We start from the raw sequence: 57,671 nt of genomic DNA, 5'->3' as shown, positions 1-57,671 counted from the left end.
GGCGGCCGCGATCCCCTTGAAGTCGTCGTAGGCGACCACCGTGTCGCCCGCACGCACGCCCCACCGACGCGCCGCGTCCTGGAGGGTGGCCGTCGACGGCAACGGGTGCCGTCCCTCCGACGGCTCGCCATGGGTGGAGAGCTCGGTGTCGAGCGCGGCGAACACGGCGCCCGGGATGTGCCCGGTGAGGTAGTCGTCGTGCCCGGCCTCCGGACGATCCAGGCGCCACCGCACGTCGATCACGCGCACCGGTGCACCCCGGGTCAGCAGGTCGTTCAGTTCGACGGCACTCACGAAGTCGCTCATGCTGCGAGGCTACCGAGTCGGCGGCGGCGTCCGGTGCGTCATCGTCTTCTTCCGTCACGATCCGAGCGACGGGTCCGGCGCACTAGGCTCGATCCGGCAACGTCGAGAAAGGGCCAACGATGCCCTCTCGTCTCCGCTGGATGCGGTTCCGACCGCAGGAAGCCGCGCTCATCGCGATCACCGCCGTCTGGGGCGGCACGTTCCTGCTCGTGCATTGGGCGATGGAGCACTCCGGACCCTGGTTCTTCGTCGGCATCCGGTTCCTCATCGCGGGACTGATCAGCGTCGTGATCTTCCGACGCGTGCTGCGCGGCATCCGCTGGCGCGATGTCGGCGCGGGCGTCGCGATCGGGGTGATGATCTACCTCGGCTACGGCCTCCAGACGCTGGGGCTGCAGACCATCGACAGCAGCACCTCGGCCTTCATCACCGCGATGTACGTGCCGCTGGTGCCGCTGGCGCAGTGGGCCGTGTTCCGCAAGCGCCCGCCCGCCATGGCGTTCGTCGGGGCGGGTCTGGCCTTCGTCGGGCTGCTGTTCATCGCCGGCCCCGACGCCTTCGCGCTTACTCTCGGCGCAGGCGAGATCACGACCATGATCAGCACGCTGCCGATCGCCGCCGAGATCATCCTGATCAGCCTCTTCGCCGGGAAGATCGACCTCGGACGCATCACCGTGGTGCAGCTGCTGACCGCGGGAGCGCTGGGACTGCTCACGATGCCGGTGGTCGGCGAGGACGTGCCGGAGTTCTCGTGGATCTGGGTCGGCTGTGCGGTCGGCCTGGGGGCGGCGAGCTGCCTGATCCAGTTGACGATGAACTGGGCCCAGAAGTCGGTCTCCCCCACCCGCGCGACGATCATCTACGCCGGGGAACCGGTGTGGGCAGGAGTCATCGGACGCATCGCCGGTGAACGCCTGCCCGCCACCGCGCTGATCGGAGGGGCGCTCGTCGTGCTCGGCATCCTCGCGAGCGAGTTGAGGGTCGTGCGGCGCAGGGCACAGCCACACACATCGCCGCAGGCTCGGGAGGAGAACCACGCCATGGGCGGAGAATCTCCTGTCGAATCTCCGCCCGACACGGAGATCTCCGCCCGCCGCGAGGTCACACCGTGAGCAGCACCTTCGTGGCACGGCGCTCGTCCATGGCCCGATAGCCCTCGGCGGCTTCTTCGAGCGGAAGGGTGAGGTCGAACACCTTGCCCGGGTCGATCTTCCGGTCCCAGATGAGCTGGATCAGCTCGGGGAGGAAGCGGCGCACCGGAGCGGGCCCGCCGTGCAGGTGCACGCCGGAGTAGAACAGCTCCTCGCCGGGCAGCGCCACGTCGTGAGAGACGCCGACGAAGCCGACGTGACCTCCGGGGCGGGTGGAGCGGATCGCCTGCATCATCGATTCCTGGGTGCCGACGGCCTCGATCACCGAATGCGCACCGAGACCGTTCGTGAGTTCCTTGATGCGGGCCACTCCCCCATCCCCGCGTTCGGAGACGATGTCGGTCGCGCCGAACTCGCGCGCCAGCGCCTGCCGATCGGCGTGCCGACTCATCGCGATGATGCGCTCGGCACCGAGCTCCCGTGCGGCGAGGATCCCGAGGAGACCGACCGCGCCGTCGCCGACCACGGCGACGGTCTTCCCCGGTCCGACCTCGGCGGCCACGGCTGCGAACCATCCCGTGCCGAGGACGTCGGACGCGGCGAGCAGTGAGGGGATCAGATCGGCGTCGGGCCGGCCGGGCGTGACGACCAGCGTGCCGTCGGCGTGCGGGACGAGCGAGTACTCGGCCTGCGTGCCGTAGCGCCCCATCGGCACCACGTGCACGCAGCGGGACTGGTACCCCGCCTGACAGATCTCGCACGTGTTGTCCGACGCCATGAAGGATCCGACGACGAAGTCGCCGACCCGCAGCGTCTGCACTTCGGTGCCGATCTCCTCGACCACGCCGACATACTCGTGCCCCATCGGCGCGTGGTCGACGTCGTTGGCACCGCGGTAGGGCCACAGGTCCGAGCCGCAGATGCAGGTCGCGGCGATGCGGATCACCGCATCGGTCGGCCGGGAGATGGTGGGCTTCTCGCGCTCTTCGACCCGGACGTCTCCGGGGGCGTGCATGACTACTCCGCGCATTCGTGTTGCTCCTTCTGTCGCGTGGACTCCAGTCCACACCGAATCCCTCGCGGATGGGAGGTTCTGACGGAGCCCCTCCGAAATCCTGGGATCCGGGAATAGTCCGCCGAACGCCGCGTTGCACCCGACATGATTGAAACTTCAACCGTCGCTCCGGTCGCCACGGAACGCACTCGCGTCCGCGTGCCGCTGCGCTTCGGCGACGGCTTCTCCACGACCGCCGACGTGGTCACCTTCGACGGCCTCGTCGACGGCCGCGAGCACCTGCTGCTCGGGCTCGGCGACTGGCGCGCCGCACTCGAACGCGCGATAGACGGCGGGGACGCACCGCTCGTCCGTCCGCACAGCGAATGCCTCACCGGCGACGTGTTCGGCTCCGAGCGCTGCGACTGCGGCCCCCAGCTGCGCGAAGCCGTCGAGCGCATCGCCGACGAAGGCGGGTTCCTGCTCTACCTCCGCCAGGAGGGCCGGGGCATCGGCCTGTACGCCAAGCTCGACGCCTACGCGTTGCAGGACGCGGGCCTCGACACGTACGAGGCGAACGTCGCCCTGGGCCACGGCGAAGATGAGCGCGACTACACGGTGGCCGCCCAGATGCTGAACGCGCTGGGCGTCGACGGCATCCGCCTGCTGAGCAACAACCCCGACAAGGCCGTGCAGCTCGAAGCGCTCGGCATCCGCGTCACCGAGCGCGTGCGCACCGAGGTGCACCTGTCCGAAGCGAACACCCGCTACCTGCAGGCGAAGCGCGACCACACGGCGCACACGCTCGACCTGTCGGCAGCGTGACACCCGCGGGATACCCGAGTGACACCCAGGAGGACAGCATGACGGCGGAGCAGCAGCATCCGCGTCGCCTCGACGACACCGAGATGGAGACCTGGCTCCCCGTCATCCGGTTCGTCCAGCTGCTGCCGCAGGTGCTCGATCGCACGCTGAAGGAAGAGGTCGGGCTCAACCACGCCCGATACGCGATCCTCGTCACCCTGGCAGGTCAGGGTGAGAGCGCCGTCACCATGACCGAGCTCGCCCGCATCGCCGGCCTCAGCCGATCCCGCCTGAGCCACGCTCTGGATTCTCTCGAGGAACGCGGCTGGGTCACCCGCACCTCGTGCGGGTCCGACAAGCGCACCCTCTCGGCCGCACTGACTCCGGCCGGACGGGAGATGCTGCGCACGGCCGCCCCCGTGCACGTCGAGCAGGTGCGGGAGCTCGTGCTCGATCCGCTCACCGCACAGGAGCGCGAACAGTTGGGGGCGATCCTCGGCAAGCTGCTGCCCGGGGTGACCGCGGCACTGTGAGGCGTCGCGGATCGGTCACCGGTACCGCCAGTACCTCCCTCCACGGTCGCTGAGCGCGTACCGTCGAAGGCATGGACACCCGCAGCGAGGTGCGCGAGTTCCTCTCCACGAGGCGCGCACGCATCACCCCCGATCAGGCAGGCCTCCCCGCATTCGGGGGCAACCGCCGCGTACCGGGCCTGCGCCGCGAGGAGGTCTCGCTCCTCGCGGGTGTCAGCGTGGACTACTACACGCGGCTCGAGCGCGGCGACCTGTCCGGCGCGTCCGACAGCGTACTCGACGCCCTCGCCCGCGCGCTCCAGCTGGACGAGGCCGAGACCGCGCACCTGTTCGACCTCGCCCGCACCGCGAACGCCTCGCCGGTCGCACGCACGCCGCGGAAGAAGGCCACGGAGCTGCGTGCGAGCATCCTCCGCCTGCTCGATGCCATGACCGAGGCGCCGGCGATCGTGCGCAACAACTACTTCGACTACCTGGCCGCGAACGCCCTGGGCCGTGCCCTCTACGCGCCGGTGTTCGCGCAGCCGCAGCCCAACAGCGCCCGCTTCGCGTTCCTCGATCCGGCGGCGCAGGAGTTCTACCCGGAGTGGGACCGCAACACGCAGGAGCTCGTCGCGGCGATGCGCGGTGAGGCCGGCCGCAATCCGTTCGATCGGAAGCTCACCGATCTCGTCGGCGAGCTCTCGACGCGGAGCGAGCGGTTCCGCACCCTCTGGGCCGCCCACAACGTGCGCTTCCACCGCACGGGCGTGAAGCGCATCGCGCATCCGATCGTCGGAGAGATGGAGCTGACCTACGAGGCGTTCGAGCTGCCGGCCGACCCGGGACTCCACCTGTCGACCTATACCGCCGAGCCGGGCACGGCGTCGGCGGACAAGCTGCGGATGCTCGCCAGCTGGGCGGCGACGGATGCGGCCGCATCTGTCGCCGCGGAGCCCGAGCCCGCTCCCGATCGCACTCCCACTCCCGATCACACCTCGGGGCGCGCAGACTGCTGAACCACGGTTCTGCTCTGAGCAGAACCGCTCGAAGCCGCCGGATGCCGCGGATTATCGTGAGGCATGGCCGACATCCTCGCATTCCCGCGCACCCCTCGCTCCGAACGCCCCCGCCCGAGCGATCCCGAGCCCCTGTGGAGACACCTGCTGGGTGACCAGCTGCGCCGCCGACGTCACGACCGCGAGGAGACCCTCTCCGAGACCGCCGACAAGGCCGGTGTCTCGCCGCAGTACCTCTCCGAGGTCGAGCGTGGATTGAAGGAGCCGTCGAGCGAGATGATCGCCGCGATCGCCGGAGCCCTCGACACGAGCCTCGTCGAGCTGACGAGCGACGTTGCCGACAGTCTGCGATCGACGGCCCCTTCGCGTGGCGCGTTCGCCCTCGCCGCGTGATCCCGGAGCCGTCATCTGCATGATCGACGGACGGATGCATGACCACAGGCACCGCATCGGTCATGCAATCGTCCGCCGCTCATGCATCCGTCCGCGAGCCCGGAAGGCAGATCAGCTCCGCGCTCCCAGCACCGTGTCGACCAGCCCGTAGTCGAGGGCGGCGGCGGCGGTGAACACCCGGTCGCGATCGGTGTCGACCCGGAGCTCCGCGACCGTCCGGCCGCTGTGCCTGGCCAGGATCTCCTCCATGTCGGAGCGCACCCGCACCACCTCGTCGGCCGCGAGGATCAGGTCGGGGATCGCACCCCGGGACTGTCCGGCCGGCTGGTGCAGCACGATGCGCGCATGGGCGAGGGCGGCCCGCGCCCCCGGATCTCCGGCAGCGACGAGGAGTGCTGCCGGTCCGATGGCCTGCCCGACGCAGGTGGTCGCGACGCCGGGACGGATGTGCTGCATGGTGTCGTAGATCGCGAGCGCTGCGCCCGGATCGCCGCCCTCGCTGTTGATGTAGAACTGGATGCCGGATTCGGGGCTGTCCGCGTCGAGATGCAGCAGCTGCGCGATGAGGGCGTTCGCGACCCCCGCATCGATGCCCGTGCCGAGGTAGATGACCCGCTCCGCGAGCAGGTGCGAATAGACGTCCATGATGCGCTCGCCTCGGGGATGCTGCGCGATGACGTTCGGGATCGTGTAGCCGCTCATGCGTCCGCCCCCAGTCCGACGCGCGCACGTCGTCGCGGCATCACCTCGGCGATCGAGGCCACGATGCCGTCGATGAAGCCGTAGTCCTGCGCCTGCACCGCGGTGTACCAGCGGTCGTGAAGGGAATCCTCGAAGATGCGCGCGATGGGCTGGCCCGTGTCGTCGGAGATGAGGCCGAGCACGGTGTCGCGCATATGCCGCAGGTCGTCGGCCTGCGTCTCGAGCTCGCCCGCGGATCCGCCGATGCCCGCGGAACCCTGATGCATCAGGATGCGTGCGTGCGGCAGCGCCCGCCTCTTGCCGGGGGTGCCGGCGGAAAGCAGGAACTGTCCGGCGCTGCAGGCGAGTCCGAGGGCGAGGGTGGCGACGTCGTTGGGGATCAGCCGCATGATGTCGCGGATGGCCAGCATCGACGGCACGGAGCCGCCGGGCGAGTGGATCCACAGCGCGATGTCGGCGACGGGGTCCTCGGCCGACAGCGCGAGCAGCTGGGTCATCAGCAGCGTGCCGTTGTCGTCGTCGAGAGCACCGTCGAGCACGAGCACCCGCTCGTGGAACAGTGCGCGCCGGGCTTCGGGACCGAACTGCGGGATGGGGTTGTCTTCGCTCATGCCCCCAGCCTCTGTCGCCCCGCGGGCGTGCGGAGCGGATTCTGCCCTGGGCGGCTCTGCCGTGAGCGGATGCGGGCAGATGCGAGCGGATGCGAGCGGATGCGGGCAGATGCGCGCGGATGCGGGCAGATGCGAGTTCCTGGGCGGATGCCGGTGGGGAGGCATCCGCCCAGGCCCTCGGGTGGGGATGGAGGCGGGTGGGGTGAGCGGACGCGGATCAGGCGGCGAGGGCCAGCGAGCGGCGGTGGGAGATGCGGTGACCGACCCAGAAGCCGATCGCGATCAGCCCGGCCAGGGCGATGCCGAGGATCCACGGCAGCATCGAGGGCGCGGCCCCCGCGGTGGCGGTGGCGAGGGTGTCGGAGCCGTCGGCGATCAACCCGTTCCCCGCGGCGAGGTCGGCGGCCCCGGCCTCGAGCTTGTCGCCGCCGTCCGCGAGATCGCCGGAGCCGTCCGCGACCGTCGCCGCGCCGGCGGAGAGCTTCTCGATGCCGATGTTGAGGTCGCCGGCACCGGCCTGCAGCGCACCGACGCCGGTGGCGAGCGTGCTGGCGCCGTCGTTCAGGCGGGTTGCGCCCGCGCTGAGGTTCGCCGTGCCGGAGGAGAGGGAGGAGGCCCCGGTGGAGAGCGTCTGCAACCCGGCGGCCAGCGTGGCGGCGCCGGCCGAGAGCTGCGACGTGCCGGAGTGCAGGGACTGCGCGCCCGCGACGAGGGCCGGCGCCCCCTGGGGAGCGACCAGCGCCACGGTGCCCGGCCACTTGTTCGCGACGTCGCCGTTGATGAGGCCGTTGACCCCGGCCGTGACCTTCGCCGACCCGCCGGCGGCGGCGACGAGCCCCTGGGCGAGGTCGGACCCCTTGGCCGCCACGGGAGCCATCGCATCGACCTCTTGATCGACGCCGGCAGCCAGTTCGGCGAGCGCCTTGAGCTGCAGGTTCTGCTCGTCGGCGGCTGACATCGTGGCGAGCGCGTCGGCAAGCTGCTGCGAATGCCCTGGCGCCGTGGATGCCACTCCCTGCAGGAGGCTCTTCGCTTCGGGCTGCGCGAGAGCGATCACGTTCGCGTCGACCTTCGTGCCGAGCGTGCCGCTGAGCGCGCTCGCACCCGCCAGTACCTGCCCGGCGTACGCGTGCGCTCCGTTGACTCCGGCGGCCAGGGTCGACACTCCCGCTGCCAGCGTCTGCGCCCCGGCATCCGCCTGCGCCATCTTCGTCGAGAGCTCCTGAGCCCCGGCGAGCGCGCTCTGGGCTCCCCCGCTGACCTTGCCGGCACCGGCTGCCGCGGTCGATGCGCCGGCGGCGAGGCTGCTCGCGCCGTCGGCCAGGCTCATGGCACCGCTCGCCGCCGTCGTGGCCCCGTCGCTCAGCTTCTGGGAGCCCTCCTGCGCGCTGGCCGCGCCCGCGGAGAGGACACCTGTCCCCGTGGCGAGCTGCGACGCACCGGCCGAGAGGTCTGCGGCACCGGCAGCGAGGTCGGCCGATCCTTCTTTCGCGGACGTCGTTCCGTCGGCGAGCTCGGAGGCACCGGCGGCGATCTTGCTCGTCGTCGCGAAGAACAGGATCACCATCGCGGCCAGCAGCAGGCTGAGCACGATCACGGCGATGCGCATGCCGATTCCGTGCGAGTGGGGCGTGGTACTCGTCATTGAGGACTCCCGGGGTCAGTGGCGTCGTTGCCACCGGCGACTGTATGGGCACCCCGACTCGCGACCCCCGGATTTGCCGCTCGAAACCAAGTCTCAGCACCGATGAAACTCAGTTTCTTGTGGCTAGTGCACAAACGGGGGTGCCAGGCCCCTGTGCCCTGCGCGAAAAGGGGCCGTAACATCGCGGACTCACGACCCGCCTAGCCTCGTGCCCATGGCGAAGCAGAAGGCACCGGCGTGGCAGTGGTCGGAGGACGGACTCAATTTCCGCACGCGCAAGTGGGTCCGTCCGGAGGACCTCAACGCGAACGGCTCATTGTTCGGCGGCAGCCTGCTGAAGTGGATCGATGAAGAAGCGGCGATCTATGCGATCGTCCAGCTCGGCAACTACCGTGCCGTCACCAAGCACATCTCGGAGATCAACTTCGAGGCCTCGGCCGTGCAGGGCGATCTGATCGAGATCGGCCTGCAGGCCACGCACTTCGGCACGACGTCGCTCACCATGCGCGCGGTGGCCAGGAACATGATCACGCGCAAGCGCATCCTCACGATCGAGAAGATCGTGTTCGTCAGCCTCGACGACGATGGGGTGCCGACCCCGCACGGCTACACGGAGATCACCTACGACCGCGACCGGATGCCGACCGAGCGCATCGCCACCGGCACGATCCGACTCCCCTCCCTCTGATCCGCCACAGGAACGCCGAGCCACCTCCTCAGGCGCGAACTGCCCCCCGGTGTGCCGCGCGCGAGGAGGTGACCCGGTCGGAGAGGGGCGCGTCGACCTCGAAGGCCGGAACGCCGGCGAACGCCTGGGCGAGGTCGGCGATGAGGTCGTCGACATCCTCCAAGCCGATCGACAGACGCAGCACGTCGGCTGCCGGACGCGCTTCGGGAGGGACAGGCCGATGCGTGAGCGCCGCCGGATGCTGGATCAGCGAGTCCACTCCGCCGAGCGACACCGCGTGCGTGAACAGTGCGGTCGCGGTGGTGACCGCAGAGGCCGCGGCGAATCCGCCGCGCATGCGCATCGCGATCATCGCGCCGGTGCCGCGCATCTGCCGTTCCAGGATGCCGCGCGGGTCGCCGTCGAGTCCCGGATAGAACACCTCGGCGACCTCGGGTCGATCGATGAGCCACTGCACGATCCGCCGCGCACTCTCCTGCTGGTGCCGCACCCGCACGGGGAGAGTCGTGAGGCCGCGGTGCAGCAGATAGGCCCCGAGGGGATGCAGCAGCCCTCCCGTCACCGCCCGCACGCGGCGCAGAGCCTCCGCCGTCTCCTCGCTGCACGCGACGACGCCGGCGATCACATCGCCGTGCCCGCCCAGGTACTTGGTGGCGCTGTGCAGAGACATCGCCGCCCCGAGGTCGATCGGATTCTGCAGCACGGGGGTCGCGAACGTGTTGTCGACGACGACCGGCACCGTGCCGGCCTGGCGCACGACGTCGGCGATGTCGGCGATGTCGAGGGTGGGGTTCGCCGGGGTCTCCACCACGACGAGGCCGGTGTCGGGGCGCACGGCCGCAGCGACCTCGTCGGGGTGACAGTAGGTGGTCTCGACGCCGAGCAGGCCGGAGCCGAGCAGATGGTCGGTCCCCCCGTAGAGCGGACGCACCGCAACGACGTGGCGCGCCCCGGTCGCTCCCGTGTGCGCCAGGATCACGGCCGTCATCGCGGCCATGCCCGAGGCGAAGGCGACCGCGGCCTCGGCGTGCTCGAGCTCGGCGAGTGCCTCCTCGAAGCGGGCGACCGTGGGGTTCCACAGTCGTGCGTAGACCATGCTGCCGTCCGCCGGAGGACGCCCTCCCGTCGCCATGGCCTCGTACGAGTCGCCGCCGCGCTCGATGTCCGGGAGCGGGTTCGTGGTCGACAGATCGATCGGCAGCGCGTGGACCCCGAGCCCCTCGAGGTCGGAGCGGCCGCCGTGGACGGCGACGGTGTCGGGATGCAGCGATGCAGTCATGACTCCACGTTGCCGGAATCACGATGAAACCGCAGGAACTCGACAGAAGCCGCCAGGAATTCGACGCTGAACGCTATTCTGTGCAGGATCCGAAGGGCAAGGAGGCCACCCGTTGGCGAAAGCGCAACTCGACGAGACCGACCTCGAGCTGCTCGCGGTCCTCAGCCGCGACGCCGAGACGACGAACAAGGCGCTCGCACATCGCCTCGGCCTCGCCGAGTCGACCTGCGCACATCGGGTGCGGGCGCTGCGCGAGCGCGGAGTGATCCGCGACACGCGCATCCGCGTCGACGGGGCCGCTCTGGGTTTCCCGCTGCAGGCGATCATCAAGGTGCGCCTGGCGAACCACACAGGAGACAAGGTGACGGCCCTCTTCGATGCCCTGGTCGACATCCCGCGCGTCCTTCAGGTGTTCCACGTCGCCGGCGTCGACGACTTCCTCGTGCATGTGGCCGTGCAGGATGCGACGGCCCTGCGCGACATCGTTCTCGAGCACATCACGGTGCACCCCGTCGTGCGCGGCACCGAGACCCAGCTCGTGTTCGAACTGCGCGACGGACCGGGAGTGCTCTCCACCTGACCCTTCCGGTCGCACTTCGTGCCGTCCGATTCCGTTTCAGACGGCACGAAGTGCGACCGGAACGAGCGGAGCGTCGGTGCGTGCGCGAGGATGGAAGGCACGCCAGCCAGGAGCAAGGGAGCACCATGAGCCGCAGCGCCACCGCCGCCACGCACACCGTCCGCGAGATGCGGGACTTCCTCTTCGCGAACGCCACCGACTATGCGGCGGCCCGCGACGGATTCGTCTGGCCGGAGGTCGACGAGTTCAACTTCGCGTTGGAGTGGTTCGACGTGGTCGCGAGCGAGAACCCCGACCGCCCGGCGGTTCAGATCGTCGAGGCCGACCTGAGCCTGCGCTCCTGGACCTACGGGCAGCTCTCGGCGCGATCCGACCAGGTCGCCTCCTGGCTCCGCACGCTCGGCATCGGTCGCGGCGACCACGTGATCGTGATGTTGAACAACACGATCGAGCTGTGGGAGGTGATGCTGGCGATCACGAAGATCGGCGCCGTGTCGATCCCGACCTCGACCCTGTTGTCGGCTTCGGACCTCGCCTACCGCGTCGAGCACGGACGCGCGCGGGCGGTCATCACTCTCGGAGCGCTCGCCGATCGCCTCGACGACATCGATCCCGGCATCCTGCGCATCGGCGTCGGCGACGACATCTCCTCCGGCTGGGCACGCTTCGCCGATTCCACCGCCGCTCCGGCGGGTTTCGCGCCCGACGGTCCGACCCCCTCGTCCGACACCGCGCTGCTCTACTTCACCTCGGGCACGACGAACCGCCCGAAGCTCGTGCAGCACACCCACGCCTCCTACCCGATCGGGCACCTGTCGACCATGTGGTGGCTCGGGGTGCGCCCCGACGACGTGCACCTCAACATCTCCTCCCCCGGCTGGGCCAAGCACGCGTGGTCCAGCTTCTACTCGCCGTTCCTGGCCGAGGCCACCGTCTTCGTCTACAACTACGCCCGCTTCGACGCGAACACGCTCATGCAGGTCATGGACACCCACCACGTGTCGACGTTCTGTGCGCCGCCGACGGTGTGGCGCATGCTGATCCAAGCCGATCTCGCCCGGCTCACCCGCCCTCCGCGCGAACTGGTGGGCGCGGGCGAGCCCCTGAACCCCGAGGTCATCGACCGGGTGCGTGACGCCTGGGGCGGGACGATCCGCGACGGGTTCGGTCAGACCGAGATGACCGCGTGCATCGGCAACTCCCCCGGCCAGGCGGGCAAGGTCGGCTCGATGGGACGCCCGTTGCCCGGTTATCCGGTGGTGCTGCTCGACCCGGTCACCGGCGCAGTCACCGAGGGGCAGGGCGAGGGTGAGATCGCGCTCGATCTGTCGCAGCCGCCGCTCGGGCTCATGGCCGGCTACTACGACGACCCGGAGAAGACCGCGGAGTCACGGACGGGCGGTTACCACCACACGGGCGACATCGCCGTGCGCGACGACGACGGCTATCTCACCTATGTCGGCCGCTCCGACGACGTGTTCAAGGCTTCCGACTACAAGATCTCACCCTTCGAGCTCGAGTCCGTGCTGCTCGAGCACGACCTCGTGATCGAGGCAGCGGTGATCCCGAGTCCCGATCCGACGCGCCTGGCGGTGCCGAAGGCCTACATCTGCCTGACCCCGGAAGCTCCGGCCGTCGGTTCGGATGCGGCGCGCGCGATCTTCGCCCACGCGCACGAACGGTTGTCATCGCATCTGTGGGTGCGGATCATCGAGTTCGTCCCCGAGCTCCCCAAGACGATCTCCGGCAAGATCCGACGCGTCGAGCTGCGGGCACGCGAAGCCGCGCGGGTGCAGTCCGGCGACGAGGCCGGGCAGCACCGTGACCGTGACTACCGCTGAGGTCAGCGCACGACGGCGATCGTCGCCGTCGCCGGCCCGGTCTTCGTGAGCGCAACCTTCGACGTCGCTGCGACGGGCGTCTTCGACGTCGCCGTGACGGGCGTCTTCGACGCGGGAACCGCCTTCGGCAGCTCCTCGACCGCGCGGTCGGCACGTTCCACCCCGGCCGCATTCACGATCGCGCGCACGACGCTCCCGACGATCAGCATCGCCGTCAGCGCCGCGCATGCCACGATCAGCGGCGTCCACTCGCGCGCGAAGGACGCCGCGAAGCTCATCAGCGCGCCCACGATCCACAGACCCACCGCGCCCCCGGCGAGCCCACCGGAACCCCGGACGATCGCGACCGCCGCGACGATCGCGAAGATGACGGCGAGCGCCGCACCCACGTAACCGATCGGCACCATCACCGCAGCCAGATCACTGGCCATTCTCAATGTCGTCATGACGACCCCCCGTCAGTGGTTACTCCACTCATTCGACATTAGAAGTGTCCCCCGGAATGGGCATCCGCCTCAAGTGCGACTCGCATCATCCTGAAGGCGGATATCTGTACGGACCGGCACAGTCGGAACGACAGCGGCGCGGCTGTCAGCGACGACGTGGCCAACGCAGGCGGCGCGCCCGCACGACCCGCACCGGCTGGGTGACGACCGCGTCCACGACCATCGACCCGTCGGTCGGTCCGACGATCGCGATGGCCGAGGTCTCCGTCGCCTCCGCGGGGTCGATGGGCAGCCGTCCGAGAGCGCGGTGGGCGCGGATGTACGCGGGGACGAGCAGCACGATCGCTCCGAGCCAGGCGAGCGGGTTGCTCAACGCGACACCGTCGAATCCGATCCATGCCCCCAGCACGATCGCCGCGCCCACGCGCATCACGAGCTCGATCACGCCGGTCACGGTGGGCACGAGCGTGTGACCGAGTCCCTGAAGAGCGCCGCGCAGCACGAACAGCATGCCGAGCGCCCAGTACCCGCAGCCGTTGATGATGAGCATCCGATGCGCGTCGTCGACGACGACGTCGGATCCTTCGCCGATGAACAGGCGCACCATCGGGGCGCCGAATGCGACCAGCAGGGCACCGAGGACCACACCGGCGGCGACCGCCATCCAGGTCGCCTCGACCACACCGCGACGGATGCGGTCGGGCCGACGACCGCCGTGGTTCTGCGCCGCGTACATCGAGACGGCGAGGCCGAGAGACGACAGCAGGGCGACCGCGAGGCTGTCGACGCGCGAGCCCGTGGTGTAGGCCGCGACCGCGTCGGCGCCGAGGGTGTTCAACGCGACCTGCACCGTGAGCGTGCCGATCGCGATGATCGACGCCTGGAACCCCATCGGCAGGCCGAGTCGCAGGTGCTCGGCGATGTCGTCACGGGTGATGCGCCAGTCGGCTCGGCGCAGGTGGAGCATCGGCAGCCGCCGACGCACGAACTCCAGGCACAGTGCCACCGAGACGGCCTGAGCGACGACCGTGGCGAGCGCAGCTCCCCCCACTCCCCATTCGAGGGGCCCGACCATCAACACGACGAGGCCGACGTTGAGCGCACACGACACGGTCAGGAACACCAGCGGCGTCTTCGAGTCGCCGATCGCACGGATGATCGCGGACAGGTAGTTGAAGAACATCGTCGCGCTCGCGCCGAGGAAGCTGATCTGCGTGAAGATCGTCGCCTCGGCCATCAGCTCGGGCGGCGTCTGCAGCAGCGACAGGATCGGGCCGGCGAGGAGGGGCGCCCCCACGGTCAGGATGACGCTCGTGATGGCGCTGAGCAGTACGCCGGTCGCGACCGATCGGCGTACTGCCGCGTCGTTCCTCGCGCCGAATGCCTGGGCGATCGGGATCGCGAAACCGCTCGTCAGCCCCCAGGCGAACCCGAGCAGCAGGAACAGCAGGCTTCCGGTCGCTCCGACGGCGGCGAGCGAGGTGACGCCGAGATGACGACCGACGACGATGGCGTCGGCGAACTGGTAGAGCTGCTGCACCACGTTGCCGAGCAGGAGCGGGATGGAGAAGGCAAGGATGACGCGCCACGGACGGCCCGTGGTGAGGGAGGTGGCCATGAAGGAGCGGCTCGCAGAACTGAGGGGATGATCGGGGGTGCCACCAGCTTATCGAATCGATTCGGCGGGCCGGAAGACCGGAACTCGATTCTGGACTCGGCGCCTCCTCCAGGTACCGTCGGACGGCAACCGTCGACGAGGACCGGAGGAAGAAAGTGACGAAGCAGTACACGGGGGGAACCGGACGCGAGCGCGACACCGCCGCGGAAGGAGAGGAACAGCATCTGCGGCGAGCGCTGAGCAACCGCCACATCCAACTGCTCGCGATCGGCGGGGCCATCGGCACCGGGCTGTTCATGGGCAGCGGCAAGACCATCTCGGTCGCGGGCCCCTCGGTGATCTTCGTCTACATGATCATCGGCTTCATGCTGTTCTTCGTCATGAGGGCGATGGGCGAGCTGCTGCTGTCGAACCTGAAGTACAAGTCGTTCAGCGACTTCGCGAGCGACCTGCTCGGCCCGTGGGCGGGCTTCTTCACGGGGTGGACCTACTGGTTCTGCTGGGTGGTCACCGGCGTCGCCGACGTGATCGCGATCGCGGGATACACGGATGCGCTCATCCCCGGAATCCCCCTGTGGATCCCCGGCGTGCTGGTGATCGTCATCCTGCTCGCCCTGAATCTCCCGACCGTCGCCGCGTTCGGCGAGATGGAGTTCTGGTTCGCGCTGATCAAGATCGTCGCGATCGTGGCGCTCATCATCACCGGACTCGTGATGATCTTCACCGGATTCCAACACGACGCCGGCACCGCGAGCTTCTCGAACCTGTGGGACAAGGGCGGCATGTTCCCGCACGGATTCATGGGTTTCGTCGCGGGCTTCCAGATCGCGGTGTTCGCGTTCGTCGGCATCGAGCTCGTGGGCACCGCAGCGGCGGAGACCAAGGACCCGAAGCGCAACCTGCCCAAGGCCATCAATGCGATCCCGATCCGTGTGCTGCTGTTCTACGTGGGCGCGCTCATCGTGCTGATGGCGGTCACCCCGTGGACCGAGTACGTCGCCGGCGAGAGCCCGTTCATCGCGATGTTCGCCCTCGCCGGACTCGGCATCGCCGCGACGGTGGTGAACCTCGTGGTGCTGACCTCCGCCATGTCGAGCGCGAACTCCGGCATCTACTCGACCTCGCGCATGGTGTTCGGTCTCGCACAGGACGGCGACGCCCCGCGCATGTTCGCCCGCCTCTCGCGCCGCCGGGTGCCGCAGAACGCCCTGTTCCTGTCGTGCATCCTGCTGCTCTCCGGCGTGGTGCTGCTCTACGCGGGCAAGGACATCGGCACCGCGTTCGACATGGTGACCACGGTCTCGGCCCTGTGCTTCATGTTCGTCTGGACGATCTTCCTGTGCAGCTACCTCGTGTACCGCCGCACCCGCAAGGACAAGGTCGCCGCGTCGACCTTCCGACTGCCCGGCGGTGTGTTCATGGTCTACGTGGTGCTGGCGTTCTTCGTGTTCATCCTGTGGGCGCTCACGACCCAGCCCGACACGCTGACCGCGCTGCTCGTGACGCCGATCTGGTTCGTCGTGCTGCTCGTGGCCTGGCTGTTCGTGCGCCGCTCCCCGAACCACCTGGCCCGGCACGCGGCGCACATCGCGCACCTCCGCGACGACTCGGTCGAGGCGGACTGACTCCGGCCTCGGGCGGTCTCTGTTCACAACTCAGGAACTTCGTCGGGCACCGGACCGGATCACGGGGACACGGCTGTCCGGCCCTGACGTTCCTGAGTGGTGAACGCCGTCAGGCCGAGACGGCCGGGGCGGCCGCAGCCGGGGCGGCGGGCTTCGTCGCGAACAGACGCTTCCGCAAGGCGAGGAACAGCAGCACCATACCGGCGCTGAGCAGGATGTGGCCCAGCCCCGCGATGCCCGCGATCATGCTCGACGACTCCTGCCCGAGCACCGTGAGGCAGCCGTGCCAGATCATCATGGCCGACGTGAGCACCAGGCCCGCGTTGTACAGCCAGAAGAACCAGCCGAACAGGCGGCTCTCGGAGAGCGCGAACACCTTCTCGAGGAGCAGGACGATCAACAGCACGATGAAGCCCAGCACGAGCAGGTGCGTGTGCACGAGCCCGAGCTGCGTCGCCTCCCCCTCGGGGAAGCCGTTGATCTTGGTGAACTCTCGGTAGAAGAGTCCGGAGGCGACGCCCGCGATCATGGAGGCGAACGCGGCGGTGAAGAGTCTGCGCATCGGGAATCCTTTCGGTCTGATTCCAGCCTCGGCGTCGCGGCCGTTCCGGGGATCCATCGAACGGTTGACAGGGTCCGGCCCCGCACACGCGGCCCGCGCCAGCGGGCGACTCGGAGCAGACCGGACTCGGAGCAGACCGGACTCAGAGCAGACCGGACTCGCGTGCAATGGCGATGGCACGCGCCCGGTTGTCGGCGCCGAGCTTCTCGAACACGTGCACGAGGTGGGTCTTGACGGTGGCCTCCGTCACGAACAGCGTCTTGGCGATCTCGCGGTTCGACGCCCCGGTGTCGAGCAGCCGGAGCACCTCCAGCTCACGGCCCGTCAGCCGCACCCGCGGCGCGCGCATGACCTGCACCACCCGCTCACTGAGCTCCGGGCTGAGCACGAGTCCGCCGGATGCGGCCTGCCGGATCGCACGCACGATCTCGTCGGGGGCAACATCCTTGAGCAGGTACCCCGCCGCTCCCGCCTCGATCGCACCGAGGATCTCGGCGTCGCGATCGAATGTCGTGAGGATCAGGACGGCCGGGGCCGGATCCTGCGTGCGCAGGGCGGCGGTCGTCTGCACGCCGTCCATGCCCTCACCGAGCCGCAGGTCGCACAGCACGACATCGGGATGCAGGTGCCGAGCGAGAGCGAGCGCCTCTTCTCCGGACGCCGCCTCACCGACCACCTCGACGTCGTCACGATGGTCGAACAGCGAGCGCACACCGGCGCGGACGATGGGATGGTCATCGACGAGCAGCACGCGCACCGGGGTCATCCCTGTTCTCCGTTCCGTCGCCCCTGAGCGGCGCGGCCCAGAGGGATGTGCGCCGAGAGCGCGGTGCCGTCGCCCGGGGCGCTCTCCACATCGAGCCCTCCGCCGAGCTCCCGCAGGCGCGCACGCATCGAACGCAGTCCGTAGCCGCCGCCGCGGCTGCCGACGCCGCCCTGGGCGTCCCAGTGCCGGGCGTCGAACCCGATCCCGTCGTCGACGATGTCGAGGCGCACCGCATCGCCCGCATCGGCCAGGGTGACCACGACACGGGAGGCCGATGCGTGGGAGCGGACGTTCGCGAGGGCCGACTGCGCCGTCCGCAGCAGGGCCACCTCGGCATCGATGCCGAGCGACGGCAGGTCGTCGTCGGCGTGCAGAGCGGCCTCGATCCCGGTCTCCTCGGTGAGGCGCTCCAGCATCCGGGCGAGGGCGTCGCCGAGCGCCGTCGACTCCAGCTCCGCCGGCGCCAGGGCGTTCACGATGCGCCGAGCATCCGCCATCCCCTCCGCCGCCAGGGCGCCGATCTGCTCGAGAGCGCGCGTGCGCTGCGACGGATCGTCGACCTCCAGGGCCGAACGCGCGAGCATCCCGATCGACGACACGCTCTGCGCGACGGTGTCGTGGATGTCGCGCGACACCCGGGTGCGCTCGGCCGTCGCCCCCGACTCGCGCTGGGTGCGGGCGAGCTCGTCCTGCAAAGCTGCCATCTCCTCCTGGGTCGCAACCAGCGAGGCGATCAGCCGACGGCGCTCGCGCCCGTCGCGGACGAGCTCGAGGTACCCGCGCGAGATCCCCAGCGCGAAGACGCCGCCCACGAGGGGACCGATCACGTTCGCGTAGGTCGTGGTGCCGGTGTGCAGCAGCGGAGCGGTCACCACCACGGCGAGGACCACGCCGCTGAGCAGCAGCGCCCACCGCAGGCGCATCACGAATCCGGCGAGCAGCCACAGCGGGAAGGCGAGCCACACGAACTCCGGCGAGACCACGACCGCGCCAAGCCAGATGAGGGTCAGCCCGAGCAGCCACCAGGTCGCGAGGCGACGGTCGGCGGTGCGTTCGCCGAGCAGCAGACCGCCGCCGTACCAGCCGAGGAAGACGAGCGAGAAGGCGAGGACCCACGGCAGCGGCACACCGTCCGCCGCGGCACGCCACGCACCGACCACGAGCAGCACGACCGTGATGACGGCCTGACCGATCCGGATGGAACCGACCAGGCTCGCCCACGTGCGCGGCGCGCGGATCCCGGCCGCGGAATCGACGCGGCCGGAACGCTCAGTCCGCGTCTGCGGAGATGGCGACTGCGGCATCTTCGTATTCTCCCCCGTGCGGCCGGTGTCCGTGTCGATCCGCGTGTCGATCCCCGCGGGATCCCGCGCCCCCGGCCTTCCGCGGCCACCACATCCGCTCGCCGACGATCGCGAAGATCGCCGGGACCACCAGGGTGCGCACGACGAAGGTGTCGACGAGCACGCCGATCCCGACGATGAGGCCGATCTGCCCGAGCGTGACCAGGGGCAGCAAGCCCAGCGCGGCGAACACGGCCGCGAGCACGACACCGGCGCTCGTGATCACGCCGCCCGTCGCGGTGAGGGCGCGCACCATCCCCTGCCGCGTGCCGACCGTCCGTGCCTCCGTGCGCGCGCGATGGACGAGGAAGATCGTGTAGTCGATCCCGAGCGCCACCAGGAACAGGAAAGACAACAGGGGCACCTGGAGGTCGAGCGCGTCCCACCCGAACACGACCCTGCTCAGCCAGGTGCCGGCGCCGATGGCCGCGACCGCGCTGAGGATGTTCACCGCGAGCAGCAGCACCGGCGCCACCAGGGAGCGCAGCAGCACGATCAGCACGAGCAGGCTGACGGCGAGGACGAGCGGGACGACCAGCAGCAGGTCGCGCCGATTGCCCTCGCGCGCATCGAGATCCGCCGCCACCGGACCACCCACCACGGCGTCGGCATCCGGCACTGTCTGCACGGCCCCTCGAACCGCGCTCACCAGGTCGAGGCTCGCGGGCGTTCCGGGCGCCGGCTCACCGACGACGAGCAGACGGGTGAGCGCTCCGTCGCTGCTCTCCCCGGTCGCCGATACCCGGAGCACACCCGGCACGTCGTCGATCGCGGCGACCAGCGCATCGGCCTCCGCCGTATCGCCGATCACGATCATCGGCTGCGCCTCCCCGGCCGGGAAGTGATCGCCGAGCACCGTGAGACCTGCGGCCGACTCGGACACGACACGGAACTTCTCGACCTGGGTGAGCCCGACGGACGCTCCGGCGAGCCCACCGGCGAGAACGCCGAGCAGCGCGAGTCCGCCGACCAGCGGCACCCACGGGCGCCGGGAGACGCGTTGAGCCACCGCACCCCACACGCGGCCCGTGGCCGCGACATCGCCCACGCGCGGCGCGAACGGCCAGAACAGTCGACGGCCGCACACGGCGAGCGCCGGTGGCAGCACCAGGAGCACGGCGGCGAGCGCGATCAGCAGGCCCACGGCAGAGGCGATGCCGAGCCCGCGCGTTCCCGGGATCACCGCGAGGGCGAGAGTCGACAGCGCCAGGACCACGGTGACGTTCGAGGCGACGATCGCGGGGGCGGTGGCACGCCAGGCGGCGACCAGGGCGCGGCGATGATCGGTCTCGCGGGCGAGTTCTTCGCGGTAGCGCGAGATGAGCAGGAGGGCGTAGTTCGTTCCGGCACCGAAGACGAGCACGCTCACGATCCCGGAGTCGAACTGCAGCCCGAGCCCGGCGCCGATCGCCGCGGTCGCCTTGTTGGCCAGCTGATCGGCGAGGGCGACCACGATGAGGGGGATCATCCACAGCACGGGCGAGCGGTACGTGACGATGAGCAGCAGAGCCACGATCCCGAGGGTCACCATCAACAGCGTGAAGTCCGCGCCGTCGAACGCGGAGGCGACGTCCACACCGAACGCGGGCCCGCCCGTGACCTGCACGTGCATCCCGGTGAGGGGGTGCTCGGCCACGGTGTCGCGCAGACCGTGCACGGCGTCAGCGGCGGCGTCGTCGTCGTCGTCGTCCAGGGTCAGCGTCGCCTGGATCACCACGGCCTCGCCGTCGTCGCTGACGATCGGACCGTGGGGGGCGTGCCCGGTCTCCGCTTCGACTTCGCCCGAGAGCGCACCGAGGGCGGCGAGGTCGGCATCGCTGAGCTGTGCGTCGTCGTCACGGGAGGCGACCAGCAGTACCGTGTGCTCGTCCGCGTCGGGGAACTGCTCGGCGAGGAGCGCGGCCTGCGCGGATTCGGAATCCGGCGGAGCCACGTCGTTGCCTGCCGGGACCGATGCCCGTCCGAACGCGCCGAGGAGGGCGGTGAACGCGACCGCCGCGATCAGCAGGGAGATCCATCCCCCGCGACGAGAGGTGAGCCACAGCGGAAGGGAGCGGAGGGTGCGGAGCATGACTCCAGTCCAGCCGCCCTCACCCTCGACCGGATCGCGCAGGGGGCGGAGACGGGTCTCCACCCTTCGATGGATCCGCGCGGCGCGCAGGAGGGTCCGGCAGCGGCCTCCTGCCGAGAGAGGGGCTCCCGTCAACGGGGTTCCACCAGACCCTCCCCCGTCGCCGCACGTGCGCGTAGCGTCGGGTCCAGGCCGCCGATCCGTCCGCGGCCGCGACGAAAGGACCACTCATGCACACGCGCACTCTCGGACAGGGCCTTCAGGTCTCCGCGGTCGGACTCGGCTGCATGGGCATGTCACAGAGCTACGGCCCCAATCCGGGTACCCGCGACGACATGATCGCGGTGCTGCGCTCGGCGGTCGATCACGGCGTCGACTTCTTCGACACCGCCGAGGTGTACGGACCGTATGTGAACGAGGAGCTCGTGGGCGAGGCACTCGAGCCCATCCGCGACCGGGTCGTGCTCGCGACGAAGTTCGGGTGGGATATCCAGGACGGCAAGAGCGTCGGCCTGAACAGTCGACCCGAGCAGATCCGCCGGGTAGCCGAGGCATCGCTGCGGAGTCTGCGCTCCGACGTGATCGACCTCTTCTACCAGCACCGTGTCGATCCCGATGTGCCGATCGAGGACGTCGCCGGCACGGTCGGCGAGCTGATCGCCGAGGGGAAGGTGCGCCACTTCGGGCTCTCCGAGGCGTCGGCCGAGACGATCCGCCGCGCGCACGCCGTACATCCCGTCACCGCGCTGCAGAGCGAATACTCCCTGTGGACCCGCGACCCCGAGGCTGAGATCCTGCCGGTGCTCGCCGAACTCGGCATCGGATTCGTGCCGTTCAGCCCGCTCGGCAAAGGTTTCCTGACCGGCACCGTCGACACCGCGTCCGACTTCGCGGCCGGCGACATCCGCGCCACGATTCCGCGCTTCACGGCAGAGAACCGGGCCGCGAACCAGGCGCTCGTGGCGCACGTCGCGCAGTTGGCCGCCGCCAAGGACGCCACGGCCGGCCAGATCGCGCTGGCCTGGCTGCTCGCCCAGCAGCCGTGGATCGTGCCGATCCCCGGCACCCGGCGCACCACCCGCATCGCGGAGAACGCCGCGAGCACGGCCGTCGCACTCTCGGCCGACGAGGTCGCCGACCTCACTGCCCTCGCGACACGCATCGGCGTGAGCGGTGACCGCTACAACCCGCAGCAGATGGCGTTCGTCGATCGTTGAGCCTCCCGCGGCATCGGTATCGTGAGGCGGGTGACCGCCGCCCGCAGCTACCCCGCGACCATCGCGTCTGCCGTCGAGCATGAGACCGTCATCCGCAAGTCACGCTTCCTCACGCGGATCGAGCCCGTCACCTCGGTCGAGCAGGCCGAGGCCGTGATCGCCGGCATCCGCAAGAAGGCGTGGGATGCCAACCACAACTGCACGGCGATGGTGACCGGTCTGCTCGGCGATCAGGCGCGGTCGTCGGATGACGGCGAACCGTCCGGCACCGCGGGCATCCCGATGCTCGAGGTGCTGCGTCGGCGCGGACTGACCGACGTGGTCGCGGTCGTGACACGGTACTTCGGCGGGGTGAAGCTCGGAGCGGGTGGCCTGGTGCGTGCCTACTCGTCAGCGGTGTCGGAGGCACTCGACCTGGCCGCGCTCGTACGGCGAGCGGCGTTGCGCCAGGTGACGTTCGAGGTGCCGCACGCCGACGCCGGTCGCTACGACAACCTGCTGCGCGAATGGGCGGCGCATCACGGCGCGACGCTCGGCGAGCCGACCTACACGGCGACAGCCACGCTCGAGCTGTGGGCACCGGAGCCGGAGCTCGCGCACCTCACGGACGACCTCGCCGCCGCATCGGGCGGCGGGATCGCACCCGTTCTCGGCGTGGAGCGCATCGTCGACGTGCCCGCCTGACCCCCCCGGCATCGGGAGAACCACAACGGCCGCCGGATATCCTGGATGCCGCGGTCGCGGAGGGAGAGCGATGTTCGACAGTCCGCTCTCGGCTTCGGCCTACGAGATCCTCGACGTCGACCCCACGGTCGACGACGTCGAGTTGCGCCGCGCCTATCGCCTCCGCCTCCGGCAGACGCACCCCGATACCGGTGGAGATGCGGCGATGTTCATCCAGGTGCAGCGCGCGTGGGAGCTGGTCGGCACCGTCGAGAGCCGCGCCGCCTACGACCGCCGCTCCGGTGTGGCAGGAGCGACGGCCGCCGAGCCCGGGACCGAGTGGAGCGGATGGCGCCCGCCCGCCGCCCGCACCGACACCCGTCCCCGCGCCCGGTCCTACGGGCACCCCGGCGGCTGGCGCCGTGAACGCTACCTCGTGCTCATTCGCGAATGGGCCGGCCGCGGCGTCGAGGTCCCCGATCCGTATGACCCCGCGCTCGTGCGCTCGGCTCCGCGTGACCTGCGGCGGATGCTCGCCGACGCGCTGGCGGAGGAGGCCACGGCCCGCACGGTCTCCGACCTCGGCATGGGCTTCACGGTGTGGCACGACGTCGCGGTGGGAGCGGATGCCGACGACAAACTCGACCATGTGGTGCTCGGCCCGTCCGGACTGTACGGCGTGATGTCTGAAGACTTCGGGGGTGTCGTGGGCTTCCGCCGCGGCGAGATCACCGGCCCGAGTCTGGGCACCCGCGCGCCGGTCACCGCTGCTCTGCGTCGGATGCGCACCGTCGCGAAGGCCGCGCGCGTGCGCTTCGGCGGGGCGATCATCGTGCTGCCCGACGACGACCTCGCCCAAGCCGTCACGCCGCTCGGCACGAGCCGCGGAGTTCCGGTCGTCGTGGTGCGACGCAGCGCTCTCGCGATGGTGCTGCGTCAGGGTGTGCCGCAGGCGCGGGCGATCGGGGGCAACGAGCTCTTCGACGTGCGCACCCGCCTGCAGCAGACCGTCCGCTTCGTCTGAGCTCTCCGGACTGTGCCAGACCATCCGAGCCGGAGTCGCAGGGGTCGACCTCGCCAATCCCCCTGGGAAGCCGACCGCTGCGTCCAGCGGAACAGGACCCGCTGGCGTGGGGGGTCGGTGACACCCATCCACCCGCTCATCGTCCCTCCGGTGTCATGAGAAGACGGGCGGTCGCGCCGTCATGCCGTGCTGGGGCATCCTTTCTGCGTAGTTCTCGCGTCGGCGTACGCGTCGCCTCCTCTCGATCGCCGTAGCCCGGGCACTCGCGACTCTCGATTCCCGAGCAGCGTGACGATGCTCACCCCCCGGGTAGCGGTGCGATCGACCGCCGCTGAGGAACTCGATCGCCCCGGGCGCCGTCACGCGCATCCGAATGCGCCGACTGACCCGAGCGGTTCTGCGTAGGCCGGCGAGACGCTGCACGTACGCGGTCGAGCTTTCCTCTACGGATACAGCCGGAGTCCACGTACCCCTCTCAGTCGCTATGAGGACGTACCCTGCGCCCTGCCACTCTCGATACGACACCTCGCCCTCCCCGTGAGGTGTGGGAGAGGAACACATACCCGCGTCCTCCCCCACGATGCGCTCGCCCTCAACGAGCGCATCGGCTCCCGCGCTCTCCTCCCTTCCGAGCGCGGGAGCCTTCCCCACGGCAGGCCGGGCCGGCATCCGAATCCCCGTCACGAATGATCGGACGCGACAGTGAGCTTCTCCCCCCACCTCACCTACGCAGGCGAATGCCAGCAGGCCATCGACCTCTACGTCGCGGCCTTCAACGCCGACGTCCAGGGCCTGAGCACCTACTCCGAGATGCCTATCGCGATTCCGCCGGGGATGGAAGACCGCATCGCGTACGCCGTGCTGGCCCTCGAGGGCGGATACCTCCAGCTGTCCGACACTCTCAGCCACGACACCGTGAAGCCCTGTTCGCGTATCGCGCTGTTCGTCGAGGGCACTTCCGTGCAAGTGCAGCAGGCCCAGGTTGTGCTCCTCGAAGAAGGCAGTCGCCTCCCGACCGTGAACGCCGGCGGCGGAGCTTTCGCGTGCACGATCCTCGACCGGTTCGGCGTGACGTGGCAACTCATCGATGCCGAGCACACCGAGTGAGGGTCGCTGCATCAAACCCTGTTCCTGACGCACCCCGCGGTCGTACGATGCCCAATAGCGCACGTCGGCGATCGATGGCAAGGGGAAATATGGTGCACAGCCGGGATCAGTTCTTCGCCCAAGCCGTCGGCATCATCGGCAGCGGGGGGAGCATCGACATCGTCGGTGATCGTGGTGCGGGCCGCACGACGCTGTGGGAGCGCTTGCGGAACCACTTCCTGAACGAGAACTGGTTCGTCCTCACCGTCAACGGCGTGCCCGCGTTCAAGTCGTACCCGCTGGTGGCTCTGTCGATCGCCGGAGTCTCGGCGGCGCGCGAGGGGCGCGCGTCGGCGATCGCCGGATCGGTCGATGAGATCGCCGAACGCATGCGCCAGGAGCGCGGAGTGATCTTCATCGATGACTGGAACGACCTCGACGATGCCACCTGGGGCGTCGTCACGGCCGTGCAGCGTCGCCAGGCGATTCCGGTCGTCATCACCAGGATCAGGACCGCCGATGCTCGGCACACCCCTGGCGGACTGTCCGCCGCATCGATGGCGCTGACCTACACGGTGGACCTTCCCGCCTTCCGCTACGACGAGTTGGACGAGGCACTCACCGCGCGCCTGGGTGGCCCGATCGAACCCTCCGCTCTCTCGCGGGTGTACGCGAAGACCGGCGGCAATGTGGGGCTGGCATTCGCGCTCGTCGATACCGCCGTGCGCGAGAACCGCCTCGAAAGCAGGGAAGGCTCGTGGGTGGCGACACGCGATCTGTGGTCCAACGGTCTCGTCACGATGGTCGAGTCGCTGCTCGAACACCTCACGCCCGATCAGCGAGACGCTCTAGAGACACTCTCGCTGCTGGGCATCGTCGAGCTCGCCGCCGTCGAACCCGTCATCTCGGCCCAGCGACTCGAGGAGCTCGAGAAGCAGTCCCTCCTCGAGCTCTACGCGACCGGAGGGAGGTTTCTGGTCAACGTCAAGCCGCCGCTCATCGTCGAGTACTTCCGGCACGTCTCGCATCCCGCCCGGCGACTGCGGCTGACCCGCGCACTGCAGGATGACCTGATGCCCGCGGACACCGACGAAAACGACATCGCCTACGACGCGGCCGGTCAGATGGCGGGCTTCGTGCGATTCGTCCACGAGCAGCGGCGTGCTCGATTGCTCATCTCCCGCGCCGAGTGGAATCGCGCCCCCTCCGTGCGGGCAGCGGTGGACTACATGCGAGCGCTGGTCGCGTCGGCCGCGCACACCGAGGAGATCGACGAGGTGCTGGCGGCGTCCGAGGGACTCCCCGCAGACGAGACCCTGCTCGTCGAGTGGCACGTCCTGCGCGCCGAGCATGTCGCCTTCGCACACCTCGAGGCCGCCCGCGCAGTCGCCCAACTCCGCGACTCCGCCGCCAGTGTGGGCAGCGCGGGTGCGATCCTGCTCGCGCGGGCCGTGGAGATCGAGGATGCTCTGATCGGCAATGGCGACCTGGCCACGCTTCCCTCCATCGAAGCGGGCCTGTCGGGCCTGGAGCGCATCGCGCTGCATCGCGCCCACGCCTCGGTCCTCACCGTGCGCGGCGAGACGGCCGCCTCACGTATGCACATCGATGCGATCCGGAACGAGACGCAGGCACCCCTTGAGCCTCTGGCCGCGATCATCGACGGTTTGAACGACATCTCGGACGGCCACCTCCGACGCGCGGCGGACGACGCGGCACAGGGAATGGACGAGGGGCGCGAGCGATTCGACCCGATCGCGATGCGCGCGCACGGATTCATCGCCCTCTCGGTGGCGGTCCTCGACGGCAGATTCGGCGACGTCGAGCGAGTGCTCGACGTCATGTACGCCATCGGGGAGCCGTTCCATGAGCCGCCGTTCACGCAGCTCGCGTTCGATATCACCTCGGCCGTGCTCGCATCGCGTCGAGGCAACAAGCGCCTCGTGCAGCAGCGTGTGGCCGACTTCGAACGCAATCCGCTGCCCGACGGATCCTGGCTCGGCACCGCTCGCGGATACGCCTATGCGCAGATCGCTGCCGGGGCCGGCGATTACCAGCGTGCCGGCGACGTGCTGCACGATATGGCTGAGCGGCTCTGGGAACGCGGCGCCAGGGTCGCGTCGATCGTGTCGAGCCTGGTGAGCATCGAGCTCGCGCCCACACCGCAAAAGCTCGCAGTCGCGGCCGAGCGCATCACGCAGGTGCCGGCGCAGCTGGCCCGAACGCACTATCTGTTCGCGACGTCGATAGCCTCGGGTGATCCGCAGCAGATGCTCGCGGCAGGCGAGGAGCTCGTGGTGCAGGAACGCACCGGCATGGCGATGGTCGCCTTCCGCACGGCGGCCGAAGCGCTCGCCCACGCCGGCGACCAGGTGGGCGCCGATCATGCGCGCGAGCGCTTCGAAGCGCTGCGTGAAGGACTCGCGGCCGAGCCGTACGATATCGCGCGATTCAAGACCGTCGTCGTCGACCTCACGGCACGCGAGAGGGAGGTGGCGAGCATGGCGGCATCCGGCATGACGAACCAGCAAATCGCGGATGCGCTCACCCTCTCGGTCCGCACGGTCGAGACGCACCTGCATCGACTCATGCGCAAGACCGGCACCGAGCGTCGCAGCCAGCTCCGGGAGTATCTGGAGTTCGAAGCGTCCCGCTGAAGTTCATCGACGACCCCGTCGTGAATCGCTCGTCGGCCCCGGAGTCGACGGCATCATCCTCCTCATCCTTCTCGCCCTCCTCTCCGAGCCCGCCGTCGCACGCTTCGACGCCTCGTCGAACAGCCTGCCCGCGCTCCCGCCGATAGTCGAGCCGTCCGCGGCCCGGTCGATGCTCCCGCACGCCCAACGGCACCCCGGCGATCACTTTGTGATTACGTACGGCGGCCCCCTCGTGTTCGTATTTGCCCCGGCGTAGCACGGCGGAATGCAGCGACCGGCCTAGCGTTTGACCGCTCGAGCATCCGATCGGGTTCGGATCTTCGAGCAGTTCGGGTCGGAGCGGAGTGCGCCCCCCGAGACACGACGCGCTCCGCTCCGCTCGTGCCCCGTTCGTCCCGTGCGGCAGGGCGTGGTCGATGAGGATTCCGACCGGCGACCGTGCCGGGTACCCGGGCTGCGCGCACGGGATCCGGCGTCACCACGTACGCGTGTGTCATCGCGCCCACGCACCCAGGCGACCGCTACGTGCACGGATCCCTTCCCGTACGTAGTCCTCGCCGATCCGCGGGGTAGTGGACTATCCGAAGGTCACTCTGGAATGGACAAACGTCTAGTCGATTCGCCCGAACGGAATGCGAACTGGACCCGAACCCGAACCCGAACCCGAACCCGAACCCGATTGTGATCCTCTGATGTCTCGCACGAAGTCTCCTACGAAGTCGCGCTTCGCCCTCGCCATCACGGCGGCGCTGGCGCTGATCCTCGGTCTCCTGAACCCGGCTGCCGCATTCGCCGGCAACGACGGGATGCTGAGCACGGCCCTCACCGCGAAGAACACGGAGGTGTATGCCGGCAACGCTCTCATCTACGAGGCGCAATTGAGCTGTTCCGACCCGGCGGAGTGCTCCGACGTCACCCTGCACTTCACGAAGCCGAACGCCGTGAAGGCCGGCGCGAAGGGGACCGTCACGAAGCCATACCCGCCCGGAGTCGACTCGGTCACCGAGAACGTCGACGGGTCGATCGACATCGTCTACAACGCCACGGCCGCGGGGCTCGTGTCACAGCTGACCGTCTCCTGGCCTACCGAGAACCTCACCACGCCTCCGGGAGACCAGACGACGACGATGACCGTCAGCCAGCCCGGGCAGTCGGACGTGACGAGAGACGCGACCATCAAGCTCCTCGCCGACAGCAGCCTCGTCCTCAAGAAGCAGGGCGCTCCCACCACTCAACCTGATCAGAACTACACCTACACGATCAACGCCGGAGTGACCTACCCGGACCCCGGCAACAAGAGCCGCGGCGGGCTGAGTTTCACCGACGCCCTTCTCATCGACCCCCTGCCCGCCGAGGCCGTCTACGTCTCCAACTCCGGCGGAGGCGTGTACGACGTGAACACTCACACGGTGACGTGGCCGATCGGCAAGCTACAGAGCGGTAAGGAGGTCACTGTCACGGTTCGCTTTCCGGCACCCGCCGGTGGCGGTGAGGCGACTTACCTGAACACGGCGACCCTGACGGCCACGCAGATCGGCTCGACGGAACCTACGACCGTTGACTCGACCTCGCCGGTGATCGTCCGAGTCGATGCGCCGACCTTTCGCACCGAAGCCTCCAAGATCGGCACGGCGCTCATCGCCGGCGGAGAGCAGCACTTCGAGATCCTCGCCACGAACCGCGGCAACAGCAACGTCGACATCACCGTCACCGACCCCATTCCCGATGGTCTCATCGTCACGTCGGTGGACCGCGGCTACTACCGCGGCAACGTGAAGCCGGGCAGCACGGTCGAATTCCACTATGCGGACGGATCCTCGAGCGCTCCGCTCGACTTCAACGTGCCGAGCGTCCCCGTGCCCGCCGGAAGCCCGCGGGTCACGAGCATCACCGCGACCTTCCTGCAGGTCGACGTTCAGGCCTCGGTCAACCTGTACATCTACTCCATCGGTGACTGGGCGACGATCGGAGACAAGACGTCGATCACGAACTGCGCCACGATCCAGACGATCGGCGCGGACGATATGCAGAAGCAGTGCGCCAAGATCGAGATATCCCCCGTCGACGTGCCGTCCCCCGCCGTGGGCAAGGCCGCAGCTCAGGGACCCGTCGGCCCCGGCGGCGCCATCACGTGGACCTTGGCGATCGGGAACAGCGACAACAACCCCACCCCGCTCATGCCCGTCCTCTACGACAGCATCCCCAACCAGGTGACCTTCGTTCCCGATTCGCTGCGTGCAGCGCCAGGCAACGGTGCCTACTGCCCCGCTGCCGCGGACTTCCAGGAGGAGATCCTCGCTGATTGGAACCAGACGCACGGCACTCCTTTCACCAGCGGAGCACGCACGACGGTCCGGTGGACCTACACCGGCACCAAGGGGCTCGTGGTTCCGAAGTGGCAGCCCGTGTGCAACTACGAGTACGACACGATCGTGAAGCCGGGCACGTCCTCAGGCACGTACAGCGGATCCTCTCTGGACACCACCTACCGCGGCAATCTGGTGCAGATCTTCGACCGCGATGTGCGCATCCCCGCATCGCAATACGGCTGGAACAACGACGTCTTCGACGGCGACGGAGACGGCGACACGACCGAACAGGCTCCGCGCAAGGGCGCCGACTTCGCCATCGCCGACACCGCCGCGGCATGGATCGAGAAGAAGGTCACGGGAGACCAGGACAACGGGCACTGGTTCGACTCCGCCGAGAAGAAGGGCAAGCAGGCCGAGGTCGGCACGTCGACCCCTCGCGGAGCGGTTTCCTACCAGGTGCGCCTCGGGAACCTGGGCAACCGCAACCTGATGAACCTCGTAGCCTATGACTTGCTGCCGCAGCCCGGCAATCACGGCGTGACGAACGGACGCTACGCACAGAACCCTCCGGGCTCCGGCAATGAGTGGACCCCGACGATGACGGGCCCGATCGCGAACCCGAACCCCGGTGCCCTGACGATCACGTACTCGGTCAAGGCCGATCCGTGCCGTCCCGAGATGGACAATTCCGACGCGCACACCGCCTCGTTCTACTGCAACGGCCAGCAGGACTCGTCATGGCAGACCGCCGACCAGGTGACCGACTGGGCGCAGATCCGCTCGGTGCGGTTCGACTTCGGCGACAAGATCTTCGCCGGCGGCGATTTCGTCGACCTCGAGTGGACGATGGCCGCGCCGACCACCCTCGCGGACGGCTCCCCTATCCTCGGCGGCGAACGCACCTGGAACCGCATCGCGCTGGACTCCGTTCAGGCGAACGACGGGTCCCCGATGCTGGCCGCAGAGGCCCCTTGGGTGGTCGACCAGATGGCCACGCCCACGGGTCCCGCGATCTCGATCGAGAAGTGGTCGACCAGCGACGGCTTCCCCGCTGGCGACTTCGACACCGCGCCGGGTAAGGCCGTGAAGACGAAGACCCCGACGACGATCACGATGACCATCACGAACACCGGCGCCGAAGCGCTGCGCGACGTGACGGTCGCCGATGACACGCTCGACGGCCCGGCCCTGACCGGTCTGGATTGCGACTTCTCGAAGCTCGGCGGCTCCGCCACCGGCACGACCTGGGCCGGACCGCTCGCGGTCGGCGCAAGCTTCGAGTGCACCGGCACTGTGCCGGGGCTCGCCTCTGACGCCACCCATGGCGACAATGCCAGTGTCACCGGCACCGGCGTCGTGAGCGGAACCGTCGTCACGGACGAGGACCCGTGGTTCGCCACGGCCGAGACCCTGTACGCGATCGGCGACTACACGTGGATCGACGCGAACAAGAACGGCATCCAGGACGACGGCGAAGCGCCGATCGCCGGGGTCGTCGTGATCCTCTACGGCACCGACGGCACCGAGATCACCCGCACCACGACCGACGCGTCGGGCTACTACCACTTCGACAACCTCGAAGCCGGCGACTACACGCTGCAGTTCGGCGATGTCGACGGGTACACCCGGACCCTTGCGACGCAGGGCGCGGACACGAGGATCGACTCCAACGCCGACCAGACGACCGGCCGCACCGCCGTCGTGCACCTCGACGAGGGAGCGGACAACGTCACCGCGTCGAAGGCCTCCGACGGAGTGAACGCCCCGTACGTCAACCGCAAGATCGACGCCGGCTACGTCTCCATCCCGGTCTACGCGATCGGCGACTACACCTGGATCGACACGAACGGCAACGGCATCCAGGACAAGGGAGAGGTTCCGATCGCCGGCGTGTCGGTGATCCTCTACGGCGCCGACGGCACCACCGAGATCGCGCGCACCACGACCGACGACTACGGCCGCTACCACTTCGACCGCCTGCCGGCCGGGGACTACATCCTCGGATTCGGTGACGTGCCCGGCTACCAGCGGACACCGTCGACGCAGGGTTCCGACCCCACAGTCGACTCCGACGCCGATGTGACCACAGGTCGCACCGTTCCCATCCACCTGGATGAGAACGCCACGAACGTGACCCCGTCCGAGGCATCCGATGGCGTGACTGCGCCGTACATCAACCGCACCATCGACGCCGGCTACATCGCGCTCATTCCCGCGATCGACATCGAGAAGTGGTCGACGGCGGACGGACTCGTCGCGGGTGACTTCGACACCGCACCCGGCAAGACCGTGGACGCCGGAAAGGCGACCCCGATCACCATGACGATCACGAACACCGGCAACGAAGCTCTCACGAGGATTCACGTCACCGACACGACCCTCACCGGTCCGGCGATGACCGATCTGGACTGCGACTTCTCGCCTCTCGGCGGCCCGGCGACGGGCATCACGTGGGACGGACCGTTCGAGATCGGCGCGAGCTTCGAGTGCACCGGCACGGTACCCAGAATGGATGCCGCCACCACGCACGCCGACGAGGCAGCCGTCACCGGCATCGGAGTGAAGTCCGGCACCCCGGTGGAGGACGCCGACCAGTGGCACGCGAAGACCCCAGAGGCGTCGCCACCTGTCCCCTTCGACGGGCCGACCGCGCTCGCCATCACCGGTGGCGTCGTCGGAGGCGCGGGACTCGCTGCGGCTCTGCTGCTGCTCGGTCTGGTCCTGTTGCGTCGTCGTCGCGCCCAGGTCTGACCCACGCAACCGGCGCATGGGCCCCGTGTCACACACGGTAGGCCCATGCGCCGCTGTCTCTTCGGCTCAGGAAGCCGAGTCTCGTCCGGTTTCTTCCCTGATGAGACCCTTGTTCACAATCCACGATGGTGGCACACTGAGCGCGTCGGAGGCGAGAGCGCGCGGTCGCCGCGATAACTCATTCACCGAGGGAGCAGGGCCACGCATGTTCTCAGCAACCGTTGCACGACGATGGCTCGCGGCCGCTCTCGGTCTCGTCATCGCCCTGGGTGCCGCGCTGGTCGTCTCCCCCGCCGTAGCCGCTCCGACGCCACAGACCTGTGCGTACGCGGCAGCCGGCCAGGGACAGTTCGCACGTACCCTCTGCTGGATCGACATGAGCGACTACTCGGACGCCGCTGCCGGCACCCCGAGCGGCCAGGAGATGGTCGTCGAGCTCCCGGGGGGATACACGCTGAGCTACACGGTCCAGCGCTCCGGTCGTCAGATGAGCTCATCGCCACTTCCGCTCATCCCCAGCGCCTTCATCGGGAATGGTGGCCACTACGGCGGCGTCGCAGGACGCCCCGGCCTTTACCAGGTGAATCGCGCTGTCGATCCGTCGACGAGCACGACGGTGCGGATGACCGGAATCTCGATGCGCGACGTCAACGGAGATCCTGTGCACGCCTTCTCGATCGTCGGGGTCGATGTCGAGCAGACGACGACCGGCGAGACGGACACCTGGACGTCGAACGTCCCGATGACGCAGATCATCCCGATCGGCAACGCCTGCCCCGGTGCCTTCATCGGCGTCGGCACCACGACCGTCGTGTGCTCGGCGAACAACGCGCTCACCCGCACCGGAACAGCCATGCTCGCGGCCCAGGACCCGCAGAGCATGACCCAGGTGATGCAGAACGCGACCCAGGGTGTGCAGGGAATCGCATTCGCCGTCCTGCTCCCCAAAGTACGGCTGAACAAGGTTGTCGACGGGCGCATCGACCCGAATGACGAGTTCGCGCTCTCCGTACAGTCTTCCGGTGGCACCACCCTGTCCACCGGGACCACAGGGCCCGGCGCGACAGGAACGACCGGCGAAGTGCCCACGATCGGCACCACCGCCGGCGCTCCCTTCACGCTCGCCGAATCATCGTCGCCCGGAAGCCTCTCCGGCTACGTCACCAGCTGGGCCTGCACCAGGAACGGTCAACCTGATGCGAGTCTGCCCTCGGGGCAGATCGGCTCTTCCGCCGTCGTTTCTCCTGCCATCGGCGACTTGATCGACTGCACGGTCACCAACACCGCCCGTGTCGTCGCGCTCACCCTGCAGAAGTATGCGGGGACACCCGTTGATGCGAACGGCAACGGGATCACGGACCCCGGCGATTCGATTCCCTACACCTTCCGCCTAGACAACACGGGAGAACTCCCCCTCGAGGGGATCATCGTGACGGACCCGCTCGTCGGCCAGGTCGACTGCCCGTCGACGACGCTCGCTCCTGGAGCATCGATGACCTGCACGAGCGCCGACGATCATGTGGTCACTGAGGCGGATGCCGATCGCGGCGCCGTGCTGAACGATGCCGTGGCCAGGGGGACACCGTCCGGATCGAGCGCGACGATCACCTCGAACACGTCGGCCACGAACACCCCGGTCACCGTCCCGGCCCCCGCACTCGAACTGGTGAAGAGAGCGTCGACGCAGTCCGTCACCCGCGCGGGGGACGGGTTCACCTACGCCTTCGACGTGACGAACTCCGGGAACGTGACGATCAGCGGAATCGCCATCACGGAGCAGCTGTTCACCGGAACCGGTCCCGCGCCCACCCTCTCCTGCCCGGCAACCCAGCTCGCCCCCTCAGCCGCGATGACCTGCACCACCACTCAGTACGATGCGACTCAGTCCGACATCGACGCGGGCATCATCTCGAACACAGCGATCGCGACAGGGACAGCCGGTGCACCGGTGTCATCCGATCCGTCAAGTGTGGACATCGTGGCGGACCAGGTCGCCGCGCTCGAGCTCGCGAAGTCCGCGACACCCAACGACGTCGCATCGTTCGTCGTCGGCCAGTCGATCGACTACTCCTTCGTCGTCACCAACGCGGGGAACCTCACCATCCGGGACATCGCCGTGGATGAGCAGGTGTTCACCGGGAGCGGTCCGATCGGACCGATCGACTGCGGTCCGGAAGCTGCAGCCCTCGAGCCGGGGCATCAGCTCGCCTGCCATACCTCGTACGTGCTGACCCAAGAGGATGTGGATGCCGGAATCCTCAAGAACTCCGCGACAGCGCACGGCAGCCTGCCCGACAACGATCAGATGGTCTCCCCGGAGTCGTTCGTCGACCTTCCGGCCGATCAGGCCCCCGCACTCACCCTGGCGAAGGTCGCTGACCCGACGACGGCGACTGCTGCCGGGCAGACCATCGCCTACAGCTTCCTCGTCACGAACACAGGCAACGTGACCCTCACGGCAGCTTCGATAACCGAGACGGCCTTCAGCGGCACCGGTGCACCTCCGGTCATCACCTGCCCCGCGGAGGCGACCGTCCTCCTTCCCGGTGCAGCGGTGACGTGCACAGGGAGCTACGTCACGACGCTTGCGGACGTCACGGCGGCCACCATCGGCAACACCGCGATCGCCACAGCTACGGCGCCAGGCGGGGGGACGGTGGATTCCCCTCCGTCATCGGCCACCGTCACTGTCGAGCCGATCCGCTCGCTCTCGCTGCAGAAATCCGCATCGCCCGGGCAGATCGATGCACCCACCGACGTGGTGCAATACTCCTTCGTGGTCTCGAACACCGGCACGGTGCCCCTGAGCGACATCCGCATCACCGAGACGGACTTCACCGGTTCCGGAGCCACTCCTGTGGTCACCTGCCCGACCGGTGCCGCGCTGCTCGCGCCAGATGACTCCGTCACCTGCACCGCGACGTACACCCCGACGCAGGCAGACCTGGATGCCGGGTCATTCCTGAACACCGCGACCGCCTCGGGTACGGCCCCCGCGGGCGGTGGCGTCGTCACATCCGACCCGTCGACCGCTCCTGTCACCGTGACCGCGATCCCCAACCTCACGGTCGTGAAGACCTCTCCCGTCTCTTCGGTATCGAGCGTGGGAGACCTCATCGAGTACACGTTCACCGTGACGAACACCGGCAACGTGACGCTCGACGGCATCCGGATCCGCGAGGGTGTGTTCACGGGCGTCGGCGCTCCGAGCGCTCCGACATGCCCGAACACGCCGCTCGCACCAGGGGAGGACATGGTGTGCACAGCGACCGTGGCCGTCGGCCAGCGCGACCTCGACAACGGGAGCGTCAGCAACACCGCAGCCGCCGAAGGCACTCCCCCCGCGGACGGTGACCCGACGATCTCACCACCATCGACCGTGATCATCCCCGCCGTGAGCTCGCCCGCCCTGACCTTGGTGAAGGCGGTGGAGCCCACGACTGCTGTCGGTCCCGGCGCGACCCAGCACTACACATTCACCATCACCAACACCGGCAACGTCACGCTGAGCGACGTCGCCGTGCTCGAGGGGGCGTTCACCGGAACGAACGCCCCGCCGATAGCCGTGTGCCCGGCAGCGGCAGCGAGCCTCCCACCCGCGGGGACCGTCGTCTGCACCGCGACCTACACCGTGTCCCAGACTGACGCCGATCGCGGGACCGTCACGAACACCGCGACCGCGAGCGGTTCCGCCCCAGCGGCGGAGGGCCCGACCGAAAGCCCCGAGTCCGAGGCCGTGTTCTCCGTCACGGTCGCGCCGCCGCCGTCCGGAGCAGCGCTCACGCTGACCAAGTCCGTCGACCCGGCCGCGCTCGACACATTCACCCCGGGCACCACGCTGCACTACCGCTACGTGATCGTGAATTCGGGACCGGTCGCCGTCTCTTCGATCGGTGTCCAAGAGCTCGAGTTCACCGGCGCCGGAACCACACCGACCGTGTCGTGCCCGACCACGCCTGCCACGCTCGACCCCGGCGCGCGTGTCGAATGCTCCGCCTCGTACGTGCTGACTGCGGCGGACGCGAACGCGACGAACATCACGAACACCGCCGTGGCGACAGGGCAGGACGGAAACGGGGATCGGGTCGTCTCGACGCCGTCTACCGCAGAGGTGACGTTGCGCTCCGCGCTGCCCGCGACCGGAGCCGATCCCACCGCGTACGTGGTGATCGGCGCGGCTCTCGCGGCCCTCGGCGCTCTCACCCTGCTGATCGCGGCGGCTGGACGTCGTCGACGCCAGCCTATGAGCTGATCCGGAACCCGTTCCCTCGCTCCCGGTTCGCGTTCGAGGCCGTACACGTCACACATACGTCGCAGGAAACGTCGACGCTCCGGCCGACGCGCATCGTCGATACGCCGGTCGGCCTGCGAGGTCCGCAGCTGAGCCCCGCCGATCGGCCAGATCGACGGGGCTCTCCGCGGTGCACCTACTCTTGTGGCTGCATCCGACGCCGCCTCAGCAGGGAGGCCCCGAGGAACAGCATCAGCCCGCCGACAAGGAGCGCCGCGGACAGCGTGCCTCCCGTCACCGCCAGTGTGGGCGGCGGCGGCGGGAACACTCGCGTGGTCGTCTCAGACGGAGGCGGAACGATCGTCCCTCCCCCGGGCGGGACGCCTGTGGCGGTGGCCACGTTCCGCACCTGACCCCTCTCGACGTCGGCGGCGGTGACGGTGTGCGGCGGCACCGTGCAGGTCATCTGCACCCCGGAGCCCAGACTCGTCGACGGACACGTGACCGGCCCCGCGGTGGGGTCGGTCACGACGATGTCGTCGATGGTCTGTGCACCGGTATTGGTCACGAGGATCGTCCACTCGATGCGGTCACCGGGATCGATGACGCCGTTGCCGTTCACATCGACCGGATTCGCGCGCTTCTCGAGGGTCAGCGCGTTGGGCCCGTCGAAGGGGACCTCGACCGTCGACGGCGGCGAGACCGGAGGCTGCCCCGAGGGCGGAGTTCCGGTCGCGACGGCCGTGTTCGCGAGCAGGCCCGAGTCCACGTCGGCCTGCGTCGTCTGGTACTGCGCGGTGCAGGTGATGATCTGGCCCGGCAACATGCTCGCGGCACCCACAGGGCATTCGATGGCGGACAGCGATCCCGACCCGGAGAAGGCGGTCTCATCGACCGTCACGTCTTCGAGCGTGACGTTTCCGGTGTTCATGACCACGAAGGAGTATGCGATGGTCTGCCCCACCGCCGTCATGGTCGCCGGCGTGGCCGACTTCACGATGCTGATGCCCGGGGCGGGATCGATGGGAACCTCGGTCTCCGAGGGCGGCGAGACCGGCGGGACGAGCGTCCCCGGGGGCGTTCCGGTCGCGGTGGCGCTGTTCGTCACCCGGCCCGCGTTCACATCGGCTTGGGTCAGCACATACGTGGCGGTGCAGACGATCTGCACGCTCGGGGCGAGCGACGCCGCGCCGGCCGGGCACACGACGGGCGACAGTGTGCCGGTCCCGGAGAAGCTCTCCTCATTCACCGTCACGTTCGCGAGGGTGACGTTGCCGGTGTTCGTGACCACGAAGGAATAGGTGATCTCCTGGCCCACCTGGTAGGCGTCCGGCGTGTTCGGGCTCGCCGATTTCACGACCGTGATCCCGGGCACCGGGTCCGGCGGGACGACGACGGTCGACGGGGGCGACACCGGAGGCTCTCCGGTCGGCGGCGTGCCCGTACCGGTCGCGGTGTTCGTGACACCCCCGGCATCGATGTCGGCCTGGGTCACGACATACGAAGCCGTGCAGGTGACGGTCGCGCCCGCGGCGAGCGATGCCGCGCCCGCGGGGCACGTGACCACGGGGGGTGTCCCCGTTCCGGTGAATGCCGTCTCCGTCACCGTCACACCCGTGAGTGTGACGTTTCCGGTGTTCGTCACCAGGAACGAGTAGTTGATCGTCTCGCCCGCTGCCGTGATCCGCGTGCGGTCGGCGGTCTTGGACACGGTCAGCGCCGGCGCCGAGACGACGGGGATCTCGACCGTGGACGGCGCCGACACGGGCGGAGTGCCCGAGGGCGGGGTTCCCGTCGCGGTGGCGGTGTTGTCGAGGGAATCGGCGGTGTAGTCCGCAGCGGTCGTCGTGTACGACGCGGTGCACGTGATCTGTGCACCCGGGATCATCGACCCGGCACCTGCGGGGCACGTGATCGCCGGAGAGGCACCGGTTCCGGAGAACGCCGTCTCATCGACCGTGACGTTCGTGAGGGTCACGTTGCCGGTGTTGGTGACCACGAAGGAGTAGCCGACCGCCTGACCCGCTGCCGTGATCTCGGAGGTGTCGGCGCTCTTCACGAGGGTGATCGCGGATGTCGCCGTCGACGGCACGTTGACGGTGGAGGGCGGGGAGACGGGAGGCACGAGGATGCCCGGCGGGACACCCGTCGCGGTGGCCGTGTTGGTGAGGGTCCCGCTGTCGATGTCGGCCTGGGTGAGGGTGTAGCTCGCGGTGCAGGTCGCCTGCGCCCCGGGAGCCAGCGGTGTCGTCGGACACACCGGGGTGGTCATGCTCCCCGAGCCGGTGAAGGCGGTCTCGTCGACGCTGATGTCGGCGAGGGGCACGTCACCGGTGTTGGTGACCACGAAGGAGTAGTCGATGACCTGTCCGACCGTGAAGTCATCGGGCCCCGACGGCGATGCGGACTTGAACAGCGAGATCCCCGGGTTCGCCGCGGCGATGGTGAGGGCATAGTCCTCCACCTCGCCCACCCCTCCCGCGCCCGTGGGCATGGAGGTGGTCAGGGCGGTGCCGCTGGAGATCCGGAACCGCGCGAAGGTCGGTCCCGCGACGGTCTGTGCGATGATTCCCGGCCAGGTGAGCGTGACCGAGGATCCGTCGGGCGTTCCCGCCGGGACCACCGCGGATGCCCCCTCGTTCGCGTCGAAGACGCCGTTGCGGTTGAAGTCGACCCAGCCGACCAGTGTCGCCGGCTGACCCGGCACCTTGTTCGACGCCAGCACCGACACCGAGTAGCTGCTGGTGATCCCTGCGGTGATCGGCCCGAACGTCGCGACGCCGTTCTCGTCGTCGATGAACTGGTTCGGCGCGGTGCCGCCGACCTGATTGTCTCCGGTCGCGTTCGCGCTGTACTGCATCGCCGCCTCGGTGTCGGCTGACCACCCGAGGTAGGTGGCGGCATTCAGCTCGTGGGACACGGCCCCGTAGCCGGCCGGGGCATCGCCGTAGTCGTCGGGGATGGTGGCGCAGGAGGGCGTGAAGCCGTCGATGCCCTCGCCGCCTCCCTGCGCACGGTAGCCGCGCACGAGGATGTCGCTGGTCCCGGTGGTGGCCGCAGGCCCGCAACGTGGCGTCGGGGTATCCAAGCCGCCGGTCGTGTTGAAGTTCTCACCGATGGTGAGGACGGTGGGCGTGGCGGCGAGATCGATCCGCAGCTCGCCCGCCGCGCTGAAGGTCATCGGCCGGCAGGTGATCTGCACCGATGAGGGCCAGCGGTTCGTGCCGTCGCCGACGAAGGTGGTCCCGGTGATGCGGTGCACGAAGGTGTTGGCGGGGCACACGCCGGTCTGCACGTTGCCACGGCTCTCGTTGTAGACGGGACCGGTGATCCACGCGGGGTTCACGGTTCCCGTGACGGTCCCGGCGTTGCTCACGGTGATCGTGGAGCACTGGATGCTGAAACGCACGAGGATCGAGTTGGCGTTGGACGGAGAGTCGGCCGTGCGGTTCTCCGTCTGCACGCCGGTGAGCACCGAGTTCGACGGACACTCCGTCGGCGCGACGAGGTCTTTGTCGGATCCGACCGTGGCCGCTTCCGTGGAGGGTCCGAGATACAGCTGGGCGGCATCGCCCGGAGCCGCCGTGGCGGGCGACGCGGGCACGATCAGCGCGGTGAGCACGAGCGTCAGCAGTGCGGCGACGGCCCAGGGCTTGCGACGGTCACGGCTCGTACGACCATGATGAGTGGCTGGATTCCGCATGGGGTCGCCCTCCGTTTTCTCAGCGTCACCGGAAGCTGAGACTTTGCTCACAGTAGCCGACGAATCCCCTGGGTCCAACCCCTTTTTTTATGCTGCGACCTCGGTGAAATCACCTCGACCCACCTCGATCCCTCCGCGGCATGCCGGAATACTTTCTTTTGAGTTATTCAAATGAAGAGGTATGCTCGATGGATGGAGACAGAACTCGACTCGGCGCTTCGCGTTGCCGGGTTGCGCGCGACCGCGGGCCGCGTCGCCGTTCTCGAGGCTCTCGACTCCATGGCCCATTCAGACGCGGAGCGGCTCTACCGTGCCGTGTCTGAGGTGCTGCCGACCACGTCGATCCAGTCGGTGCACAACATCCTCGCGGACCTGACGACGGCGGGCCTCATCCGCCGGATCGAACCGGCAGGCTCCGCGGCGCTCTACGAGCGGCGCATCAACGACAACCACCACCACGTCGTCTGCACCTCCTGCGGTGCCATCGGCGATGTGGACTGCGTCGTCGGCGAAGCGCCGTGTCTCACCCCGTCCTCGACGGGGGGATTCACCGTCCAGACAGCCGAAGTCACCTTCTGGGGCCTCTGCCCCAGTTGCCAGAACGCCGCGCAATAGCAGTCCGCCGATCGCCCGTCCCCGGATGGGGGTAATCGTTGCGCCTGCGCGGAGAAGGAGAACACCATGACGAAACCTGCCACCACCACGCAGGCCGGAGCCCCGATCGCGAGCGACACGCATTCGCTCACGGTCGGCGCCGACGGCCCCACCGTCCTGCACGATCACTACCTGGTCGAGAAGATCGCGGCCTTCAACCGCGAGCGGGTGCCGGAGCGCAACCCGCACGCGAAGGGCGGCGGCGCGTTCGGCGAGTTCGTCGTCACCGAAGACGTGTCGGCCTATACGCGCGCGGCCGTCTTCCAGCCGGGTGCGGCCAGCGAGACCCTCATCCGCTTCTCCTCCGTCGCCGGGGAGCAGGGCTCGCCCGACACCTGGCGTGACGTGCGCGGGTTCTCGCTCCGCATGTACTCCGACGAGGGCAACCTCGACATCGTCGGCAACAACACCCCGACGTTCTTCCTGCGCGACGCGATCAAGTTCCCGGACTTCATCCACTCGCAGAAGCGCCTCGGCGACTCGGGTCTGCGCGATCCCGACATGCAGTGGGACTTCTGGACGCTGTCGCCGGAGAGCGCCCACCAGGTCACGTATCTGATGGGAGACCGCGGCCTGCCCCTCAGCTGGCGGCACATGAACGGCTACGGCTCGCACACCTACTCGTGGGTCAACGCCGCAGGCGAGGTCTTCTGGGTGAAGTACCACTTCATCTCGCAGCAGGGCGTCGAGGCGATGAGCAACGAAGAGGCCGAGCAGCTCGCCGGGTCGGACGCCGACCACTACCGGCGCGACCTCTTCCGGTCGATCGCCGACGGTGAGTTCCCGAAGTGGGACCTGTACGTGCAGATCATGCCCTACGACGAGGCCAAGGCGTACCGGTTCAACCCGTTCGACCTCACCAAGACCATCTCGAAGAAGGACTACCCGCGCATCAAGGTCGGCACGCTGACCCTGAACCGCAACCCGGAGAACTTCTTCGCACAGATCGAGCAGGCCGCCTTCTCGCCGGGGAACCAGGTGCCGGGCACCGGCATCTCCCCGGACAAGATGCTGATGGGGCGCATCTTCGCCTACCCGGACGCGCAGCGCCACCGCATCGGCCCGAACTACAACCAGCTGCCGGTGAACCAGCCGCACGCGAGCGAGGCGCGCAACTACCAGCACGAGGGCTCGATGCGCTACCAGTTCAACGACGCCGCGCACCGCACCTACCAGCCGAACTCCTATGGAGCAGCAGGAGGCCCGGAGGCCGACCCGTCGAAGGGCATCGAGGTGAACTGGGAGGCCGACGGCGAGATCCAGCGCTCCGCCGCGACCCTGCACCCCGAGGACGACGACTTCGGGCAGCCCGGCACGCTCTACCGCGAGGTGTTCGACGCCGAGCAGCGGGCACGTTTCCTGGAGACGCTCACCGGCCAGGGGCGTTCGATCACCGTCGACGCCATCCGCGAGCGCTTCTTCCAGTACTGGACGAACGTCGACGCCGCACTCGGCGCCGCGCTGCGCGACCGCGTCTGATCCTCGCGATCACCGGAACGGAAACGGCCTCCCGGAGACTTCGGTCTCCGGGAGGCCGTTTCGTCGTCCCCGGCACTGCCGGGCGCGTCAGGCGCCGAGCGGCTCCGGTTCGGGGACGATCGCCTCGAACGCCACCTCGCCCGCCGGGGTCATCCACGCCCGCAGCATCGCGCGGATGGCGCCGGCCATGTCGATCGACCGGTCGAACAGCCACTGGGTCTGCAGACCGTCCATGGTCGCGGTCAGGCGCAAAGCCGCGTCGTGCGGATCGATGTCGGGTCGCAGCTGACCGGACGCGATGGCGAGCGCGATCGCCTGTCCGGTGCTCGAACGGATCCTCTCGTAGCGGCGCCGGAAGTACTCGTGCGCCGGGTGATCGGCAGCCGACGCCTCGGACGACAACCGCACGAAGAGCTCGATCAGACCCGGCACGAGACGGTTGTGGTCGGCGAGATCGACCATTCCGCGCAGCACGCCCATACCGCCGTAGCCGCGGGCGTAGGGACGGAAGCGGTCGCGATCCTCGATGTCGCGGGCTTCGAGCACGGCTTCGAGCAGGGCTTCCTTGTCGGCGAAGTGGTGCAGCAGTCCCGCGCGCGAGATGCCGCACACCGCGGCGATCTCGAGGATCGTCGCCGAGAGGAAGCCGCGTTCGGCGAAGTGGTCCGAGGCCACGCGGATGATCTCCTCGCGGCGCGCTCGGCCGTTCGCGTATCCGCGCCCTCGCAGCGTCGTCGCATCAGCCATGGGGGAAACCGTAGCACCGCTCTTGACAAAACCGACACAAGTGTAGATATTTAACCGAACCACCCGCCGCACCCGCACCGCCCGCCGTACCCGAAAGACCCGCCGTACCCGAACGAAGGAGTTCCCGTGAGCGCGATCGCGCACCCGTACCAGGACCGCACCCTGACCGTGGATCAGCGTGTCGAGGACCTGCTCACCCGAATGACGCTCGAGGACAAGGCGGGGCAGATGTTCCAGCCGATGGCGACCCTCGGCGACGACCTCGACGCCCCCGGCCTGTTCGGGTCCCCGTCGATGCGCACCATCATCGACCGTGGCATCACGCACGTGAACATCCTGCAGGCCCCGTCGGCGCGGGAGATCGCCGCATGGCACAACGCCCTGCAGGAGGAGGCCCGGCGACGCGGCCTCGGCATCCCGTTCTCTCTGTCGAGCGACCCGCGTCATTCGTTCTCGAACAACCCGGCCGCCGCGCTCATCGCCGGCCCCTTCTCGCAGTGGCCGGAGTTCCTCGGTTTCGGCGCCATCGACGACCCCGAGCTCACCCGCCGCTTCGCCGAGGTCGTGCGTCGCGAGTACCTGGCCGTCGGCATCCGCACCGCCCTGCACCCGCAGATCGACCTCGCCACCGAGCCGCGCTGGGCGCGGGCTTCCGGCACGTTCGGCCAGAGCGCGGAGGTGACCGGGCGTCTCGGCGTCGCCTACACGCTCGGGTTGCAGGGCGACGAGCTCGGAGCCGAATCGGTCTCGGCCATGGCCAAGCACTTCCCCGGGGGCGGCCCCCAGCTCGACGGCGAGGATCCGCACTTCTCATACGGCCGCGAGCAGGTGTACCCGGGCGGACGATTCGACCTGCACCTGCAACCGTTCCGCGACCTGCTGGCCGCCGGCGTCTCGCAGATCATGCCCTACTACGGCATGCCGATCGGCACCGAGTACGAAGAGGTCGGCTTCGGCTTCAACAAGCAGATCATCCAAGGCCTGCTGCGTGACGAGCTGGGCTTCGACGGGATCGTGTGCACCGACTGGGGCATCCTGTCCCGCACCTTCTGGGGTGTGGAGTCGCTCACCTACGACGAGCGGATGATGAAGTCGCTCGATGCCGGTGTGGACCAATTCGGCGGTGAGTTCAACCCGAAGGCTCTGATCGGGCTCGTGCGGGCGGGCTCGGTGCCCGAGTCCCGGCTCGACACCTCGGTGCGCCGGCTGCTGCGTGAGAAGTTCCGTCTCGGGCTGTTCGACGACGCACGGTTCGTCGATGTCGAAGCTGCGGATGCGATCGTCGGTCGGGAAGACGCCCGCGCCGCCGGACTCGAGGCCCAGGCACGTTCACTCACGTTGCTCACGAACGGCGGCGGGGCGGCGCATCTGCCGCTGCAGGGGCGCCCGACCGTCTACGTCGAAGGCCTCGACCCCGTCGAGCTCGCCGGCTGGGCCGATGTGGTCACCGACCCCGACCGCGCTGACGTCGCGATCGTGCGCACCGACGCCCCGTGGGAGCCGCGCGGCAACGGGGCCGACATCGAATCGTTCTTCCGCGCCGGATCCCTCGAGTTCCACGACGACGAACTCGCGCACCTGCGCGATCTGGCCGCCCGCGTGCCGCTCGTGCTCGACGTCTACCTCGATCGTCCGGCGATCCTCGCCCCGCTTCTCGACGTCGCCTCGACGATCATCGCGAACTACGGCGCATCCGACACCGCGCTCGTGAATGTGCTGTTCGGCGCGGTGGAGCCCCAGGGGTCGCTGCCCTTCGAGGTGCCGTCGTCGATGGAAGCCGTGGCGGCGAGCCGCCCCGACGTGCCGTCGGACACGGTCGACCCGTCGTTCGCGTTCGGCCACGGCCTCCGGTACCTCGACTGGTCGCCTGCCGCACGACCCGACCCCGCGTCCACGACGATCGAGATGGCGGATGTCGCCGCACCCGGCGGACGCTTCGACCTCACCAGCGCGACCGTCGCCCAGGTGCTCGCCGACGCCGAGGCGCTCGCGATCATCACCGAGCTCGTCCCGGAACTGCCGGGCAACCCCATGCTCGCCGCGGCGCAGAACATGCCGCTCGACACCGTCCTCGGCTTCGCCGGCGCCACCCTGCCGGCCGAGACGATCGACACGCTGCGCTCCCGCCTGGTGGCGCTCCCCGCCTGACCCCCGTTCTGCCCGACCCGAGAGGACCACGACGACGATGTCTGGAACGCCCGCAACCCCCGAGAGCACCGTCCCCGAGAGCACCGTCCCGATCACGGAGACGACGTTCATCCGCACCGCCGCCGGCAACGACGACCCGCCCCCGCCCCTCAAGGGGATCCGGCGCCTGCTCGGCTGGATCATCCCCGCCAACCTCGGCATCTTCCTGATCTGGGGCGCGGTCCCCGGCATCCTCCTCCCCCAGCAGGTCACGGTCGCGCTCGGCGAGGAGAACAAGGTCGCCAACCTCGCGATCATCGCGACGATCGGTGCGTTCGCGGCGATGATCGCGCAGCCGATCGCCGGGCAGATCTCCGACCGGACGCGTTCCCGCTTCGGCCGGCGTGCACCGTGGATGATCGTCGGCGTCCTCGCCGGAGGCCTGGCCCTGGTCGGCCTCGCCTTTGCGGACTCCCTGGTCGGCATCGCCATCGCGTGGACTCTGGTGCAGATCGCGTACAACTTCGCCCAGGGCCCGCTCTCCGCCGTGATGCCCGACCGCGTGCCCCTCAAGCGCCGGGGAACCTTCGCCGCCCTCTCCGGCATCGGCCTCATGGTCGGCTCGCTCGGCGGTCAGATCGTCGGCTCCCTGTTCTTCAACAGCATCGCCGCGGGCTACGTGGTCTTCGCGGTCTTCGCCCTCGTCGTCATCACACTGTTCGTCGTGTTCAATCCGGACTACTCGAGCGAACGGATCACGCCCGAGCCGTTCGACCTCAGCGCGTTCCTGCGCACCTTCTGGGTCAGCCCGATCAAGCACCCCGACTTCTTCTGGGCGTTCCTCGGCCGCCTGCTGCTGTTCACGGGCTACTTCTCCGTGACCGGATATCAGCTCTACATCATGACCGACTATCTGCACATCGAGAAGCCCGAGACGGTCATCCCGCTGGTCGGGCTCCTCAGCCTCGCCGGCATCCTGATCTCCACGATCATCTCCGGTCCGCTCTCCGACAGGGTCGGGCGACGCAAGCCGTTCGTGTTCGCCTCGTCGGTGGTCACCGGTCTTGCACTGCTGCTGCCGTGGATCTCGCCGACGATCGAGGCGTGGATGATCATGTCGTTCATCGCCGGGCTCGGGTTCGGCATGTTCCAGGCCGTCGACACCGCACTGATGAGCGAGGTGCTCCCCTCGGCGCAGTCGTTCGCGAAAGACCTCGGGGTCGTGAACATCGCGGCCACCCTGCCCCAGACGCTGGCCCCCGGAGTCTCGGGTCTGATCGTGATCGCATTCGGCTTCGCCGGGCTCTTCCCCGTGGGCATAGTCCTGTCGGTGCTCGGCGCGTTCGCGGTGTGGCCGATCAGGTCGACGCGCTGATCCCGCACCTGACGCCGCCGTCCAGGAACAGGGCCAAGATGGAGAGGTGGCCGTCCCTCTCTCCGACCTGACCAGCATGCCCGAACCCCAGCAGGTGTACGCCGCCGACGGCACACGACTGGCGACCTACACCTGGGGCGAGTTCGACGCCCCCGTCGTGGTGATCGTGCACGGCTTCGCGTCGAGCGCGCGCGACAACTGGGTGCTCACCGGATGGGTACGCGAGCTGACGCGCGCGGGTTATCGCGTGCTGGCACTGGATCAGCGCGGCCACGGCCTCAGCGAGAAGCCGCATGACCCCGACGGTTACCGGATCCGCGCACTCGTGACCGATGTCGAGACCGTGATGGACACGTACCTCGTCGACGACGCCCTCTACGTCGGCTACTCGCTCGGCGCACGCGTGGGCTGGGAGGTCGTTCGCGAGCTGCCGCACCGCATCGGGCGTGCGGTGCTGGGAGGGGTGCCGGACGGCATCCCCCTGGCGCGACTCGATCTCGAACAGGTCCGGAAGTACATCGCCGACGGCACCCCGGTGGCCGATCGGACCACGCAGAACTACATCGCGCTGACCGAACGGGTCCCGGGAAACGATCTGCAGGCACTCGTCGCGCTCGCGGAGGGCATGCGGGCGTCGGGCATGATCGACCCCGATCCCTCGGATGCGCCGACGCGGCCGATCCTCTTCGCCACCGGCTCGAAGGACGCGATCATCGAGGGTTCGCGGGCGCTGGCCGCAGCCGCCCCCGACGGACGGTTCTTCGAGATCCCGAACCGGAACCACTTCAACGCCCCGGGCTCGCGCGACTTCAAGGACGCGGCCGTGGCGTTCCTCGCCGAGGCGTAGCCCGCTCACGAGGAATGGCCCGGTCGGATACGACCGGGCCATTCTCGGGTTCCGCGTCAGACGGTGGCGGCGGCCTCGTCGCGCTTCGGCAGCACCCAACCCGCACGCGGGAAGTGGCACGTGTAGCCGTTCGGGTACTTGATCAGGTAGTCCTGGTGCTCTTCCTCGGCCTGCCAGAACGGCCCTGCCGGCTCGATCGTGGTGACGGCCTTCGCCGGCCACAGGCCCGAAGCGTCGACATCGGCGATGGTGTCGCGCGCGATCGCCTCCTGCTCGGGGGTGAGCGGGAAGATCGCCGAGCGGTAGCTCGAACCGATGTCGTTGCCCTGACGGTTCAGCGTCGACGGGTCGTGGATCTGGAAGAAGAACGCCAGGATGTCGCGGTAGGTCGTCTTCGTCGGGTCGAACACGATCTCCACGGCCTCGGCATGGCCGGGGTGGTTGCGGTAGGTCGCGTGCTCGTTCGAGCCGCCGGTGTAGCCGACCCGGGTGTCGAGCACACCGGGCTGGCGGCGGATCAGGTCTTCCATCCCCCAGAAACAGCCGCCGGCGAGAACGGCCGTCTCGGTCCCGGGCGTGCGGGTGATGGTTCCGGTGTCGGTCATGACTGCTCCTCGGTGGTGTCGGAAGGTGCGGGGGTGTTGGTGGTGGGGCGTGCGAAGAGGGCGCTGTAGCGACCGTACCCCTCTTCCTCCAGGCTTTCGGCCGGGATGAAGCGGAGAGCCGCCGAGTTCATGCAGTAGCGCAGGCCGCCCTCGGCGCGCGGGCCGTCGTCGAACACATGACCGAGGTGGCTGTCGGCGACGGCCGAGCGCGCCTCGGTGCGCTTCATCCACAGCGAGCGGTCGGTGCGCGTGGTCACGGCATCCGCGTCGATGGGCTTCGTGAAGCTCGGCCATCCGGTGCCGCTGTCGAACTTGTCGGTCGACGAGAACAGAGGCTCGCCCGAGACGACGTCGACGTAGATGCCGTCGTCGTGGTTGTCCCAGTACGCGTTGCGGAAGGGCGGCTCGGTCGCGTCCTGCTGGGTCACCCGATACTGCAGAGGGGTGAGGCCGCTGACGGCCTCGGGGGTCGTGCCGTAGTCGTTCGACATGATCTGACTCCTTGTCCGACGTCGCTGGCTGCGCCGTCATAGAGGAGAACCGACGAGCGGCCCGTTTTGGTCCCGCGGCCCTGAGAACGGGCTGTGAGTTTCTGCGGGCCGCTCGTCGGCGGGACAGAAGACGACGAGGGGTCAGCGGACCTTCTGCCAGGGGCCGCCGGTCGCCGCGGCATCGGGCTGCTGGTTGCGCGTCCACCACTTCGCCTCGAAGCGCGTGCCGGCATGTACGACGACGTCTCCTGCGGTGAAGACGCGGGTGGGCGTCCACACGACTGCCCCGTCGATGTCCGTCGCGAACTCCTGCCACGGACCCACGGGGTCGCCGGGGCGCTGGTCACGCGTCCACCACGACGCCTGCCACAGCCGCCCGTCGAGCGACACGAGCTCGCCGCCGGCATAGACGGTCTGCGCGCTCCACCCCGCAGCGGTGGGCAGGGACAGCGTCGCAGGCTCGACGGAGTCCGACACCGAGCGGACTCCGTTGACCCCCGTCACCTCGAAGGATGCCGCGGCGATCGAGCCCCGCGCGACGTCTTCTGTCGTGAGCCGGACGACGATCGCCTCGAGGGGTACCGCCTCACCGGGGACGAGCGAGCCGACATCCGCTCCGGCAGCGGTCACGGCATCGAGCACGACGTTGCCCGTGTTCTCGACGGTGCGCGTCCAGGTCACGGTGTCGGAGGCATCCGCCACGCCGTTCCCGTTCTCGTCGGCCCAGTCTCCGACCGTCGCACCGGACAACGCGGGGGTGCGCGCGATCACGTCGATCTCGCCGCCCGCCACCGTCACGCGCTTCGTGGTCTGCCCTGCCGCCTCGACGGTCCAGGTGGTGTCGGCCACGAAGAAGCCACGGTCGATTTCGGCCTGGGTCACGGTGTGGCGCGCCGACCCGCAGTCGTACCCCGCACCGACCGCGAGATCCCGGTAGCGGCAGTTGCCGGCCGCCGGCGGGAGGAAGGGCGAGAAGTCACCGGTCGCGGGAACGACGGTGACCACCATCGGGCTGCGGTTGTCGACCCGGAACGTATACGGCACCTGCGTGCCCACCGCGTACGGGTTCGCCGCCAGGTCGCGCCCGGCATCCGCCCGCGCGCCCGTGATCGTGGCCGCGAGCACGCCGTCGCGCAGCACCACGGGGGCAGCCGCGTGGGTCACGGTGACCGCGGGTGCCGAGCCGTCGACGGGAGCCACGGTGAACGCGAACTCCGGCGTGTACCAGCCACGATCGATGTCGGCCTGTGTGAGCGTGCGCCGTGGGGTGCTGCAGTTGTAGGCGTCGTAGGCCGCCAGGTTCAGCCACCGGCAGGCGGTGGGGGCGAAGCCGGTGGTGAAGGTGTTCGCCGCCGGGGTCACGATCGTGTTGCCGCCCGCCGTGCTCACGACCCGCACCTGGAAGCTCAGCTGCTCCCCCACGGTGTACGGATTCGTCACGACGTTTCGCAGGGCCGAGGTGTTCGTCGCGGTGAGCGTCGCTCCGAGCACCGACGACTGCGGCAGGGCGAGCGTCGCGGTGGTCTGGCTGAGGCGTCCGTCGGCGGCGGTGAAGGCGGCCTGGAGACGCTGCTCACCAGAGACGCCCTGCGGGGCGGTGACCTGCACATTCACGGTGGCGCTCGCTCCCGGTGCGAGGCCGGTGATCTGCGCGGTGGTCGCGGTCCATCCGGCGGCGGTGTGGAAGGTCACGGCGCCGCTGAGCGCGGCCGCCTCCTGATTCGTGATCGTGACCGGGACCGTGGTGGCGACTCCGGCGGTCAGAGCGGTCTTCGGCACCGACAGTGGCGCACACGCCGCGTTCAGCCACGCGTCGTCGAACGAGGAGAACTGCATCGTGTTCGTGTAGCCCGCCTCCCACAGCACCCCCACCCTGCCGTCATCGATCGCCGTCGCGCTGGAGTAGGCGAAGGTCCCCGTCTCGAGCGTGCGCAGACCGGGCCAGGTCTCGCCGTCGTCGCAGGAGAGGCGCACCGCTCCGTTCACACGGTTGCTGTTCGCCCCGTTGGCGGCATTCGTGAAGATCAGCTTCTTCGCGTCGGCGCTGCCCGCGGCGGCGTCCGGATGCAGGCGGGTGATCGAGGCGTTGTTCGTGGGGTCGGGCAGCTCGGCGTCGCGGGTGACCGGACCATAGCTGTGACCGCCGTCGGTCGAGATCGCGACCTTGCGAAGACGCCCGTCGGAGCTGTCTCGCGAGTTGAGCATGACGCGTCCGTCGGAGAGCTCGACGACCTTGTTCTCGTCCATGCCGGTGCCGACGTATTCGCCACGCTGCCAGGTGTCGCCGCCGTCGTCGGAATACACCGAGTACGCCTGGATCGCGGTGGATCCGTCGGCCTGACGCACGGTGCCAGCGTACTGCTGGATGAGCCGCCCGGCATGCGCGCCGTAGCGCAGCTGGATCCCCTCGCCCGAAGTGGCGAACGTGCCCTTCACATCGCCCGCGACGGGCGTGTAGACGCCCCCGCTGGTCGTGCCGTTGGAGGTCTTGGCGACGTCGGTGATGAGCCGCGGCGCACTCCAGGTCGCGCCGCCATCGTCGGAATGGATCACGGCCGCTCCCAGAACCTGCCGGTTCGCGTCGTCGTCGCCGTAGGCACTCCCCTGGAACCCCTGGTCCTGGGAGCGCACGAAGAACGCGAAGACCCGACCGCTCTGCCGGTCGACGACGTAGCTCGGGTCGGAGTAGCCGTACTGGCCGCTCCCGGTCTTCCCCACGGCGATGATCTGCAGCGGACCCCAGGTACGACCGTTGTCCGTCGAGCGGCGCTGGATGATCGAGTTGGGGTTGGGGGCGTCAGCGGCGCTTCCCGGCCGGGCATCCCACGCCGAGAGGACCACGCCGTCGCCGAGGTGGGTGAGCGCGGGGATCCGGTAGAAGTAGTTCGAAGCCGTGCGGTCGGCGCCGATGTTCAGTTCGAGGTAGTCGCCGGGATCGGCGTTCGGATCGGTCAGATACCCGGGCGCCGGGGCCGCCGAGGCAGCGGCGGCGGGGAGGCTGAGCGCGAGGACCAGCGCTCCGATCGTGCGGCATCGCAGCAGGCGGCGGCTCCGGGAAGGGGGCGAGGGAGGAACGTGCATGGACAGACCTTTCTGTTCGTGCGGAAATATGACGTCTGATGTCAGATTTCAAGTCACTCTAGCGAGGGGTCTCCCCACGGACAAGGCCGGATCTCGTCGTCCCGCGAGCGGCGTTCGACTCCCCGGGCTCACTCGGCGAGCCGTCGACGACACCGCGCCGACGGCTGCCGCCGTTCCCTCCGGTCAGCCTGCGGCGCGCACCACCTCGAGGTTCCGCGCGACCGTGCGCAAGGCATCCGCCGCGGTGGTGTCGTCGGGGCGGCGGGCCGTCTTCAACCCCAGCCACTCGACGTCGCCCGCAGCGGCGAGCGCTGCGGCGACGTGCGCGTCGTCGAGGAGCGAAGCGGATTCCGGGTGGGTCGAGGCGATCGGCAGGTGCGCATCGCTCCACGGGTGGCCATACGGACTCTGCACCGGAGCGGCCCCTGAGAACGCCAGGCCGACGAGGAGGCCGGACGCCGCCGCCGCCGCGATCTGCGCGGTGACGGCATCCGCATCGCGCAGCTCGATCGCGGAACGCCCCCAATTGAGCCACACTCCGATCGGCAGTCCCGACGAGCGGATCGCGGCGATCTCGGCGTCCAAGGGCAGGAAACCCTTCTCAGGGACCCGGCCGGGCACGAACGCATCGCAGTGTTCGATGACCAGGCGCGCGCCGGACCAGTCGAGCGCGGCGACCTCCCCCAGCGAGCGCACGAGCGGCTCCATGGCGGCCGTCGCTCGCGGCGCGGAGTGCACCGTCACCACCGCGACGGATGCGGCGCTCTCGCCGTCGATGCGCGCGACGTCGGCGGCGACCCTCCGAAGATCGGCGACCGCCGCCGCGCGCCCCTCCTCATCGGCCGAGGCGAGGCCATACCCGGGGTGTGCCCCGACGCGTCCCATGACAAACGGGATCGGAGTGACGGCGAGCGGCACGGCCGGCACGTTCGCGAGGAACCAGGCGTCATCGTGCGGATGCAGGCGCCCCATCCACGGCACCTCGAGCCCGGCGATCCCGGGAAGCGCGCACAATGCGGGCAGCAGCGCGCCTTCGAGCACCGCATCCCAGTGCGCGTGGGCGGGAGAGGCCGGGTAGGCGCTGACGAGGATGGGCGCGGTCATGCGCGTGCGCCCGCGATGGCATCGGCGAACCAGGTGGTGATCGTGGACGGATGCGTGATGGCGGTGCCGACGCACACCGAGAACGCCCCGGCGGCGATCGCGGCCGCGGCGTGCTCGGGTGTGTGGACGCGCCCCTCGGCGACGATCGGGCGGCGGCAACGGGCGGCGATCAGCGCGATGAGCTCCAGGTCGGGCCCGGTGGTCTTCGGGCGCTCTCCGGTGTATCCCGACAGGGTGGTGCCGAGGATATCGGCGCCGGCGGCCTCGGCGGCGATCGCGTCGTCGAGGGAGCCGCAGTCGGCCATGATCAGCGCGTCGGTGTGCGCGCGAAGGCCCGCGATCGTCTCCGCGAGCGTCAGCCCGTCCGGGCGGGGGCGCCGCGTCCCGTCGACCGCGACGATGTCGGCGCCCGCGTCGGCCACGGCCTGAGCGTGCCGGAGCGTCGGAGTGATGAAGACCTCGGCGTCGCCGTCCTTCCACAGCCCCACGATCGGAACAGGGAGGTGTGCCGTCGCGCGGATGTCATCGAGCCCCTGCACGCGGATTCCGGCTGCTCCTCCGGCCAGGGCGGACGCCGCGACCTGCGCCATCGTGCGGGGGTCGCGCATGGCCTCACCCGGGTAGGCCTGGCACGAGACGATCAGTCCACCCCGCAGTCGTTCGAGGGTGTCGGTGAATCTCATGGTCGCCTCCAGGCGGATGCCGCGGCTCCGCGCAGCGGTGCGTCGTCGCCGAGCGTGCCCGGCAGGATGGGGGTGTTCTGCAGCGCATCGATCGCCTCGGCGTGGAAGGCGGCGCGCATCGGAAGCCACCAGGACTCACCGATGTTCGGCACGCCCCCGGTGACCACGATGCGCTCCGGGTCGAGAAGCGTCGCCGCCCCCGCGAGGGCCCGACCCACCGCCGCGGCCGACTCGTCGAGGGCCCGGCGGGCGATGGGGTCCGCGGCCGCAGCTGCCATCGCGACCCCCCGCGCATCGATGATGCCGGGATCGCCTCCGAGAGACCGGAAGTGCCGATGCATCCCGATGCCGGAGCCGATGGCCTCGAGGTGCCCGAAGCGCCCGCAGGGGCAGCGCAGGTGTGCGGCTCCCGGCACGGGCAGGTGCGCGATCTCCCCCGCGACGTGATGCGCACCCCGCACGGCCCTGTCGTCGAGCACGACTCCTGCACCGACACCGGTGCCGACCGCGACGACGAGCGCACTCGCCGCCCCGGCCGCGGCACCGTGTCGATGCTCTCCTGCCGCGTGCGCGTCGACGTCGTTCTGCACGGCGACGGGAGCGTCGGGGAGCAGATGCGCGCCGAGTCCCGAGCGCACGAGTGCGGCCAGCGGTGTACCCGGCCAGTCCGCGAACGTATCCGTGGCGGAAACGATCGTCCCGGTTCCGGCATCCACGACCCCGGCCGTGCCGATGCCGACGCCCGAAAGGCGCAGCCCGCTGCCGGCGAGGAGACGTCCGGCGAGCGCGACGACGGTGGCGACGACCGCCACCGGCCCCTGGGCCGCCGGCGTCGCGGCCACCTCGGTCCGCAGCAGTGCATCGTCGCGGTCGGCGAGGGCCGCGGCCGTCTTGGTGCCGCCGATGTCGACGGCGAGGACGACCTCGCCCATCAGCCGACGGCGACCGGGAGCAGATGCAGCTCGTCGAGGATGTCGCGGATGCGGGCGACCGCGTCGACGTCGAGCGCCTGCACGGTGTTCGCCATCGTGGCGTGATCGATGATGCCACGGGCGTGCATGGCCGCCTTGAACGCGCCGACACCGGTCGCATCGCCCGAGAGGCCCTTCGGCTGGAACACGATGTCGAACAGGCGGTTGATGCGCTCCTGCTCGGCCCGAGCCGTCTCCCAGTCGCCGCTCTTCGCGGCCTCCCACAGTCGCACGTACCCCGCGGCCTCCACGTTCGCGAGCCCGGGAACCACGCCGTCGGCACCGGCGAGGGCCATGGCGTCGACGACGACCTCATGTCCGGTGAGCAGCTGCAGCGGACCCCCTGCGGCATCGTTCGCCGCGATCAGGCGCCGGAACGAGACGTCGTCACCCGAGGAATCCTTCACGCCGTGGATGACCCCTTCGGTGCCCAGCTGCACGAGCAGGTCGATGCCGAGCTTGGAGTGCACGCGCACCGGCACGTCGTAGGCCCACAGCGGGGTGTCGATGGCCGCCGCGATGGTGCGGAAGTGGTCGGCGACCTCGGCTGCCGAGTTCAGTGTGTACAGCGGAGCCGTCGTGACGATCGCCTGGGCGCCGGCATCGATCAGACGGCGGGCGGTCTCGATGATGCGCGGCGCCGTGAGCTCGATCGCGCCGGCGATGACCGGCACCCGACCGGCGTTCGCGGCGACGATCGTGCGGAGCAGCTCGACGCGCTGGTCGTCGGTGAAGTACGCGGTCTCGCCGGTGGAGCCGAGCGCGAACAGTCCTGACACCCCCTCGGCGACCAGACGGTCGACGAGGCGGGAGAGGGAGACGTGATCGATCGATCCGTCCTCGAGCAGCGGGGTGGCGACGGGCGGGACGACGCCCGCGAAGACGGGGGCGGGAGAGGCAGCAGACATGTGTGTTCCGGTCGTTTCAGTGGTGGGGTTCGAGCAGCGAGGGCGCAGCGCCCAGCAGCGTTCTGGTGTACTCGTCGGAGGGCGCGTCGAACACGCGGGCCGCATCGCCGAATTCGACGACGCGCCCCTTGTTCATCACGGCGATCTCGTCGGAGAGATAGCGGACGGTCTGGATGTCGTGGGAGATGAACACCATCCCGAGGCCGAGTTGATCCTTCAGATCGGTCAGCAGATTGAGGATCTGGGCACGCACCGAGACGTCGAGCGCCGAGGTGGGCTCGTCGGCGACGATCACCTGCGGGTCGAGCACGAGCGCCCGGGCGATCGCCACACGCTGGCGCTGGCCCCCCGAGAGCTGGCTGGGCAGGGCGTCCAGGGCCGATGCCGGCAGTCCGACGAGACCGATCAGGTCGCGCACCTTTCGACTCCGGGTCGACGGGCTGCCGAGGCGGTGCACCTGCATCGGGTCGAGCAGCGCATCGCGCACCGTCATCCGCGCGTTCAGGGCGGTCGCCGGATCCTGGAACACCACGGAGAGGATGCGGCCGAGTCGTCTGCGCACGGCGGGCGTGAACGATCGCACCGGCTCTCCCCCGAACACGACCTGCCCGCTCGTGGGCTTCTCGAGGCCGATGAGCACCTTGGCCGAGGTCGACTTGCCCGACCCCGACTCGCCGACGATGCCGAGCGTCTGCCCGCGCTTCACGGTGAGCGAGACCCCCGCAAGCGCATCCACGTACTGCGGCCGGAAGAGCGAGGAGGCACGGGTCTTGTAGCGGACGTGCACGTCCCTGAGCTCGATGACGGGTTCGCTCATCGTCCTGCTCCGATCGGCTCGACGGGCGCATCGTCGGGATGCGCGGAGTAGTAGTGCTCGGTTCCTGCGATGTGCCGCCGCACCGGGGCGACGCCCGCGTACCGGGCGGGGTCGCTGGAGCGCGGCGCGAAGCGGTCGCCCGTCGGGAAGTCTCGCGGCGACGGCACGACGCCCGAGACCTGATGAAGACGATCGGAACCGGCCTCGATCGAGAGCACCGCGCCGAGGAGCCCCTGCGTGTACTCGTGCACCGGCTGGGTCAGCACCTCTCTGGTCGTGCCCTGCTCGACGACCTGGCCCGCGTACATCACCGTGATCCTGTGCGTGAGCTCGGCGACGAGCGCGAGGTCGTGCGAGACGAACAGGAGCGCGAATCCGAGCTCCTTCTGCAACCGCATGAGCAGGTCGACGACCTGCGCCTGCACCGTGACGTCGAGGGCCGTGGTCGGCTCATCGGCGATCACCAGTCGCGGGTTCCGGGTGAGCGCCATGGCGATGAGCACGCGCTGCCGTTGGCCTCCCGAGAGCTCGTGCGGGTACGAGGCGAGGGTGCGGTCGGGGTCGAGACCCACGAGCTCCAGCAGCTCCCTGGCGGTGCGGGTGCCGCCGCGCGACGTGAGCTGCTTCATCTGCGAGCGGATGAGCATCGCCGGGTTGAGGGAGCTCAGCGCGTCCTGGTAGACCATCGCGATGTCGTGGCCGCGCAGCGCGTTGCGCTCCTTGGGTGCCATCTGCAGCAGGTCCTCGCCGTCGAACAGGATGCGCCCGCGGATGTCGGCTTTCGGATCGAGCAGGCCCATGATCGCGAGCGAGGTGATCGACTTGCCGCAGCCCGACTCCCCCACCAGCGACATCGTCTCGCCGGGGCGTACCGTGAAGCTGACGTGGTCGACCACGTCCACGTCGCCATGACGGGGGAACGAGATGCACAGATCCTGCACGTCGAGCAGAGGCTTCTCCTCCGCCGTGTACACCAGGCGGTCGGTGCGCGAGAGCTCGCGCTGACGGAGCTCGGCCAGTCGCTCGGCGAGAGGGACGTCCTCTGCGCGCGGCACCAGGGTGTCGGGCACCCCGCTCGGAACGGAGAGGTTCACCGCCGTGTCGACGGTGGGGATCACGTGGGTGTCGTCGGGGATCGCTGCGACCTCGAGCTCGTGCGTGGACTCCTCGGTGCCCGCGGCATCCGCGGTGATCTTGCGTGCCCGCGGCGACACCATCGCATCGGTCATCCCCTCCGAGAGG

44 protein-coding genes (2 of these 44 running past the window's edge) are annotated in these 57,671 nt (G+C 69.2%); 21 read left to right on the top strand and 23 right to left on the bottom strand.

All coding sequences use genetic code 11. The features are described from left to right. Window positions 1-306 carry the 5' end (the start) of a sulfurtransferase gene (locus tag GLO27_RS12460; RefSeq protein WP_167255163.1) on the bottom strand. Its footprint begins 534 nt before the window's first position, so 306 of the gene's 840 nt are visible here — the first part of the coding sequence; the start codon lies at window positions 304-306; the stop codon falls past the left edge of the window. A 119-nt stretch (window positions 307-425) separates the two neighbouring features. Between GLO27_RS12460 and GLO27_RS12455 the strand changes: the two genes are divergently transcribed. After that, window positions 426-1,418, top strand: coding sequence for a DMT family transporter (locus tag GLO27_RS12455; RefSeq protein WP_243844833.1), 993 nt, complete (start codon window positions 426-428; stop codon window positions 1,416-1,418). Here the strand turns inward: GLO27_RS12455 and GLO27_RS12450 are convergent. Continuing rightward, the gene (locus GLO27_RS12450; RefSeq protein ID WP_167255161.1) at window positions 1,408-2,427 is read right to left on the bottom strand and encodes a zinc-dependent alcohol dehydrogenase family protein; all 1,020 of its coding nucleotides are present in this window, start codon (window positions 2,425-2,427) and stop codon (window positions 1,408-1,410) included. The genes GLO27_RS12455 and GLO27_RS12450 overlap by 11 nt on opposite strands. A gap of 129 nt (window positions 2,428-2,556) precedes the next feature. On the opposite strand from GLO27_RS12450, the gene ribA reads away from it, so the two are divergent. The 4 genes from ribA (at window position 2,557) to GLO27_RS12430 (ending at window position 5,119) form a co-directional block, all read left to right on the top strand. Beyond that, the gene (gene ribA, locus GLO27_RS12445) at window positions 2,557-3,216 is read left to right on the top strand and encodes a GTP cyclohydrolase II (protein WP_031208311.1); all 660 of its coding nucleotides are present in this window, start codon (window positions 2,557-2,559) and stop codon (window positions 3,214-3,216) included. 38 nt (window positions 3,217-3,254) lie between these two features. Next, a complete protein-coding gene (locus GLO27_RS12440) occupies window positions 3,255-3,728 on the top strand; it encodes a MarR family transcriptional regulator (protein ID WP_021201581.1) in 474 nt (157 codons plus the stop codon). Window positions 3,729-3,799: 71 nt separating this feature from the next. After that, on the top strand, window positions 3,800-4,726 hold the full coding sequence (locus GLO27_RS12435) for a helix-turn-helix transcriptional regulator (RefSeq protein WP_167255159.1): 927 nt from the start codon (window positions 3,800-3,802) through the stop codon (window positions 4,724-4,726). 63 nt (window positions 4,727-4,789) lie between these two features. Beyond that, window positions 4,790-5,119: a helix-turn-helix transcriptional regulator gene (locus GLO27_RS12430; protein WP_021201579.1), complete on the top strand. Its 330-nt coding sequence runs from the start codon at window positions 4,790-4,792 to the stop codon at window positions 5,117-5,119. Window positions 5,120-5,230: 111 nt separating this feature from the next. Here the strand turns inward: GLO27_RS12430 and GLO27_RS12425 are convergent, their stop codons facing one another. From GLO27_RS12425 to GLO27_RS12415, 3 genes are all read right to left on the bottom strand, one after another. After that, window positions 5,231-5,821: an ATP-dependent Clp protease proteolytic subunit gene (locus GLO27_RS12425; RefSeq protein WP_029260660.1), complete on the bottom strand. Its 591-nt coding sequence runs from the start codon at window positions 5,819-5,821 to the stop codon at window positions 5,231-5,233. Next, window positions 5,818-6,432, bottom strand: a complete 615-nt coding sequence (locus GLO27_RS12420) for an ATP-dependent Clp protease proteolytic subunit (RefSeq protein ID WP_021201577.1) — start codon at window positions 6,430-6,432, stop codon at window positions 5,818-5,820. Before GLO27_RS12420 ends, GLO27_RS12425 begins: the two co-directional genes overlap by 4 nt. 217 nt (window positions 6,433-6,649) lie before the next feature. Then, complete coding sequence (locus GLO27_RS12415) at window positions 6,650-8,077, bottom strand: hypothetical protein (protein WP_167255157.1); 1,428 nt, start codon at window positions 8,075-8,077, stop codon at window positions 6,650-6,652. A 214-nt stretch (window positions 8,078-8,291) separates the two neighbouring features. On the opposite strand from GLO27_RS12415, the gene GLO27_RS12410 reads away from it, so the two are divergent. Beyond that, window positions 8,292-8,765, top strand: a complete 474-nt coding sequence (locus GLO27_RS12410; RefSeq protein ID WP_021201575.1) for a hotdog domain-containing protein — start codon at window positions 8,292-8,294, stop codon at window positions 8,763-8,765. A 28-nt stretch (window positions 8,766-8,793) separates the two neighbouring features. Here GLO27_RS12410 and GLO27_RS12405 read toward each other — a convergent pair whose 3' ends face one another. Further along, window positions 8,794-10,044, bottom strand: a complete 1,251-nt coding sequence (locus GLO27_RS12405) for a PLP-dependent aspartate aminotransferase family protein (protein ID WP_167255155.1) — start codon at window positions 10,042-10,044, stop codon at window positions 8,794-8,796. Window positions 10,045-10,156: 112 nt separating this feature from the next. On the opposite strand from GLO27_RS12405, the gene GLO27_RS12400 reads away from it, so the two are divergent. After that, window positions 10,157-10,624 carry an Lrp/AsnC family transcriptional regulator gene (locus tag GLO27_RS12400; protein WP_021201573.1) on the top strand — a complete coding sequence of 156 codons (468 nt, stop codon included), beginning with the start codon at window positions 10,157-10,159 and terminating at the stop codon, window positions 10,622-10,624. A 125-nt stretch (window positions 10,625-10,749) separates the two neighbouring features. Further along, entirely contained in the window at window positions 10,750-12,465 is a 1,716-nt protein-coding gene (locus GLO27_RS12395; protein WP_167255153.1) for an AMP-binding protein, read from the top strand. 2 nt (window positions 12,466-12,467) lie between these two features. Here the strand turns inward: GLO27_RS12395 and GLO27_RS12390 are convergent, their stop codons facing one another. Together GLO27_RS12390 and GLO27_RS12385 are read right to left on the bottom strand one after the other, a co-directional pair. Beyond that, window positions 12,468-12,911, bottom strand: coding sequence for a hypothetical protein (locus GLO27_RS12390; protein WP_167255151.1), 444 nt, complete (start codon window positions 12,909-12,911; stop codon window positions 12,468-12,470). A 145-nt stretch (window positions 12,912-13,056) separates the two neighbouring features. Next, window positions 13,057-14,529 carry an MATE family efflux transporter gene (locus tag GLO27_RS12385; protein WP_029260665.1) on the bottom strand — a complete coding sequence of 491 codons (1,473 nt, stop codon included), beginning with the start codon at window positions 14,527-14,529 and terminating at the stop codon, window positions 13,057-13,059. Between the two features lie 155 nt (window positions 14,530-14,684). Here GLO27_RS12385 and cycA point away from each other — a divergent pair, with 155 nt between their 5' ends. Then, window positions 14,685-16,154: a D-serine/D-alanine/glycine transporter gene (gene cycA, locus GLO27_RS12380; RefSeq protein WP_167255149.1), complete on the top strand. Its 1,470-nt coding sequence runs from the start codon at window positions 14,685-14,687 to the stop codon at window positions 16,152-16,154. A gap of 109 nt (window positions 16,155-16,263) precedes the next feature. On the opposite strand, the gene GLO27_RS12375 is transcribed toward cycA, so the two are convergent. The 4 genes from GLO27_RS12375 to GLO27_RS12360 form a co-directional block, all read right to left on the bottom strand. Further along, window positions 16,264-16,716 carry a DUF2871 domain-containing protein gene (locus GLO27_RS12375; protein WP_167255147.1) on the bottom strand — a complete coding sequence of 151 codons (453 nt, stop codon included), beginning with the start codon at window positions 16,714-16,716 and terminating at the stop codon, window positions 16,264-16,266. Window positions 16,717-16,858: 142 nt separating this feature from the next. Then, window positions 16,859-17,482, bottom strand: a complete 624-nt coding sequence (locus GLO27_RS12370) for a response regulator transcription factor (RefSeq protein ID WP_029260668.1) — start codon at window positions 17,480-17,482, stop codon at window positions 16,859-16,861. Continuing rightward, entirely contained in the window at window positions 17,479-18,786 is a 1,308-nt protein-coding gene (locus GLO27_RS12365) for a sensor histidine kinase (protein ID WP_167255145.1), read from the bottom strand. The genes GLO27_RS12370 and GLO27_RS12365 overlap by 4 nt, the downstream gene beginning before the upstream one ends. Then, window positions 18,752-20,896 (bottom strand): MMPL family transporter, encoded by a 2,145-nt coding sequence (locus tag GLO27_RS12360; protein ID WP_167255143.1) that lies wholly within the window; start codon window positions 20,894-20,896, stop codon window positions 18,752-18,754. The genes GLO27_RS12365 and GLO27_RS12360 overlap by 35 nt, the downstream gene beginning before the upstream one ends. 230 nt (window positions 20,897-21,126) lie before the next feature. Here GLO27_RS12360 and GLO27_RS12355 point away from each other — a divergent pair, with 230 nt between their 5' ends. The 7 genes from GLO27_RS12355 to GLO27_RS12325 all read left to right on the top strand — a co-directional run bounded on the left by GLO27_RS12355 (window position 21,127) and on the right by GLO27_RS12325 (window position 36,858). Next, complete coding sequence (locus tag GLO27_RS12355; RefSeq protein WP_136024706.1) at window positions 21,127-22,113, top strand: aldo/keto reductase; 987 nt, start codon at window positions 21,127-21,129, stop codon at window positions 22,111-22,113. A gap of 30 nt (window positions 22,114-22,143) precedes the next feature. Further along, the gene (locus tag GLO27_RS12350) at window positions 22,144-22,797 is read left to right on the top strand and encodes a YigZ family protein (RefSeq protein WP_167255141.1); all 654 of its coding nucleotides are present in this window, start codon (window positions 22,144-22,146) and stop codon (window positions 22,795-22,797) included. Window positions 22,798-22,867: 70 nt separating this feature from the next. Further along, complete coding sequence (locus tag GLO27_RS12345; RefSeq protein WP_136024708.1) at window positions 22,868-23,800, top strand: DnaJ domain-containing protein; 933 nt, start codon at window positions 22,868-22,870, stop codon at window positions 23,798-23,800. A 702-nt stretch (window positions 23,801-24,502) separates the two neighbouring features. Beyond that, window positions 24,503-24,907 (top strand): VOC family protein, encoded by a 405-nt coding sequence (locus GLO27_RS12340; protein WP_167255140.1) that lies wholly within the window; start codon window positions 24,503-24,505, stop codon window positions 24,905-24,907. 89 nt (window positions 24,908-24,996) lie between these two features. Next, on the top strand, window positions 24,997-27,543 hold the full coding sequence (locus GLO27_RS12335) for a LuxR C-terminal-related transcriptional regulator (protein ID WP_167255138.1): 2,547 nt from the start codon (window positions 24,997-24,999) through the stop codon (window positions 27,541-27,543). A gap of 692 nt (window positions 27,544-28,235) precedes the next feature. Further along, the gene (locus tag GLO27_RS12330; protein WP_167255136.1) at window positions 28,236-32,606 is read left to right on the top strand and encodes an SdrD B-like domain-containing protein; all 4,371 of its coding nucleotides are present in this window, start codon (window positions 28,236-28,238) and stop codon (window positions 32,604-32,606) included. A 205-nt stretch (window positions 32,607-32,811) separates the two neighbouring features. Continuing rightward, window positions 32,812-36,858 carry a hypothetical protein gene (locus GLO27_RS12325; RefSeq protein ID WP_167255134.1) on the top strand — a complete coding sequence of 1,349 codons (4,047 nt, stop codon included), beginning with the start codon at window positions 32,812-32,814 and terminating at the stop codon, window positions 36,856-36,858. Window positions 36,859-37,033: 175 nt separating this feature from the next. Here the strand turns inward: GLO27_RS12325 and GLO27_RS12320 are convergent, their stop codons facing one another. Beyond that, complete coding sequence (locus GLO27_RS12320) at window positions 37,034-40,540, bottom strand: GEVED domain-containing protein (RefSeq protein ID WP_167255132.1); 3,507 nt, start codon at window positions 40,538-40,540, stop codon at window positions 37,034-37,036. 192 nt (window positions 40,541-40,732) lie between these two features. On the opposite strand from GLO27_RS12320, the gene GLO27_RS12315 reads away from it, so the two are divergent. Together GLO27_RS12315 and GLO27_RS12310 are read left to right on the top strand one after the other, a co-directional pair. Continuing rightward, on the top strand, window positions 40,733-41,155 hold the full coding sequence (locus tag GLO27_RS12315; RefSeq protein WP_029260681.1) for a Fur family transcriptional regulator: 423 nt from the start codon (window positions 40,733-40,735) through the stop codon (window positions 41,153-41,155). A gap of 66 nt (window positions 41,156-41,221) precedes the next feature. Then, window positions 41,222-42,673 carry a catalase gene (locus tag GLO27_RS12310; RefSeq protein ID WP_029260682.1) on the top strand — a complete coding sequence of 484 codons (1,452 nt, stop codon included), beginning with the start codon at window positions 41,222-41,224 and terminating at the stop codon, window positions 42,671-42,673. An 87-nt stretch (window positions 42,674-42,760) separates the two neighbouring features. Here GLO27_RS12310 and GLO27_RS12305 read toward each other — a convergent pair whose 3' ends face one another. Then, the gene (locus GLO27_RS12305; RefSeq protein WP_167255130.1) at window positions 42,761-43,420 is read right to left on the bottom strand and encodes a TetR/AcrR family transcriptional regulator; all 660 of its coding nucleotides are present in this window, start codon (window positions 43,418-43,420) and stop codon (window positions 42,761-42,763) included. Between the two features lie 126 nt (window positions 43,421-43,546). Between GLO27_RS12305 and GLO27_RS12300 the strand changes: the two genes are divergently transcribed. Genes GLO27_RS12300 through GLO27_RS12290 form a run of 3 tightly spaced genes read left to right on the top strand, consistent with a single transcriptional unit; the run spans window position 43,547 to window position 47,769 of the window. After that, complete coding sequence (locus tag GLO27_RS12300) at window positions 43,547-45,568, top strand: glycoside hydrolase family 3 N-terminal domain-containing protein (protein ID WP_292776894.1); 2,022 nt, start codon at window positions 43,547-43,549, stop codon at window positions 45,566-45,568. Between the two features lie 37 nt (window positions 45,569-45,605). Then, window positions 45,606-46,922 carry an MFS transporter gene (locus GLO27_RS12295; RefSeq protein WP_029267926.1) on the top strand — a complete coding sequence of 439 codons (1,317 nt, stop codon included), beginning with the start codon at window positions 45,606-45,608 and terminating at the stop codon, window positions 46,920-46,922. Between the two features lie 46 nt (window positions 46,923-46,968). Further along, window positions 46,969-47,769: an alpha/beta hydrolase gene (locus GLO27_RS12290; RefSeq protein ID WP_292776891.1), complete on the top strand. Its 801-nt coding sequence runs from the start codon at window positions 46,969-46,971 to the stop codon at window positions 47,767-47,769. 56 nt (window positions 47,770-47,825) lie between these two features. Here GLO27_RS12290 and msrA read toward each other — a convergent pair whose 3' ends face one another. The 9 genes from msrA to GLO27_RS12245 all read right to left on the bottom strand — a co-directional run. Continuing rightward, the gene (msrA, locus tag GLO27_RS12285; RefSeq protein ID WP_029260687.1) at window positions 47,826-48,374 is read right to left on the bottom strand and encodes a peptide-methionine (S)-S-oxide reductase MsrA; all 549 of its coding nucleotides are present in this window, start codon (window positions 48,372-48,374) and stop codon (window positions 47,826-47,828) included. Next, on the bottom strand, window positions 48,371-48,865 hold the full coding sequence (gene msrB / locus GLO27_RS12280; RefSeq protein ID WP_167255128.1) for a peptide-methionine (R)-S-oxide reductase MsrB: 495 nt from the start codon (window positions 48,863-48,865) through the stop codon (window positions 48,371-48,373). The genes msrA and msrB overlap by 4 nt, the downstream gene beginning before the upstream one ends. A gap of 141 nt (window positions 48,866-49,006) precedes the next feature. Next, window positions 49,007-51,946 carry an exo-alpha-sialidase gene (locus tag GLO27_RS12275; RefSeq protein WP_167255126.1) on the bottom strand — a complete coding sequence of 980 codons (2,940 nt, stop codon included), beginning with the start codon at window positions 51,944-51,946 and terminating at the stop codon, window positions 49,007-49,009. Window positions 51,947-52,129: 183 nt separating this feature from the next. Then, window positions 52,130-53,050, bottom strand: a complete 921-nt coding sequence (locus tag GLO27_RS12270; RefSeq protein WP_167255124.1) for a DUF4862 family protein — start codon at window positions 53,048-53,050, stop codon at window positions 52,130-52,132. Continuing rightward, a complete protein-coding gene (locus GLO27_RS12265) occupies window positions 53,047-53,733 on the bottom strand; it encodes an N-acetylmannosamine-6-phosphate 2-epimerase (RefSeq protein ID WP_167255122.1) in 687 nt (228 codons plus the stop codon). The genes GLO27_RS12270 and GLO27_RS12265 overlap by 4 nt, the downstream gene beginning before the upstream one ends. Beyond that, on the bottom strand, window positions 53,730-54,665 hold the full coding sequence (locus tag GLO27_RS12260; RefSeq protein WP_167255120.1) for an ROK family protein: 936 nt from the start codon (window positions 54,663-54,665) through the stop codon (window positions 53,730-53,732). Before GLO27_RS12260 ends, GLO27_RS12265 begins: the two co-directional genes overlap by 4 nt. After that, window positions 54,665-55,612 carry a dihydrodipicolinate synthase family protein gene (locus GLO27_RS12255; protein ID WP_167255118.1) on the bottom strand — a complete coding sequence of 316 codons (948 nt, stop codon included), beginning with the start codon at window positions 55,610-55,612 and terminating at the stop codon, window positions 54,665-54,667. Before GLO27_RS12255 ends, GLO27_RS12260 begins: the two co-directional genes overlap by 1 nt. Window positions 55,613-55,628: 16 nt before the next feature. Beyond that, window positions 55,629-56,429 carry an ATP-binding cassette domain-containing protein gene (locus tag GLO27_RS12250; protein WP_167255116.1) on the bottom strand — a complete coding sequence of 267 codons (801 nt, stop codon included), beginning with the start codon at window positions 56,427-56,429 and terminating at the stop codon, window positions 55,629-55,631. After that, window positions 56,426-57,671 carry the 3' portion of a dipeptide/oligopeptide/nickel ABC transporter permease/ATP-binding protein gene (locus GLO27_RS12245; protein WP_167255114.1) on the bottom strand. It continues 806 nt past the right edge of the window, so the window shows 1,246 of its 2,052 coding nt (coding positions 807-2,052); its start codon lies off the right edge, out of view — the gene reads right to left on this strand; the stop codon is at window positions 56,426-56,428. The genes GLO27_RS12250 and GLO27_RS12245 overlap by 4 nt, the downstream gene beginning before the upstream one ends.

This window comes from Microbacterium sp. Be9, assembly GCF_011754135.1.
Taxonomy (GTDB): Bacteria; Actinomycetota; Actinomycetes; order Actinomycetales; family Microbacteriaceae; genus Microbacterium; species Microbacterium maritypicum_A.
Note: the sequence above shows the minus strand (reverse complement) of the source record. Positions and strands in the feature narration are given on the sequence as shown.

What these genes read in the sequence shown, in the direction of transcription:
- GLO27_RS12455 (WP_243844833.1), top strand. Translation starts at nt 426, where the DNA reads ATGCCCTCTCGTCTCCGCTGGATGCGGTTCCGACCGCAGGAAGCCGCG.
- GLO27_RS12450 (WP_167255161.1), bottom strand. Translation starts at nt 2,427, where the DNA reads ATGCGCGGAGTAGTCATGCACGCCCCCGGAGACGTCCGGGTCGAAGAG.
- ribA (WP_031208311.1), top strand. Translation starts at nt 2,557, where the DNA reads ATGATTGAAACTTCAACCGTCGCTCCGGTCGCCACGGAACGCACTCGC.
- GLO27_RS12440 (WP_021201581.1), top strand. Translation starts at nt 3,255, where the DNA reads ATGACGGCGGAGCAGCAGCATCCGCGTCGCCTCGACGACACCGAGATG.
- GLO27_RS12435 (WP_167255159.1), top strand. Translation starts at nt 3,800, where the DNA reads ATGGACACCCGCAGCGAGGTGCGCGAGTTCCTCTCCACGAGGCGCGCA.
- GLO27_RS12430 (WP_021201579.1), top strand. Translation starts at nt 4,790, where the DNA reads ATGGCCGACATCCTCGCATTCCCGCGCACCCCTCGCTCCGAACGCCCC.
- GLO27_RS12425 (WP_029260660.1), bottom strand. Translation starts at nt 5,821, where the DNA reads ATGAGCGGCTACACGATCCCGAACGTCATCGCGCAGCATCCCCGAGGC.
- GLO27_RS12420 (WP_021201577.1), bottom strand. Translation starts at nt 6,432, where the DNA reads ATGAGCGAAGACAACCCCATCCCGCAGTTCGGTCCCGAAGCCCGGCGC.
- GLO27_RS12415 (WP_167255157.1), bottom strand. Translation starts at nt 8,077, where the DNA reads ATGACGAGTACCACGCCCCACTCGCACGGAATCGGCATGCGCATCGCC.
- GLO27_RS12410 (WP_021201575.1), top strand. Translation starts at nt 8,292, where the DNA reads ATGGCGAAGCAGAAGGCACCGGCGTGGCAGTGGTCGGAGGACGGACTC.
- GLO27_RS12405 (WP_167255155.1), bottom strand. Translation starts at nt 10,044, where the DNA reads ATGACTGCATCGCTGCATCCCGACACCGTCGCCGTCCACGGCGGCCGC.
- GLO27_RS12395 (WP_167255153.1), top strand. Translation starts at nt 10,750, where the DNA reads ATGAGCCGCAGCGCCACCGCCGCCACGCACACCGTCCGCGAGATGCGG.
- GLO27_RS12390 (WP_167255151.1), bottom strand. Translation starts at nt 12,911, where the DNA reads ATGACGACATTGAGAATGGCCAGTGATCTGGCTGCGGTGATGGTGCCG.
- GLO27_RS12385 (WP_029260665.1), bottom strand. Translation starts at nt 14,529, where the DNA reads ATGGCCACCTCCCTCACCACGGGCCGTCCGTGGCGCGTCATCCTTGCC.
- GLO27_RS12375 (WP_167255147.1), bottom strand. Translation starts at nt 16,716, where the DNA reads ATGCGCAGACTCTTCACCGCCGCGTTCGCCTCCATGATCGCGGGCGTC.
- GLO27_RS12370 (WP_029260668.1), bottom strand. Translation starts at nt 17,482, where the DNA reads ATGACCCCGGTGCGCGTGCTGCTCGTCGATGACCATCCCATCGTCCGC.
- GLO27_RS12365 (WP_167255145.1), bottom strand. Translation starts at nt 18,786, where the DNA reads ATGCCGCAGTCGCCATCTCCGCAGACGCGGACTGAGCGTTCCGGCCGC.
- GLO27_RS12360 (WP_167255143.1), bottom strand. Translation starts at nt 20,896, where the DNA reads ATGCTCCGCACCCTCCGCTCCCTTCCGCTGTGGCTCACCTCTCGTCGC.
- GLO27_RS12355 (WP_136024706.1), top strand. Translation starts at nt 21,127, where the DNA reads ATGCACACGCGCACTCTCGGACAGGGCCTTCAGGTCTCCGCGGTCGGA.
- GLO27_RS12345 (WP_136024708.1), top strand. Translation starts at nt 22,868, where the DNA reads ATGTTCGACAGTCCGCTCTCGGCTTCGGCCTACGAGATCCTCGACGTC.
- GLO27_RS12335 (WP_167255138.1), top strand. Translation starts at nt 24,997, where the DNA reads ATGGTGCACAGCCGGGATCAGTTCTTCGCCCAAGCCGTCGGCATCATC.
- GLO27_RS12330 (WP_167255136.1), top strand. Translation starts at nt 28,236, where the DNA reads ATGTCTCGCACGAAGTCTCCTACGAAGTCGCGCTTCGCCCTCGCCATC.
- GLO27_RS12325 (WP_167255134.1), top strand. Translation starts at nt 32,812, where the DNA reads ATGTTCTCAGCAACCGTTGCACGACGATGGCTCGCGGCCGCTCTCGGT.
- GLO27_RS12320 (WP_167255132.1), bottom strand. Translation starts at nt 40,540, where the DNA reads ATGCGGAATCCAGCCACTCATCATGGTCGTACGAGCCGTGACCGTCGC.
- GLO27_RS12315 (WP_029260681.1), top strand. Translation starts at nt 40,733, where the DNA reads ATGGAGACAGAACTCGACTCGGCGCTTCGCGTTGCCGGGTTGCGCGCG.
- GLO27_RS12310 (WP_029260682.1), top strand. Translation starts at nt 41,222, where the DNA reads ATGACGAAACCTGCCACCACCACGCAGGCCGGAGCCCCGATCGCGAGC.
- GLO27_RS12305 (WP_167255130.1), bottom strand. Translation starts at nt 43,420, where the DNA reads ATGGCTGATGCGACGACGCTGCGAGGGCGCGGATACGCGAACGGCCGA.
- GLO27_RS12295 (WP_029267926.1), top strand. Translation starts at nt 45,606, where the DNA reads ATGTCTGGAACGCCCGCAACCCCCGAGAGCACCGTCCCCGAGAGCACC.
- msrA (WP_029260687.1), bottom strand. Translation starts at nt 48,374, where the DNA reads ATGACCGACACCGGAACCATCACCCGCACGCCCGGGACCGAGACGGCC.
- msrB (WP_167255128.1), bottom strand. Translation starts at nt 48,865, where the DNA reads ATGTCGAACGACTACGGCACGACCCCCGAGGCCGTCAGCGGCCTCACC.
- GLO27_RS12275 (WP_167255126.1), bottom strand. Translation starts at nt 51,946, where the DNA reads ATGCACGTTCCTCCCTCGCCCCCTTCCCGGAGCCGCCGCCTGCTGCGA.
- GLO27_RS12270 (WP_167255124.1), bottom strand. Translation starts at nt 53,050, where the DNA reads ATGACCGCGCCCATCCTCGTCAGCGCCTACCCGGCCTCTCCCGCCCAC.
- GLO27_RS12265 (WP_167255122.1), bottom strand. Translation starts at nt 53,733, where the DNA reads ATGAGATTCACCGACACCCTCGAACGACTGCGGGGTGGACTGATCGTC.
- GLO27_RS12260 (WP_167255120.1), bottom strand. Translation starts at nt 54,665, where the DNA reads ATGGGCGAGGTCGTCCTCGCCGTCGACATCGGCGGCACCAAGACGGCC.
- GLO27_RS12255 (WP_167255118.1), bottom strand. Translation starts at nt 55,612, where the DNA reads ATGTCTGCTGCCTCTCCCGCCCCCGTCTTCGCGGGCGTCGTCCCGCCC.
- GLO27_RS12250 (WP_167255116.1), bottom strand. Translation starts at nt 56,429, where the DNA reads ATGAGCGAACCCGTCATCGAGCTCAGGGACGTGCACGTCCGCTACAAG.